Source organism: Streptomyces sp. NPDC048442 (genome assembly GCF_040651475.1).
GTDB lineage: Bacteria > Actinomycetota > Actinomycetes > Streptomycetales > Streptomycetaceae > Streptomyces.
In genome coordinates this window covers 1-57,671 of record NZ_JBEZKB010000021.1, presented here as the reverse complement: position 1 = coordinate 57,671, position 57,671 = coordinate 1, and the positions used below count along the sequence as shown (strand labels likewise).

General features: G+C 73.7%; 24 protein-coding genes (1 of these 24 running past the window's edge). 9 read left to right on the top strand and 15 right to left on the bottom strand.

The window, feature by feature from the left end; genetic code table 11:
- The 3 genes in view from AB0D18_RS27625 to AB0D18_RS27615 are tightly spaced (at most 12 nt apart) and all read right to left on the bottom strand, a layout consistent with a single transcriptional unit that may run on beyond the window.
- On the bottom strand, positions 1-5,908 hold the 5' portion of the coding sequence (locus AB0D18_RS27625) for an SDR family NAD(P)-dependent oxidoreductase (protein WP_362424048.1). Its footprint begins 4,787 nt before the window's first position; the window shows 5,908 of its 10,695 coding nt (coding positions 1-5,908); it begins with the start codon at positions 5,906-5,908; its stop codon lies off the left edge, out of view.
- Complete coding sequence (locus AB0D18_RS27620; RefSeq protein ID WP_362424046.1) at positions 5,905-17,064, bottom strand: SDR family NAD(P)-dependent oxidoreductase; 11,160 nt, start codon at positions 17,062-17,064, stop codon at positions 5,905-5,907. The genes AB0D18_RS27625 and AB0D18_RS27620 overlap by 4 nt, the downstream gene beginning before the upstream one ends.
- Before the next feature lie 12 nt (positions 17,065-17,076).
- Entirely contained in the window at positions 17,077-28,305 is an 11,229-nt protein-coding gene (locus tag AB0D18_RS27615; RefSeq protein ID WP_362424043.1) for an SDR family NAD(P)-dependent oxidoreductase, read from the bottom strand.
- A 494-nt stretch (positions 28,306-28,799) separates the two neighbouring features.
- Here AB0D18_RS27615 and AB0D18_RS27610 point away from each other — a divergent pair, with 494 nt between their 5' ends.
- Genes AB0D18_RS27610 through desII form a run of 4 tightly spaced genes read left to right on the top strand, consistent with a single transcriptional unit; the run spans position 28,800 to position 33,998 of the window.
- On the top strand, positions 28,800-30,059 hold the full coding sequence (locus tag AB0D18_RS27610) for an acyltransferase (protein ID WP_362424041.1): 1,260 nt from the start codon (positions 28,800-28,802) through the stop codon (positions 30,057-30,059).
- Entirely contained in the window at positions 30,056-31,270 is a 1,215-nt protein-coding gene (locus AB0D18_RS27605) for a cytochrome P450 (RefSeq protein ID WP_362424038.1), read from the top strand. The genes AB0D18_RS27610 and AB0D18_RS27605 overlap by 4 nt, the downstream gene beginning before the upstream one ends.
- A 3-nt stretch (positions 31,271-31,273) precedes the next feature.
- The gene (locus tag AB0D18_RS27600; protein ID WP_362424035.1) at positions 31,274-32,473 is read left to right on the top strand and encodes a dTDP-4-dehydro-6-deoxyglucose aminotransferase; all 1,200 of its coding nucleotides are present in this window, start codon (positions 31,274-31,276) and stop codon (positions 32,471-32,473) included.
- Positions 32,474-32,513: 40 nt separating this feature from the next.
- Positions 32,514-33,998, top strand: a complete 1,485-nt coding sequence (gene desII / locus AB0D18_RS27595) for a dTDP-4-amino-4,6-dideoxy-D-glucose ammonia-lyase (protein ID WP_362424032.1) — start codon at positions 32,514-32,516, stop codon at positions 33,996-33,998.
- A gap of 15 nt (positions 33,999-34,013) precedes the next feature.
- Here desII and AB0D18_RS27590 read toward each other — a convergent pair whose 3' ends face one another.
- A complete protein-coding gene (locus AB0D18_RS27590) occupies positions 34,014-35,270 on the bottom strand; it encodes an activator-dependent family glycosyltransferase (RefSeq protein WP_362424029.1) in 1,257 nt (418 codons plus the stop codon).
- Positions 35,271-35,427: 157 nt separating this feature from the next.
- On the opposite strand from AB0D18_RS27590, the gene AB0D18_RS27585 reads away from it, so the two are divergent.
- On the top strand, positions 35,428-36,402 hold the full coding sequence (locus AB0D18_RS27585) for an NAD-dependent epimerase/dehydratase family protein (protein WP_362424026.1): 975 nt from the start codon (positions 35,428-35,430) through the stop codon (positions 36,400-36,402).
- Between the two features lie 16 nt (positions 36,403-36,418).
- Here the strand turns inward: AB0D18_RS27585 and AB0D18_RS27580 are convergent, their stop codons facing one another.
- Complete coding sequence (locus tag AB0D18_RS27580; RefSeq protein WP_362424304.1) at positions 36,419-37,588, bottom strand: macrolide family glycosyltransferase; 1,170 nt, start codon at positions 37,586-37,588, stop codon at positions 36,419-36,421.
- Between the two features lie 619 nt (positions 37,589-38,207).
- Between AB0D18_RS27580 and abc-f the strand changes: the two genes are divergently transcribed.
- From abc-f to AB0D18_RS27565, 3 genes are all read left to right on the top strand, one after another.
- On the top strand, positions 38,208-39,941 hold the full coding sequence (abc-f, locus tag AB0D18_RS27575) for a ribosomal protection-like ABC-F family protein (protein ID WP_362424301.1): 1,734 nt from the start codon (positions 38,208-38,210) through the stop codon (positions 39,939-39,941).
- Between the two features lie 245 nt (positions 39,942-40,186).
- Entirely contained in the window at positions 40,187-40,963 is a 777-nt protein-coding gene (locus AB0D18_RS27570) for a class I SAM-dependent methyltransferase (protein WP_362424023.1), read from the top strand.
- Positions 40,964-40,979: 16 nt separating this feature from the next.
- A complete protein-coding gene (locus tag AB0D18_RS27565) occupies positions 40,980-41,624 on the top strand; it encodes a dTDP-4-dehydrorhamnose 3,5-epimerase family protein (protein WP_362424020.1) in 645 nt (214 codons plus the stop codon).
- A gap of 84 nt (positions 41,625-41,708) precedes the next feature.
- Here AB0D18_RS27565 and AB0D18_RS27560 read toward each other — a convergent pair whose 3' ends face one another.
- The 10 genes from AB0D18_RS27560 to AB0D18_RS27515 form a co-directional block, all read right to left on the bottom strand.
- Complete coding sequence (locus AB0D18_RS27560; protein WP_362424017.1) at positions 41,709-41,891, bottom strand: DUF5302 domain-containing protein; 183 nt, start codon at positions 41,889-41,891, stop codon at positions 41,709-41,711.
- Between the two features lie 32 nt (positions 41,892-41,923).
- The gene (locus AB0D18_RS27555) at positions 41,924-44,947 is read right to left on the bottom strand and encodes an acyltransferase domain-containing protein (RefSeq protein WP_362424015.1); all 3,024 of its coding nucleotides are present in this window, start codon (positions 44,945-44,947) and stop codon (positions 41,924-41,926) included.
- A 118-nt stretch (positions 44,948-45,065) separates the two neighbouring features.
- Positions 45,066-47,318 (bottom strand): condensation domain-containing protein, encoded by a 2,253-nt coding sequence (locus tag AB0D18_RS27550; protein ID WP_362424012.1) that lies wholly within the window; start codon positions 47,316-47,318, stop codon positions 45,066-45,068.
- 412 nt (positions 47,319-47,730) lie between these two features.
- Complete coding sequence (locus tag AB0D18_RS27545; RefSeq protein WP_362424009.1) at positions 47,731-48,543, bottom strand: 4'-phosphopantetheinyl transferase superfamily protein; 813 nt, start codon at positions 48,541-48,543, stop codon at positions 47,731-47,733.
- Positions 48,544-48,593: 50 nt separating this feature from the next.
- Entirely contained in the window at positions 48,594-50,348 is a 1,755-nt protein-coding gene (locus AB0D18_RS27540) for an acyl-CoA dehydrogenase (RefSeq protein ID WP_362424006.1), read from the bottom strand.
- A 194-nt stretch (positions 50,349-50,542) separates the two neighbouring features.
- The gene (locus AB0D18_RS27535) at positions 50,543-51,373 is read right to left on the bottom strand and encodes an AfsR/SARP family transcriptional regulator (RefSeq protein WP_362424003.1); all 831 of its coding nucleotides are present in this window, start codon (positions 51,371-51,373) and stop codon (positions 50,543-50,545) included.
- A gap of 304 nt (positions 51,374-51,677) precedes the next feature.
- A complete protein-coding gene (locus AB0D18_RS27530; RefSeq protein ID WP_362424000.1) occupies positions 51,678-52,280 on the bottom strand; it encodes a ScbR family autoregulator-binding transcription factor in 603 nt (200 codons plus the stop codon).
- A 210-nt stretch (positions 52,281-52,490) separates the two neighbouring features.
- A complete protein-coding gene (locus tag AB0D18_RS27525) occupies positions 52,491-52,697 on the bottom strand; it encodes an acyl-CoA carboxylase subunit epsilon (RefSeq protein ID WP_362423997.1) in 207 nt (68 codons plus the stop codon).
- A 199-nt stretch (positions 52,698-52,896) separates the two neighbouring features.
- Positions 52,897-54,135 (bottom strand): cytochrome P450, encoded by a 1,239-nt coding sequence (locus AB0D18_RS27520; RefSeq protein WP_362423994.1) that lies wholly within the window; start codon positions 54,133-54,135, stop codon positions 52,897-52,899.
- Positions 54,136-54,269: 134 nt separating this feature from the next.
- Positions 54,270-54,959: a ScbR family autoregulator-binding transcription factor gene (locus tag AB0D18_RS27515; protein ID WP_362423991.1), complete on the bottom strand. Its 690-nt coding sequence runs from the start codon at positions 54,957-54,959 to the stop codon at positions 54,270-54,272.
- 375 nt (positions 54,960-55,334) lie between these two features.
- Between AB0D18_RS27515 and AB0D18_RS27510 the strand changes: the two genes are divergently transcribed.
- Positions 55,335-57,290, top strand: a complete 1,956-nt coding sequence (locus tag AB0D18_RS27510) for an acyl-CoA dehydrogenase (RefSeq protein ID WP_362423988.1) — start codon at positions 55,335-55,337, stop codon at positions 57,288-57,290.
- Positions 57,291-57,671 lie beyond the last annotated feature (381 nt).

Here is a 57,671-nt window from a genome sequence, read left to right as displayed (position 1 = left end):
CACCGGACGACCAGTCCACGTGCGACGACGGCTCGTCCGCGTGCAACGTCGCCGGAAGCGCACCGTGCCGCAACGCCAGCACCATCTTGATCACACCGGCCACACCGGCAGCCGCCTGCGCATGACCGATGTTCGACTTCAACGAACCGAGCCACAAAGGCTGTTGGCGATCGCGTTCCTGCCCGTACGTCGCGAGCAGCGCCTGCGCCTCGATCGGATCGCCCAGCACCGTACCCGTACCGTGCCCCTCCACCACATCCACATCGGACGCAGACACACCCGCAGTCTCCAGCGCACGACGGATCACCCTCTGCTGCGCCGGACCACTGGGCGCAGACAGACCATTGGACGCCCCGTCCTGGTTCACCGCACTCCCCCGCACCACGGCCAGCACCTCATGCCCCTTGCGCCGCGCGTCCGAGAGCCGCTCAAGGACCACCAGGCCCACACCCTCGGCGAAGCCGAAGCCGTCCGCCTGCTCGGAGTAGGCCTTGCAGCGTCCGTCGGCGGCGAGAGCGCCCTGCCGCGAGAACTCCTCGAACACCTCGGTCCCCGCCATCACCGAGACTCCGCCCGCCACCGCGAGCGACGACTCGCCGTCCCGCAGCGAGCGGGACGCCAGATGCAGCGCCATCAACGACGAGGAGCACGCCGTGTCCACCGTCAACGCGGGCCCCTCCAGGCCCAGTACGTAGGACACCCGGCCCGAGGCGACAGCGGGTGAGCCGCCGGTGAGGAGGTAGCCCTCGCTGTTCTCGGGGGCGTCGACGCCGTGGCCGTAACCCTGGTAGGCGGAGCCCAGGAAGACTCCGGTGCTGGAGCCGCGCAGCGCGCGCGGGTCGATGCCGGAGTTCTCCAGTGCCTCCCAGGCGACTTCCAGGACCTGGCGCTGCTGCGGGTCCATCGCCAGCGCCTCGCGCGGCGAGATCCCGAAGAACGCCGGGTCGAAGTCCCCCGCCCCGTCGAGGAATGACCCGTGGCGGGGGCCTGCCGTGCCGTCGGCGGCGGTGTCGCTCAGCCGGTCGAGGTCCCAGCCCCGGTCGGCGGGTAGCTCCGACACGGCGTCGCCGCCCGAGGTGATGAACTCCCAGAGCCCTTCTGGGGAGTTGACTCCGCCGGGGAACCGGCAGGCCATGCCCACGATCACGATCGGGTCGTCCTCGCCCGCTGCGCCGTCGGCACCGGCACCGGCACCGGGTCGCGGGTCCGGTGCTCCGGCCGGGGGCTGCTCGGCGCCGAAGAGCCGGTCGAGCAGGTAGTCGGCGAGAGCGGTGACGGACGGCCGGTCGAAGACGAGGGTGGACGCCTCGGGCAGGCCGGTCGCCGCGGTGATCCGGTTGCGCAGCTGCACGGCGGTCATGGAGTCGAAGCCGAGGTCCCGGAAGGCGCGTTCCTGGTCGACGGCCGCGGCGTCCGGGTGCCCGAGCACCGCGGCGGCCTCGGCGCGCACCAGGCGCAGCAGGTGGCCCCTGCGTTGCCCGGCCGACAGCGGCAGCAGCTTCTCGTGCAGCGGGGAACGGTCCCCTCGCGCGCTCTCCTGCGGCGCTCCGACGGAGGGCGCGGCGGGTACGAGTTCGTCGAACAGCGGGCGGTGCCGTACGGCGCCCATGAGGTCGAGGAACGCGGGCCGGTCGAGGTCGGCGACGCAGACGCAGGCCTCGTCGCGCTCCAGGCAGGTGTCGAGTTCGGCGAGGGCCTGCTCGGGCGGCATCGGCCGGACGCCCTGGCGGCGCAGGAAGTCCTGGCCCGCGTCACCGGCCATGCCGGGGCCGTCCCACAGGCCCCACGCGACGGACAGCGCGGAGTGCCCGCGGCGGCGGCGCCGCTGGGCGAAGCCGTCCAGGAAGGCGTTGGCCGCCGCGTAGGCGCCCGCCCGGGTCGCGCCCCACACTCCGGCGTTCGAGGAGAACAGTACGAAGGCTTCCGCGTCGGGGCAGAGGGCGTCGAGGTGCACCGTCCCGGCAACCTTGGCGGCGGTGACGCTCGCGAACTCCTCCTCGGTGATGCGGTCCAGCGGTGTGGACTGCGGTACGCCGGCGGTGTGGAAGACGGCGTCGACGCTGCGGCCCGCCTCGCGCTCGGCGGCGAGCAGCGAGGCCAGGTCGGCCCGGTCCGTTACGTCGCAGGCGGCGAGGGTCACTCCGGCGCCCAAGTCACGTATTTCTGCGGCCAGTTCGTCGGAGCCGGGGGCGTCGGGGCCGCTGCGGCTGGTGAGGACGAGATGCGTGGCGCCCGCGCGCGCCAGGCGGCGTGCGACGTGGGCGCCGATGCCACCGGTGCCGCCGGTCACCAGGACCGTGCCGCGCGGCGACCAGCCGGGGGCGTCGGCGGCCGGGGTGTCCGCAGGGGTGCCGGCCGGGGTGTCCGTAGAGGTGTCCGCCGGGCTGTCGGCGGGGGCGGGCACGAGCCGGGGGATCCTGGGCCCGGTTGCACGCAGCGCCACCTGGTCCTCGTCCCGGGGCCGGGCGAGCACCGCCGTCAGCTGTGCGCCGAGCGCCTCGTCCGGCGCGGGCAGGTCGATCGATCCGCCCCAGCGCGTGGGGTGTTCCAGGCCGACGACCCGGCCGAGGCCGCACACCGCCGTCTGTGCGGGGTCCACCTCGCCGTCCTCGTCCGTCACGGCGACGGCGCGCCGGGTCAGCACCCACAGCGGCGCCTCGACTCCGGCGTCGCCCAGCGCCTGGACCAGGTGCAGGGTCCGCCACGCGGGCAGGTGCGGTGCTTCGGCGTCGGCTTCGGTGTCGGTGTCGGCGTCGATGTCGGCGTCGGCTTCGGCCGTCAGGGCGAGCAGTGAGACCACCGCCGCCGGCTGTTCCCCGTCTGCTGCGGCCGCGCGCAGGGCGGCCGCCGCCGCGGCGCGTTCCCGGCCGCCGCAGTCGACGGCGGCGACCGTGGCGCCGGCGCGTTCGAGGGCTTCGCAGACCATGTCGCGCCAGGCGTCCGGTACATGACGGTCCGTCATGAGCAGGACGCGGCCGGTGAGGGGGGCCGCGTCCCACACGGTCTCCCGCCACTCCACCCGGTAGCGCCGCCCAGGGCCGGCGGGTGCGGTGGGGCGACCGGGCGCGGTGTGCCAGAACGGGGTGTGCCGGAAGGGGTAGCAGGGGAGTTCGACCACGGCGGCGTCCGGTGTCGCGGCCCGCCAGTCGACCCGTACGCCGCACACGTGCGCCTCGGCGAGCGCCGCGAGGAACCGGTCCTGGCCGCCCGCGTCCCGCCGCAGCGTGCTGAGGACCGCGGCGTCGGCGCCGGCCGCGTCCAGGGTCGCCTCGATGCCGGGGCCGAGGACCGGCTGCGGGCTCACCTCGACGAAGGCGTCGAAGCCCGCCTGCGCGAGCAGTCTCGTACCCGTGTCGAACCGCACCTGTTCGCGGAGGTTGCGGAACCAGTAGTCGCCGCCCATGACGGCGGTGTCGATCTCCTCGCCGACGGTCGTGGAGTACAGGGGCACGGATGCCGTACGGGCGACGACGCCGGACAGGGCGGCCGTCAGCTCCTCGCGCAGCGGTTCGACCATGGCCGAGTGGGAGGCGTAGTCCACGGGGATGTTCCTGGCCCGGACGCCGTCGGCCGCGCAGGTGTCGAGCAGTGTGTCCAGGTGCTCGCGGGGGCCGGCCACCACGACTGTGCCGGGGCCGTTGACGGAGGCGACGGAGAGGGCGCCGCCGTAGGGGGCGAGCAGGGCTTCGGCCTGTTCCTCGGTACGGGCCAGGGAGACCATGCCGCCGGTGCCGGCGAGGGAACGCAGTGCCTTGGCGCGGACCGCGACCACTTTCGCGGCGTCCTGGAGCGAGAGGGCGCCGGCGACGCAGGCCGCCGCGATCTCACCCTGCGAGTGCCCGATCACCGCGGCCGGCTCCACACCGCAGGAACGCCACAGCGCCGCAAGCGACACCATCACCGCGAACAGCACGGGCTGGACCACGTCCACCCGCTCCAACGGTGCACCGTCGGCGATCACTTCGGTCAGCGACCAGTCGACGTACGGGGCCAGCGCCTGCTCGCAGTCGTGCAGGGAGCGGGCAAAAACGGGCGAGGAGGCCAGCAGTCCGGCGGCCATGCCCTGCCACTGCGACCCCTGCCCGGGGAAGACCATCACGACCTTCCGGCCGGGCCGTGCCGTGCCGGTGAACGCCCGGGGGTGCGGCTCCTGCCGGGCCACGGCACGCAGGGCGGCCAGGGCGTCCGCACGGCCGCCGACGACCACGGCACGGTGCTCGAACAAGGTGCGCCGGGTGGCGAGCGTGAAGGCAACGTCCGCGAGATCCGCGGCCGGGGCGGCACCGGGCCGCTCCAGGTGAGCCACGAGCCGTTCGGCCTGGGCCCGCAGGGCACCGTCGGTCCGCCCGGACAGAAGCAAGGGGTACGGCCCTTCCTCCCGCCCGCAGCCCGATGCCTCCGGGCCCGAGTCGGGCTTGGCGGTCGCGCCGGGCTGCGGGGCCGAGTCAGGCTCCAGGACCCCGCCGGACTCCGGCTCCAGGGCCCCGCCGGGCTCCGGCTCCGGGGCCTCCTCGACCAGTACGTGTGCGTTGGTTCCGCTGATGCCGAACGAGGAGACTCCCGCGCGGCGGATTCGGGTGCCGCGTGGCCACGGCCTGCTTTCGGCGAGTGGGGTGACCGCTCCCGTGTCCCAGTCGATCCGCGACGACGGGGCGTCGAAGTGCAGGAGGCGGGGCAGGTGGCCGTGCTGGAGGGCGAGCACCGTCTTGATCAGGCCCGCCGCTCCGGCGGCGGCCTGGGTGTGGCCGATGCTGGACTTGACCGAGGCGATCCACAGCGGGGCGTCCTGGGGCCGCCCCGCGCCGTACGTCTCCAGCAGTGCGTGGGCCTCGACGGGGTCGCCGAGGGCGGTTCCTGTGCCGTGCGCCTCGACGTAGTCGACATCGGCGGGGCCCAGCCGGGCGTCTTGGAGCGCCTGCCGGATCACCCGTTGCTGGGCCGGGCCGTTGGGGGCGGTGAGGCCGTTGCTGGCGCCGTCCTGGTTGACGGCCGAGCCGCGCAGCACGGCCAGCACCCGGCGGCCTTCGCGCTGTGCCGTGGACAGGCGCTGCAGTACGAGCAGGCCGACGCCCTCGGCGAGGCCGAAGCCGTCGGCGGCCTCGGCGAAGGGCTTGCACCGGCCGTCGGCGGCCAGTCCGCCCTGGCTGCTGAACTCGGTGAACGCGCCGGGGGTGCTCATCACGGTGGCGCCGCCCGCGAGCGCGGTGGTGCACTCGCCGCGGCGCAGCGAGTGCATCGCCAGGTGGGTCGCGGTGAGCGAGGAGGAGCAGGCGGTGTCCACGGTCAGTGCCGGGCCTTCGAGGCCGAGCGTGTACGCCACCCGGCCGGAGGCCACGCTGGAGGCCGTGCCCGTGCCCAGGTAGCCGAGGACGTCCGCCGACGCCTCGTCGGGGCGCGGTCCGTAGTCGACGGCGCCGACTCCGGCGAAGACTCCGGTGGCGGTGCCGGCGAGCGTCGAGGGGTCGAACCCGGCGCGTTCCAGTGCTTCCCAGGCGACTTCGAGCAGGAGCCGCTGCTGCGGGTCCATGGCCAGTGCCTCGCGCGGTGAGATGCCGAAGAAGTCCGCGTCGAAGCCGGTGGCGTCGTACAGGAAGCCGCCGTTGCACCCGTCGAGGGCCGAGGTGTCCCAGCCGCGGTCGGTGGGCGGGCCGCCGACGGCGTCGCCGTCCGCCTTCAGGAAGTCCCACAGGGCGGCGGGGCTGTCGATGCCGCCGGGGAACCGGCAGCCCATGCCGACGACGGCGATCGGCTCGCCGGCCCGGTACTCGCTCTCGCGCAGTCGCGCGCCGACGGCCTCCAAGTCCCCTGCCGTACGCCGCAGATAGCGGCGCAGCTTGTCCTCGGTGCTTTCCCGGGCCTCGCTCGTGCTCTCCCGGATTCCGCTCGTGCTCTCCCGGTCCTCGCTCATCGTCCCTCGTTCTCCTTGCCGAACCGCTGGTCGAGAAGTGCGAACAGTTCGTCGTCGTCGGCGACGTCGTCGACGGCCGTGCGGGAGTCCCCGCCGCCGCCCGTGGCGCTCCACCTGGAGAGCAGGGCCGTCAACCGCGCCTCGACTTCCCCGCGTTCACCGGCGAAGTCCGCCAGTGCCGCCTCCAGCGCGTCGAGGTGCAGGGCGACGTCGGCCCCCGGGCCCTGCGGGTCCTTCTGCGAGTCCTTCTCCGGTGCCGGCGCGTCGGCGAACAGCTTGGTGTCCAGGTGGGCTGCGACCGCCTCGGGCGTCGGGTGGTCGAAGACGAGGGTGCTCGGCAGCCGCAGGCCCACCACGGCCGCCAGGCGGTTGCGCAGTTCGACCGAGGCCAGCGAGTCGAAGCCCAGCTCCTTGAAGTGCCGCCCGGGGCGCACCGATTCGGCCGTGTCGTATCCGGCGACGGCGGCGGCCTGGGCCCGTACGGTCTCCGTCAGGGCGGCGAGCCTGTCGGGGCGCGGCAGCGGCGCCAGCCGTGCGGCGAGCCCCTCCCCGCCTTCCCCGCCGGTCTGTTCGCGGGCGGCCCTGCGCAACGGCGTGTGCAGCAGCCCGCGCAGGACCTCGGGCCCGCCGTCGGGGCCCTGCGGCCGGGAGGTGTCCAGGCCCAGCGGGTAGAGGACCGCGTCGCCGCGCCGGATCGCGAGGTCGAACAGGGCCAGGGCCCGTGCGGTCGGCAGGGGGAGCATGCCCGCGCGGGCCATCCGCCGGGTGTCCCGTTCCCCGAGTGCGCCGGTCAGCCCGCTGGCCTCCTCCCACAGGCCCCAGCCGAGGGACGTCGCGGGCAGTCCGCGCGCCTGCCGGTACCTGGCCAGTGCGTCCAGTGCGGCGTTGGCGGCGGCGTAGGCGCCCTGGCCCGGCCCGGCCAGTACGGAGGCGCCCGAGCCGAACAGGACGAAGAAGCTCAGTTCGCTTCCCCGGTTGAGTTCACCGGTGAGTTCGTGCAGGTGCCATGCGGCGTCGGCCTTCGGCGCGAGGACGTCGGCCAGCGCGGCCGGCTCCAGGGAGGCGGCCAGGCCGTCGGCGAGGACCCCCGCGGTGTGCACGACGCCGGTCAGCGGGTGCCGGTCGGGCACCGCGTCGAGTACGGCGGCGAGCGCGGACCGGCTGGAAACGTCGCAGGCGAGGGTGGTCACCGTCGCGCCCAGGCCGCCCAGTTCGGCCTCGAACGCGGCCGCTCCGGGGGCGGCGGGCCCCCGGCGGCCGAGCAGCAGCAGGTGGCGTACGCCGTGTTCGGCCACCAGGTGGCGGGCGATGAGGCGGGCCAGGGTGCCCGTTCCGCCGGTGACGAGCACGGTGCCTTCCGGGTCGAGCGGCGCCGGCTGGACGAGCACCAGCTTCCCGGTGTGCCGCCCGGTGCTCATGTGCTGCAGGGCGGCCGACGCACGCTGCAGCGGCCAGGCCGTGACTGGCAGGCGGCCGATCGTCCCCTCGTTCACCAGGGCGGCGATCCCGGTCAGGATCGCGCCGAGCCGGTCGGGCCCGGCGTCGGCGAGGTCGAAGGGCAGATAGCGCCCGTGGAACTGCCCGGGGTCGCGGGGGTCGGTCTTGCCCATCTCGACGAACGCCCCGCCTTCGGCGAGGAGTTGTGCCGATTCGTCGAGCAGTGCACCGGTCAGCGAGTTGACCACGACGTCCATGCCGCGGCCGCCGGTGACGGGCCTGAACCGTTCGGCGAATCCGGCTTCCCTGGAGGAGGCGAGGTGGTCGTCGTCGAGTCCGATGGCGCGCAGGAGGTGGTGCTTGGCGGGGCTGGCGGTGGCGAAGACCTCCGCCCCGGCCAGGGCGGCCAGGCGGACCGCGGCCATGCCGACGCCGGTGGCGGCGGCGTGGACCAGGACCCGCTGGCCGGGCCGCAGTCCGGCGAGGTCGTGCAGCGCGTAGTGGGCGGTGGTGAAGGCGATGGGCAGGGCGGCGGCCTCGGTGGTGCTCCATCCCTGCGGGACGGGCGCGAGGAGCCGGTGGTCGGTGACCGCCACAGGACCGAAGGCGCCCTCGAAGAGGCCCATGACACGGTCGCCGGCCTCGATGCCTGTGACGTCCGGGCCGGTGGCGGTGACGACCCCGGCGCCCTCGGTGCCCATGACGGCGGCACCGGGGTACATGCCGAGGGCGACGAGGACGTCGCGGAAGTTCACGCCGGTGGCCCGGAGTTCGACCCGTACCTCGCCGGGGCCGAGCTGCCGTCCGGCGTCCGGCGCCGCCCGGAACGCGAGGGCGTCCAGGGACTCGCCCGCGGGTTCCAGGCGGGCGGGCGGCCGGGGCGCCAGCAGGGCCGCGCCGGTACGGGTGGAGGACAGCCGGGGTACGAGCGCGAGGTCGCCGCGCAGTGCCACCTGCGGGTGGTCGAGCAGGGCGGGGAACCGGGCGAGGTCGGTGGCGTCGCCGTCGGCGAGGTCGAGCAGCACGAAGTGGCCCGGCGACTCCGCCTGGGCGGAACGGACCAGCCCCCAGACCGCGGCCTGCGCGGGGTCCGCCCCGGTGTCGGCGCCCGAGGCGCTCACGGCGTGCCGGGTGATCAGGACCAGGCGGCCGGTGCGCTCCGGCGCGTCGAGCCACTCGCGGACGAGTCCGGCCGCGTGCAGCACGCTCTCGTGCACGGATCCGGCCGGGTCCGCCGCCCGCCACGGACGGCAGTGCACGTACACGGCGTCGGGTTCCGGCTCGCCGGCCGCGACCGCCGCGGCCAGTGCCGCCAGGTCCGGGTAGTCCTTGCCGGGCCCCGGCGGGCCGCCGACGGTCACGCCGTGCACGGCCGTGCCGCCGCGCTCGGGGCCGGGGCGCCAGGACAGCTGGTAGAGGTCGTCGGCGCCGGATTCCGCCGCGTCGCCTCCGGGCGGCGTGCCGTCGGCCGGGCGTACGGTCAGGGCGTTCACCCGGACGACCGGCGCTCCGGCGGGGTCGGTCACCGACAGGCTCATCGCGTCGCCGTCGGCGGGGGCCGCCGACACGCGGATCGTGGTGGCCCCGGACGCGTACAGGGTGGTCCCCGCCCAGGAGAAGGGGAGGAACGCCCCTTCCCGCCCGGCCAGGGCACTCAGGCCGAGGGTCTGCGCCGCCGCGTCGAGGAGGACGGGGTGCAGCAGGTAGCCCTCGTCGCCGTTCTCGTCCGCGGCCCCGACTGCCCCTGCGGCTGCGGGGAGTTCGGCTTCGGCGAACACCTCTTCGCCGCGCTGCCAGGCGGCGCGCAGTGCCCGGAAGGCAGGCCCGTAGGCGTAGCCCCGGTCGGCCAGGCGCGCGTAGGCGGCGTCCAGGTCGAGGGGCTGGGCGCCCGGCGGCGGCCAGGCCGACGGCGTGTCCTGCGGCGGCGCCCCCTCGCAGAGGAGACCGGTCGCGTGCCGGGTCCAGGGCGCGTCGGGGGTGTGCGGGTCGCGGGCGTGCACGTCCACCGTGCGGGTGCCGGTGGGTGCGGGCGCCCCGACCGTCACGCGTACGGCGGTCTCGGGGCCGAGGACGAGCGGGGCGGAGAGCACCAGTTCGTCCAGAGCGGGCGTGCCCGCGTGCCGGCCGGCCGTCAGCGCCAGGTCGACCAGTGCGCTGCCGGGGAACAGGGTCTTCCCGCCGACGGCGTGGTCGGCCAGCCACGGCTGCTCGCCGAGGGCGATCCGCCCGGTCAGGACGTGTCCGCCGTCGGTCGTGCCCAGCGCCGTGGACAGGACGGGGTGGGCCACCGGGTCCAGGCCCGCCGCTCCCGCGTCACCACGGGTACGGCGCGGGCGCGGCCAGTAACGGGTGTGCTCGAAGGGATACGTCGGCAGGTGTGCCGTGCCGCCGGGCCCCAGGGCCGGCCCGAGGTCGACGGGCAGGCCTTCGGCGCGGGCCTCCAGCAGGTTGCGCAGGAAGGTGCGCGCGTCGGGGCGGTCGCGGCGCAGGGAGGCGAGGGTGACGACGCCGTCACGGCCGGCGTCCTCGGCGCTCTGCTCGATGCCGGGGAGCAGCACCGGGTGCGGGCTGACCTCGATGAAGGTGTCGAAGCCCTGTCCCATCAGGTGCCGCACGGCCTCGTCGAGGCGGACCGTGCCGCGCAGATTGCGGTACCAGTACGCCGCGTCGAGCCCGGCGGTGTCCAGCGGGCCGCCGGTGACGGTCGAGCAGAAGGGCACGGTGGCGGACCGGGCCTGGACTGTGCCGAGTTCGTCGGCGAGTTGCCGCTCGACCTGTTCCACCTGCGGGGAGTGCGAGCCGTAGCCCACCGCGATGCGCCGCGGGGACATCCCCTCGGCCTGCGGCGAGTCGAGGAACTCGTCGAGGGCCGCGGCCTGGCCCGCGACGACGAGAGAGCGCGGCCCGTTGACCGCGGCCACGCTCAGGCGGCCGTCCCACGGCGCCAGCGCCGCCTGAAGCTCGTCGGGCGTGGCCGTGACGGAGGCCATGGCGCCCTGCCCGTTCAGCCGGCACAGCACCTTGCTGCGCAGCGCCACGACCCGCGCCGCGGTGTCGAGGGTGAGGGCGCCCGCGACGCAGGCGGCGGCGATCTCGCCCTGCGAGTGGCCGACCACGGCGGCCGGTTCCACCCCGTGGGCACGCCACAGGGCGGCCAGCGACACCATCACCGCGAACAGCAGGGGCTGCACGACGTCGGGCCGCTCGAAGGCGTCCGGGGGCCCTTCGCCGCGCAGCGTGGCCCGCAGGTCCCAGTCGGTGTACGGGGCGAGCGCCCGCGCACAGTCCGCCATGGACGCGGCGAAGACCTCCGAACGGTCCAGGAGGTCGACGGCCATGCCGGTCCACTGGGAGCCCTGGCCGGGGAAGACGAGGACGGCTTTGCGGCCGGTCGCCGTGCGCGGCGCCACCACGTCGGCCCCGGCCTCACCGGCGGCGAGGGCGTCGAGGGCGGCGCACAGCGTCTCCCGGTCGTCGGCGAGGACGGCGGCCCTGACGTCGAAGCGGGTCCGGCCGGCCTCCAGCGTCCGCGCGGCGTCGGCCAGTGAGGTCTGCGGGGAGGTGCGCAGCAGTTCGGCGAGCGCCCGCGCCTGCGCGCTCACCGCGCCGTGCGTACGGGCGGACAGCGAAAGGGGCACGGCCCCCGCCCGCAGACCACTGCCCGCGGGGGCTTCTTCCCGTACGAGGTGGTCGGGAGCCTCTTCCCGTACGAGAGGGTCGGGAGCCTCTTCCCGTACGAGGTGGGCGGGAGCCTCTTCCCGTACGAGAGGGGCGGGCGCCTCCTCCAGTACGAGGTGGGCATTGGTCCCGCTGACGCCGAACGCCGACACCCCGGCCCGGCGCACGCGCGCGCCGCGCGGCCAGTCCGCGTTCTCCTGCTGGACGCGGATCGGCCCCGCCCGCCAGTCGATCTCGGGGGAGAGTTCCGCCGCGTGCAGGCTGCGCGGGACGACGCCGTGGCGCATCGCGAGGACCGTCTTGATCACGCCGGCGACTCCGGCGGCCGCCTGGGTGTGGCCGATGTTGGACTTCACCGAGCCCAGGGCGAGCGGGCGTTCGCGGTCCGCGCCGTAGGTGGCCAGCAGCGCCCCGGCCTCGATGGGGTCGCCCAGCCTGGTGCCGGTGCCGTGCGCCTCCACCACGTCGATGTCGGCCGCCGACAGGTGGGCGTCGGCGAGCGCCTGCCGGATCACGTCTTCCTGGGCCGGGCCGTTCGGCGCGGCGAGCCCGTTGCTCGCGCCGTCCTGGTTGACCGCGCTGCCGCGCAGTACGGCGAGGACCGGGTGGCCCGCCGCCAGGGCCGCCGAGAGCGGTTCGAGGAGCAGGGCGCCGGCTCCCTCGGCGAGACCGAAGCCGTCCGCCTGCGCGGAGAACGGCTTGCACCGACCGTCGGCGGCGAGGCCGCGCTGCCTGCTGAAGTCCACGAACGTATAGGGGTCGGAGATGACGGTGACTCCGCCGGCCAGCGCCATGGTGCACTCGCCGCCGCGCAGCGCCCGCATCGCCAGGTGGATGCCCACCAGGGACGCGGAGCACGCCGTGTCCACGGTGATCGCCGGGCCCTGCCAGCCGAAGACGTAGGCGAGGCGCCCCGACAGCACGCTGGCCGAGTTGCCGAGCCCCTGGTAGCCCTCGACGCGGGCGGCCTCGCTCTTTAGGAGCGGCATGTACGACTGGCCGTTGGACCCGACGAAGACGCCCACCCGGCTGCCCCTCAGCAGGTCCGGGTCGATGCCGCCGTGCTCCACGGCCTCCCAGGCGGCCTCCAGCATCAGCCGCTGCTGCGGGTCCATCGCGAGGGCCTCGCGGGGGGTGATGCCGAAGAACTCCGCGTCGAAGCCCGCCGCGTCGGTGAGGAATCCGCCGCGGTCGGAGTAGCTGGTGCCGGGGTGGTCCGGGTCGGGGTGGAGAAGCGCCCGCAGGTCCCAGCCGCGGTCCTGGGGCAGAGCGCCGGTGAGGTCCCGGCCTTCGGCGACGGCCTGCCAGAGCTGCTCGGGCGAGCCGATGCCTCCGGGGAAGCGGCAGCCCATGCCGACGACGGCGATCGGCTCCTGCTCGGTGGTCCGTGCGGCGGTGGGCACCACGGCGGTGCTCTCCGGGCGGGGTCCTGCGGCCAGTTGGGACAGCAGGTGGCGGGCGAGGCGGGTGATGGTCGGGTGATCAAAAACCAGTGAGGCGGGCAGCCGCAGGCCGGTGTCGGCGGCGAGCCGCTTGCGCAGCTGCACCGTGCCGAGCGAGTCCAGGCCCAGCTCGGTGAACGCGCGCCGCCCGTTGACGTCCTGCGCACTGTCGTGCCCGAGGACCGCCGCGGTGGCCTCGGTGACCAGGGTGACGAGAAGGTTCTCCTGCTCCGCTGCCGTCAGCCCCGAAAGCCGCCCGGCGAGCGCACCGGCCGGACCACCGTCCGCCCCGTTCCCGGGGCCGCCGTCCGACCCACCCACCGCCGCCGTGGGCTCCGCCGCCGGGCGCGCCTCGGCGATCTCGTCGAACAGCGCGGTCGGCCGCAGGGCACCGTAGCCCGCGGCGAAGACGGGCCAGTCCACGTCGGACACCGCGACGGCGTTCTCCCCCGAGTCCAGTACGGACTGCAGGACGGTCAGGGCACGACCGGCCGTCAGGGCCCGCAGCCCGCGCCCTGCCACGGGCTGCGCGGGGGCGCCGGAGGCGCCGGAGGCATCGGGGACGCCGGAGGCATCGGGGACGCCGGAGGCATCGGGGGCGCTGGGGGCATCGGAATCCCCGGGCAGTGCCCAGGGGCTCCAGGCCACCGCCGTGCTCCGGTGGCCCCCGGCCCGCCGCTGTGCGGCGAACGCGTCCAGGCAGGCGCTGCCCGCCGCGTAGCCGGCCATTCCCGCGCCGCCCCAGACTCCGGCCACCGACGAGCAGTGGATCTCCTGCTCCACCGGATGTCCTTCGAGGATCCTGGCGAGGGTCAGGGCCAGGCCGGTCTTGGCGTGCACGGTGGCCGCGAAGTCCTCCGGATCCGTCTCCAGGAGCGGTCCGAACTCCAGGCGGGTCGCGGCGTGCAGGACGGTGCTGACCTCGTACGGGGCGGCTGCGACGGCCGCCGTGAGGGAGTCCGCGTCGGTCGCGCAGCAGGTGACCGTCGTCGGGCCGTCCCGCAGCGTGCCGAGGAGGTCCTCGCCCGCGCCGCCGGCCAGGACGAGGTGGGCGGCGCCGCCTTCGGCCGCCCACCTGGCGAGCCGTTCGCCGATCGGGCTGTCCGCTCCGGTGACGAGCACGGTCCCGTGCGGGCGGGCCGGGCGGGGGTCTGCTGCGGCGCCCGAAGGCGGCGCCGGCAGGTGTGCCCGTACCAGGCGCCGCCCGTACAAGGCATGGGCGCGCAGGGCGAGTTGGTCGTCGCCTGCGGGTGCGCCCGCGAGGATGCCGGGCACCCGGGTGAGCAGGGGCGCGTCGACGGTGCCCCGCGGCAGGTCCAGCACGCCGCCCCAGCGCTGTCCGAGCTCCAGTCCCGCGACCCGGCCCAGGCCGTGCACGGCGGACTGGGCGAACGATCCGGTGCCTTCGTCGTCGGGTGTCCGTACGGCGCCCTGGGTCAGGCACCACAACGGGGCTTCGACGCCCGCGTCGGCGAGGGCCTGAAGGAGCGTCAGGGTGGTGACCGCACCGGCGGGGACGCCCGCCAGGCCGCGGTGGTCCGACTCGTCGGCCGCGAGCAGCGACACCACGCCCCGCAGCCCGGTGGTTCCCGCCGTGGCGGCGGTGACGGCCTCGGCTGCCTCGGCGCGGCCCAGGTCCGGGGCCAGGACGCACTCCAGCGGCACGCCGCCGCACTCGCGCACCGCGGTCAGCAGCGGTGCGGCCCAGGCGGGGGCGGCGGCCGGGGTGACGACCAGCCAGGTTCCCCGCGGGTCGGCCTGCTGTGCGGCGGGCAGCGGCTTCCACGCCACCCGGTAGGTCACGTCATCGCCGCCGCGGGCGGGCGTAGCGGCGGCGGTGGACGTCCAGTAGTGCTTGCGCCGGAAGGGGTAGGTGGGCAGCGGGACGCGACGCGCGCCGGGGAAGGCGTTCTGCCAGCGCACGTCCACGCCCGCGGCGTGGGCGCCCGCCACGGAGGTGAGGAACGACTCCGGGCCGTGCGCGGTGCGCCGCAGGGTGCCGACGGCCACGTACTCGCCCGGCTCCCGTCCCCGCGCGTCGAGCGTCTCCTCGACCGTCGCGGCCAGCACCGGGTGCGGGCTGATCTCCAGGAAGGCGTCGTGGTGCGCGGCTGCGAGGAGCTCCACGACATCGTGCAGGCGCACCGGCTCGCGCAGGTTGCGGTACCAGTACCCGGCGTCCAGCTCCTCGCCCTCCATCGGGCGGCCCGTCACCGTCGAGTAGAAGGGCACCCGTGCGCGGGAGGGGCTCAAGTCCCCTATCGCGGCGGCGAGTTCCTCGCGCACCTGCTCCATCTGTGCGGAGTGCGAGGCGTAGTCCACGTCGATGGTCCTGGCCCGTACGCCCCGTTCGGTGCAGGCTGCCACGAAGGCCAGTACGGCCCCGGGTTCGCCGGAGACGACGACGGAGGCGGGGCCGTTGACCGCGGCCACCTCGACGGCGTCCGCATACGGTGCGAGCAGGTCCCGTACGGCCTTCTCGTCGAGCGCCACGGCCGCCATCGCGCCCTGTCCGGCCAGCGACCGCAGCAGGCGGCTGCGCAGGACCACGAGCCGGGCGGCGTCGTCGAGGGTGAGGACGCCCGCGACGTACGCCGCGGCGATCTCGCCCTGCGAGTGTCCGGCCACCGCCGCCGGTTCCACACCGTACGAACGCCACAGGGCGGCCAGCGACACCATCACCGCGAACAGCGCGGGCTGCACCACGTCGACGCGGTCGAGCCCGGGGGCGCCGGGCTCCTGGCGGAGCACCGCGGCCACCGACCAGTCCTGCCACGGGGCCATCGCCTCGTCGCAGGCCCGGATCGTCTCGGCGAAGACCGGGGACCACTCCAGCAGGTCGGCGCCCATGCCGGCCCACTGCGAGCCCTGGCCGGGGAAGAGGAACACGGCGGAGCGCCCGCCCGATTCGACGGTTCCCTGGATGCGCGCCCGGCCGTCGGCCACCTCGCGCATTCCCCGCAGGGCGGCTTCCCGGGAGCCGGCCAGGACCACCGCGCGGTGCTCGTGCCTGGCCCGGGTGGTGGCCAGCGAGTGGCCGAGGTCGGGCAGCGGGACGCTCTCGTCCGCGACGACGGCGGTCAGCTGTGCCGCCTGGGCGCGCAGGGCCTCCTCGGTCCGCGCGGAGACGACCAGCGGCACCGGGAACTGCGGCGCCACCGTCGGGGGCGCCACAGCCTGCGGGGCCAGGGTCTGCGGTGTGGTGCTTTCCTCGCCCTCCGGGGGCTCGGGGGCCTCTCCCAGGACGACGTGGGCGTTGGTGCCGCTGATGCCGAACGCGGACACGGCCGCGTACCGGGGCCGTTCGCCGCGCGGCCAGTCCTGCTCCTCGGCCAGCAGGGCGACCGCGCCCGACGCCCAGTCGACGTGCGGCGAGGGCTCGTCCGCGTGCAGGGTCCTGGGCAGCCGCTCGTGCTGGAGGGCGAGCACCATCTTGAGGATGCCGACCGCGCCGGCGGCGCCCTGGGTGTGGCCGATGTTCGACTTCGCGGATCCCAGCCACAACGGCCTTTGCGTGCTGCGGTGTTGACCGTACGTGTCGAGCAGGGCGTGGGCCTCGATCGGGTCGCCGAGGGTGGTGCCGGTGCCGTGCGCCTCGACCGCGTCCACGTCGCCGGGTGCGACGCCCGCGTTGGCCAGCGCCTGCTCGATGACCTTGCGCTGGGCCGCCCTGCTGGGGGCGGACAGGCCGTTGCTGGCACCGTCCTGGTTGATGCCGGTGCCCCGGACGACGGCGTGCACGGTGTGCCCGTTGCGCCGGGCGTCCGACAGCCGCTCCAGGAGGAGCACCGCGACGCCCTCGCCGAAGCCGAAGCCGTCAGCCGACGCGCCGAACGCCTTGGAACGGCCGTCGGAGGCGAGGGCGCGCTGGCGCGCGAAGTCGACGAACACCTCGGGGCCCGCCATCACGGCGGCGCCGCCCACGATCGCCGTGTCGCACTCGCCCCGGCGCAGCGACGCCACCGCCAGGTGCAGGGCCACGAGGGAGGAGGAGCAGGCGGTGTCCAGTGTGAGGGCGGGCCCTTCGAGCCCGAGGGTGTAGGCGATCCTCCCGGACGCGACGGACGGCGCGACGCCCGTCACCGCGTAGCCCTCGGTGTCCTCGGTGAGAGCGCCCGCGTCGCCGTAGCCGTGCCGGGCGACGCCGAGGAACACACCGGTCTGTGTGCCGCGCAGGCCGTGCGGGTCGATCCCGGCGTTCTCGGCCAGTTCCCAGCAGGTCTCCAGCAGGAGCCGCTGCTGAGGGTCCATCGCGGCGGCCTCGCGCGGGGATATCCCGAAGAAGGCGGCGTCGAACTCCCCCGCCCGCTCCAGGAATCCGCCCTTGCGCACGTACGTCGTGCCGGGGTGGTCGGGGTCGGGGTGGTAGAGGCCCGTCAGGTCCCAGCCACGGTCGTCGGGGAAGCCGGACAGCCGTTCCTCACCGGCCGCCAGTACGTCCCAGAAGGCCTCGGGGGTGTTGATCCCGCCGGGCAGCCGGCAGGCCGTGCTGACGATCGCGACCGGGTCGGACTCCAGCTCCTGGATGCGCCGGCGGGCCGCGCGCAGGTCCAGGGTCGCGCGGCGCAGATAGGAAGTGACCTTGTCGTTGTCCGTCATCGTGTTCTGTCCTTACCTGTTCGCCGTGGAGTGTCCGTTGTCACCGAGCTCGCGGCCGAGGGCCTCCATCAGTTCGTCGAATCCGGCCTCGGCGAGATCCGGCTCGCCGGAGGACTCGGTGTGCGGATCCCCGTCGTGACCGGCGCCGTTCGTACCGGTCGCACCGTTCGCGCCGGTCGCACCGTTCGCGCCGTGGGCACCGGTGCGCAGGGCGGTCAGTACGCGGTCGAGGCGGCGGGCCAGTTCGGCGCGCTGCGGCCCGGACACGTGGGCGAGTTCCGTCTCCAGCCGGTCCAGTCCGCCCAGCGCCGCCGCGACGGCGCCTTCCGTGCCCCCGACGGCCCCTGCGCCCCCGGCCCCGTGCCGGTCCGCGAACAGCTCGGACCGCAGGTGGTCCGCCAGCGCGGCGGCGTTGGGGTGGTCGAAGACCAGCGTCGAGGACAGGGCGAGCCCGGTGGCCGCGCTCAGTTCCCTGCGCAGGCGCACGGCGCCCAGCGAGTCGAAGCCGAGCTGGCGGAAGGCGGTGTCCACGGCCACGGCGCGCAGGTCCTCGTGTCCCAGGACCGCGGCGGCGTGGGACCGCACCAGGTGCGTCAGTTCGTGGTGCTGCTCGGCCGGCGGCCGGCCGCCGAGCCGGTCCCGCAGCGCGGTCCCCGCGGCGGGCTTCGCCGGTGCGCCGGCGGCCTCCCCTGCCCCTGCCCCTGCCCCCGGCAACGCGTCCAGCAGGGGGCGCGGCCGCAGCGCCGCGTACGTCTCGGTGAACCGCGGCCAGTCGACGTCGGCGACGACCACGGCGCTCTCGCCGCCGGCCAGCACCGTCTCGAGTACGTCCAGCGCCCGGTCCGCGGGCATGGGGCGTACGCCCTGGTCCCTGAGCCGGGCGACGGCCTGCGCGTCGTCGGTCATGCCGCCTTCCGCCCACAGCCCCCAGGCCACGGACGTGGCGGCGAGGCCCCGGGCGCGGCGGTGCTGGGCGAACGCGTCGAGGAAGGCGTTGGCCGCCGCGTACGCGCCCTGCCCGGCGCTGCCCCATGCGGCGGCGCCGGAGGAGAAGAGGAGGAAGAGGCTCGCGTCGGGGCAGGCTGCCTCCAGGTTCCGGGCACCGCGCACCTTGGCGGCCCGTACCTCCCGGAACTCCTCGCGGGTCATGTCCTTCAGTGCGGTCTGCTGGTTCAGCCCGGCCGCGTGCACCACGCCGGTGATCTTCGCGCCGTCCGCGCGGAGCCCGTCGACGAGCGCGGCCACGGCCCCGCTCGCGCCGACGTCGCAGGCGTGGACGGTCACCCGGGCGCCCTGGGCGGTGAGTTCGGCGACCAGCGCGGCGACGCCGGGCGTCTCCCCGCCCCGGCGGCCGACCAGTGCCAGGTGCTGTGCGCCCCGGGCGGCGAGGCGGCGTGCGGTGAGCGCGCCGAGGCCGCCGGTACCGCCGGTGACGAGGATGGTCCCCTGCGGTACGGAGATCTCCGCGGCGGCGGGGGCCAGGTCCGTTTTCGGGGCCCGGTCCGTGGCCGGCGCGGCAGGCAGCAGCCGGCGTGCCAGCACGGTGCGCGACCGGACCGCGATCTGGTCCTCCGTTCCGGTCAACGCGCGGGCGAACAGCGCCCGTTGGGCTTCGTCCGCCTCCTGCGGCAGGTCCACGAGGCCGGTGTGGTGCGCGCCGCGTTCGAGCGCGGCGCTCTGGCCGAGGCCCCACACCTGTGCGCCTGCCGGGCAGGTCACCAGGTCGTCGGCGCCGGTGCCGACGGCGCCGCACGTCGCCAGCCAGACGGGCACCGCGGTGTCCGCCGCCGCCAGTTCGCGCAGGAGGTCGAGGGTGGCCTCGGCCCCGGCGTCCGTACCGGCGTCCGTATCGGCACCCGTACCGGCATCCGTACCGGCGTCCGTGCCGCCGAGTGCCAGCAGCGAGAGGATTCCCGCGTACGCGCCGGACTCGGCCTGGTCCGCGAGGGCGGCGCGGACGGCGGCGGTCGTCGCGTGCGGATCGCCGAGCGGGACGGTGACCTTGTGGGGTACGGCCCCGTGTTCGGCGAGGGCGGTGGCCGCGGCGTCGTACCAGGGGAGTTCGGCCCGGTGGCCGTCCGTCGTGGCGGGCAGCAGGAGCAGCCAGCGTCCGGCCGGGCCGCCGGAGGTGGCGCCGGTGGTGGTGCCGGTGGTGGTGCCGGTGGTGGTCTCCTGCCAGCCGACGCGGTAGCGCCATCCGTCGGCCGCGCGGGCGGGCCCGGCCGCGTCGGGCAGCAGCCAGAAGCGTTCGTGGTCGAAGGGGTACGTCGGCAGGTCCGCCGGGCCTGCCGGGCCGCCGTTGCCGTGCACGGCAGCCCAGTCCACGGCGACGCCGCCCACGTGCGCCTCGGCGAGGGAGGTCAGGAAGCGTGCGGGTGTGTCGTCGCTGCGCCGGACGGAGCCGACCACGGTGCTCGTGTCGCCGAGCGTGTCCTGCATGCCGGCGCTCAGCACCGGGTGGGGACTCACCTCGACGAACGCGTCGTGCCCGGCCGTCCCGAGCGCCCCGATCGCGGCCTCGAACTCCACGGTGCGGCGCAGGCTTTCGTACCAGTAGGAGGCGTCCAGGTCGGGTCCTTCGGCGAACGCGCCGCGCAGCGTGGAGTAGAGGGGGATGTCGGGCGTACGGGGAGTGATGCCGGACAGCGGTGCGAGGACCGCGTCCCGCAGGCGTTCCACGTGGGAGGTGTGGGAGGCGTAGTCGACGGGGAGCACCCGTGCGTCGATGCCCGCACCTTCGCAGTGCTCCTGGAGGCGGTGCACCGCTTCGGGGTCACCGGCCACCACGACGGCGTCGGGGCCGTTGACGGCGGCCAGTTCCAGGTCCGGCGCCCGTCCCGGTGCGCCGGACGCGGCGGTACGCAGCAGCTCCTCCGCCTCCGCACGGCCCAGGCGGAGGGACAACATGGCGCCGTGGCCGCGCAGTTCGACCAGCGCACGGGCCCGCAGGGCCACCACCCGGGCCGCGTCCTCCAGCGACAGCGCGCCCGCGACGCAGGCCGCAGCGATCTCGCCCTGGGAGTGCCCGACCACCGCGTCCGGCTCCACACCGCACGCCCGCCACAGCCGTGCCAGCGACACCATCACCGCGAACAGCACCGGCTGCACGACCTCCACCCGCTCCAGCGACGGAGCGCCCTCCGCGCCGCGGACCACGTCCACGACCGAGAACCCCGCCACTTCGGCAAGCGCCGCGTCGCACTCCGCCAACGCCTCCGCAAACACCGGGACTTCGAGGAGACCGCGACCCATCCCCACCCACTGCGAACCCTGGCCGGGGAACACCCACACCACCCGGCGCCGCCCACCACCGACACCGGTGACGGCGCGGGACGTGGGGCGGCCCTCGGCGAGGGCGCGCAGGATGTCGTCGGCGTCCGCGATGTCTCGTACGAGGGCCACGGCCCGCCGGTCGAAGGTCTGCCGTGCCACGGTGAGAGTCCGGGCCACCTCCGGCAGCCGGGTGTCCTGATGGAGCGTCAAGTGTGCTGCAAGACGGCGCGATTGGGTGGCCAGGGCGGTCTCCGTACGGGCGGACAGCACCAGCGGTACGAGACCCGCAGCGTCCAGCACACCCGCCGAGACCACCGCCTGGCGATCCGCTGCGGGTGGCTCCTCGACGATCACATGCGCGTTCGTCCCGCTGACACCGAACGCCGACACCCCCGCCCGGCGCGGACGGCCCGCCACCACCGGCCACTCGCGTGCCTCGCGCAGCACCTCCACGCCACCGGACGACCAGTCCACGTGCGACGACGGCTCGTCCGCGTGCAGGGTCGCAGGGAGCGTCTCGTGCCGCAGCGCCAGCACCATCTTGATCACACCGGCCACACCGGCAGCAGCCTGCGCATGACCGATGTTCGACTTCAACGAGCCCAGCCACAAAGGCTGTTGAGGCTCACGGCCCTGCCCGTACGTCGCCAGCAGCGCCTGCGCCTCGATCGGATCGCCCAGCACCGTACCCGTACCGTGCCCCTCCACCACATCCACATCAGACGCAGACACACCCGCAGTCTCCAGCGCACGACGGATCACCCTCTGCTGCGCCGGACCACTGGGCGCAGACAGACCATTGGACGCCCCGTCCTGGTTCACCGCACTCCCCCGCAGCACAGCCAGCACCTCATGCCCCTTGCGCCGCGCATCGGCGAGCCGCTCAAGGACCACCAGGCCCACGCCCTCGCCCATGCCGAAACCGTTGGCGTCGTCGGAGTACGCCTTGCAGCGTCCGTCGGCCGACAGGGCGCCCTGTCGCGCGAACTCCGTGAACACCTCCGGGCCCGCCATCACGGACACCCCGCCCGCCACCGCGAGCGACGACTCGCCGTCCCGCAGCGAGCGGGACGCCAGATGCAGCGCCACCAGCGACGAGGAGCACGCCGTGTCCACCGTCAGCGCGGGCCCCTCCAGGCCCAGTGCGTACGCCACCCGGCCCGAGGCGACGCTGGCGGTGCTGCCGGTGAGCAGATAGCCCTCGACCTCGTCCCGGCCCTCGACCGGTCCGCTCGCGTACCCCTGGTGCGACATGCCGACGAACACTCCGGTGTCGCTGCCGCGCAGGGTCTCCGGCAGGATGCCCGCCCGTTCGAAGGCCTCCCAGGCGACCTCCAGGACCTGCCGCTGCTGCGGGTCCATCGCCAGCGCCTCGCGCGGCGAGATCCCGAAGAACGCCGGGTCGAAGTCCCCCGCCCCGTCGAGGAAGTTGCCCATGGGGCGGCCCGTACCGGTGCTCGGCACGCCGCGCCGTTCCCAGCCCCGGTCGTCCGGCGCCGGGGCCGACGCGTCGCCGTCCGTAGTGACGAACTCCCAGAGCCCTTCAGGGGAGTTGACACCGCCGGGAAACCGGCAGGCCATGCCCACGATCGCGATCGGGTCGTCCTCGTCCCGGGCGCCGCCGACGGCCGGCCGCGGGTCCGGCCCCGACACCGCAGCGCCGAAGAGCTCGGCCTCCAGGAAAGCGGCGACGGCCCGTGCGTGCGGGTGGTCATAGACGAGGGTCGCGGGCAGCCGCAGGCCGGTGGCGGCCGTGAGCCGGTTGCGCAGTTCCACCGAGGCCAGCGAGTCGAAGTGGAGCTCCCGGAACGCCCGCCCCGGATCGATCCGTTGCGGGTCCCGGTGCCCGAGCACCGCTGCGGCGTGCTGCCGCACCAGGCCCAGGAGCGCCTGCCCGCGCTCGGCCGCCGGCAGGTCCGCCAGGCCGCCGGACGGTGCCTGGACCGCGCCGTGCTCCCGGCGCGCGGCCTCCCGCGCGTCCCGGGCCTCGGGCAGCGCCTCGAACAGCCGGGTGGGCCGCTGCGCGGTGTACGCGAGCAGGAAGTTCTCCCACTCGACACCGATGATCATCGGGCAGACCTCCGCCCGGTCCAGTGCCGTGCGAAGGGCGGCGAGGGCGTCCTGTGGAGCCATCTCGACGACGCCGTGCCTGCGGAAGCGCTCCGCCACCGGGCCCTCGGCCATGCCGCTGGTGGCCCAGGTGCCCCAGGCCACGGAGGTCGCGGGCAGCCCCTCGGCGCGCCGCTGCCGGGCCAGGCCGTCGAGGTAGGCGTTACCGGGGGCGTAGCAGCCCAGGCCCGGTGCGCCGAACGCGGAGGCGAACGAGGAGAACAGCACGAACGCGGTCAGCGGCGCGTCCGCGGTGAGTTCGTGCAGGTGCCTGGCGCCCAGGGCCTTGGCGCGGCCGGCCCGCTCGATCCGGTCGCCGGACAGGGCGTCGAGCGTGGCGTCGTCGAGGGTGGCAGCGGTGTGGAACACCGAAGTGAGCGGCCGGTCTTCGGGCAGGCTCGCCAGGAGTGCGCGCAGGGCGTCGCGGTCGGTGATGTCGCACGCGGCGACGGTCACCTCGGAGCCGAGCGCGCGCAGTTCGGCGGCCAGTTCGTCGGCCCCCGGGGCGCTCGGGCCGCTGCGGCTGGTGAGGACGAGGTGCGGGGCGCCGAGCCGGGCGAGCCACCGGGCGACATGGCGGCCGATGCCGCCGGTGCCGCCGGTGACCAGTGCCGTACCGGTGGGCGCCCAGGTGTGCGGTGCGGTCCTCGGCCGGGGCGCGGCACGCTTCCAGCGTCGTACGAACACTCCGTCGGCGCGCAGGGCGACCTGGTCCTCGCCGCTCCCGCCGGCCAGCACCCCGGCGAGCGAGCGGGCGATCTCGTCCGTGGAACCGTCGGGCACGTCGATCAGCCCGCCCCACAGACCGGGGTTCTCCAGGGCGATGACGCGCCCCAGCCCCCACAGGGCCTCCCGCGCGGGGTCACCGGGGCGTTCGTCGACCGCGGTGACCTGGACCCCTTCGGTGAGGCACCACAGGGCGCCGTCGAGACCGGAGTCGGCAAGGGCCTGGGCGAGGACGACGGTGGCGCCGAGCGACGGCAGGCCCAGGGGGGTGGCGTTACCTCCCGTGGCGTGGCTCCCGGTGAATTCGCCGACGGTGGCGTCGCTGTCGCCGCGCTCGTCCACGGCCAGCAGGGACAGCACACCGATTCGGTCGGCTCCGGCGGCGGCGCTGCACAGGCTCTCCGCCAGTTCCGCCCGCGCCGGCGCGCCGGAGAGCACGAGGTCGACCGCCGTCGCACCGGCCGCTTCGAGGGACGTCCGCGCCGCCTGGGCCGCAGGGCCGGCGGCCCCGTCGTACCGGACGACGAGCCAGGTGCGCGGGTCCTCGGGGGTGGATTCGGGGGTGGATTCGGGAGCGGGGGTCCGCTGCCAGTCGATGCGGTAGCGGAGCGCGTCGGCGGCGCCGTCCGGCACACCAGTGTCCGTGCCCGGCGCGGGCTCCCACCAGAAGCGCTCCGGCTGGAACGGCGCGGTGGGCAGCGAGACCGGGCGGGCCCGGACGCCGAGGAACACCGAGTCCCAGCGCACCGGTACGCCCGCCGTCCACGCCGCCGCCACGGCGCGGGCGAAGTCCTCCGGCTCCCCGTGGCCGCGGCGCACGGTCCCGGTCACGGCCGGGTCCGCACCGGCCTCCTGCCCGGTCTCCTCGATGGCGGAGGTGAGCACCGGGTGGGCGCTCACCTCGATGAAGGTCCGGTGCCCCTGCTCGGTGAGCGCCCGCACGGCCGGTTCGAACCGTACGGTCTCCCGGAGGTTGCGGAACCAGTAGGCGCAGTCCAGCGATCCGGGCCGCGCCCAGTCGCCGGTCACCGTGGAGAAGAAGGGCACGCCGCCGGGCAGCGGCTCGATGTCCCCCAGTTCCTCGTGCAGGGCGTTGCGCGCGTCCTCCATGGCCGCGGTGTGCGACGCGTAGTCGACGGGCAGGCGCCTGGCCCGTACGCCGTCCGCTTCGAGGGCGGCGACGAGGTGGCGGAGGTCGGCGTCGGGGCCGGCCACCACCGCGGAGCGCGGCCCGTTGAGCGCGGCGATCTCCAGGCGGCCTTCGTAGCGTGCGAGCCGATGGGTCAGATCGGCGGCGGTGGTGGCGACGGCGGCCATGCCGCCGCTGCCGCGCAGTCGGCCGATGACACGGCTGCGTACGGCCACGAGGCGGGCCGCGTCGTCGAGCGAGAGGGCTCCGGCGACGCAGGCCGCGGCGATCTCGCCCTGCGAGTGCCCGATCACCGCGGCCGGCTCCACACCGCAGGAACGCCACAGCGCCGCAAGCGACACCATCACCGCGAACAGCACGGGCTGGACCACGTCGACGCGGTCGGTGGAGAGGTCGGCGTCGGTCCTGCCGTCCGCCGCGGCGTGCTCCGTACGGAGGAACGGCAGGACGGCGAAGTCCAGGTGCGGTTCCAGGGCCGCGGCGCACTCGTCCATGGCGCGCGCGAACACCGGTGAGGTGTCGTACAGCCGGACCGCCATGCCCGCCCACTGCCAGCCCTGGCCGGGGAAGACGAAGACGGGCGAGGCCTGCGGCCGGGCCGTACCGGCCACGGCGTCCTCAGTGTCGCCCGTGGCCAGCGCGTCGAGGACGGCCAGTGCCCCGGCGCTTGCGTCCGGTACGAACGCGGCGCGGTGGCGGGCCGCCGCCCGGGTGGTGGCCAGCGAGAACGCCACGTCGGTGGGGGTGTGTCCGGGGTGCTCGCGCAGGTGCGCGGCGAGGCGGCCGGCCTGCGCGCGCAGCGCGGCCCCGCTGTGCGCCGACAGGACCCACGGGACCACGACGGGGGCGGAAGCGGGGGCGGCGGGGGCGTCCGGCTGGTCCGGCTCCGTGGTCCGGTCCGGCTCCGTTGTCCGGTCCGGCTCCGTGGTCCGTTCGCCCGCCGCGAGGCAGTCCTGTGGCGCCGCCTCGACGATGGCGTGCGCGTTGGTGCCGCTGATGCCGAAGGACGAGACGCCCGCCCGGCGGGGCCGCTGTGCGTCGGGCCAGGAGACCGCTTCGGTCAGCAGCCGCACCTGGCCGCCCGACCAGTCCACCTCCGTGGAGGGGCGGTCGGCGTGCAGGGTCCGCGGCAGGGTGCCGTGACGCATCGCGAGGAGCATTTTGATGACGCCGGTCACGCCGGCGGCGGCCTGGGTGTGGCCGATGTTGGACTTCACCGAGCCCAGCCACAGCGGCCGGTCGGCGGGGCGGCCCGCTCCGTACGCCTCGATCACGGCGCGGCCCTCGATCGGGTCGCCGAGCCGGGTGCCGGTGCCGTGCGCCTCGACGGCGTCCACGTCGGCCGGGAGCAGCCCGCTCTCGGCGAGCGCCTGCCGGATCACCCGGGCCTGGGCCCGTCCGTTGGGCGCGGACAGCCCGTTGCTCGCACCGTCCTGGTTGACGGCCACCGTACGGATCAGGCCGAGGACCGGGTGGCCGTGGCGGCGGGCGTCGGACAGCCGCTCCAGCAGGAGCACGCCGGCGCCCTCCGCCATCCCGAAGCCGTCCGCTTCGGCGGAGAACGCCTTGCACCGGCCGTCGGGGGCGAGCGCGCCGAGCCTGCTGAAGTCGACGAGCATGCCGGGCGTCGGCATCACCGTCGCACCACCCGCCAGGGACAGGTCCGTCTCCCCCGCGCGCAGTGAGCGGCAGGCGAGCTGGAGGGCCACGAGCGAGGACGAGCAGGCCGTGTCCACGGTGACGGCCGGCCCTTCGAGACCCAGGGTGTAGGCGATCCGCCCGGAGGCGACGCTGGTGGTCGTACCGGTCACCAGATAGCCCCCGACGTCGTCGCCGCCGTCGGCCATGCGCGGGCCGTACTCCTGGGCGATGACGCCGGTGAACACCCCGGTGGGCGTGGAGCGCACCGCGTCGGGGGAGATCTTGGCCCGCTCCAGCGCCTCCCAGCTGACCTCCAGGAGGAGCCGCTGCTGCGGGTCCATGGCCAGCGCCTCGCGCGGTGAGATGCCGAAGAAGTCCGCGTCGAAGCCGGTGGCGTCGTGCAGGAAGCCGCCGGAGCGCTGGCGCACCGTACCGGTGTGCGCCGGGTCCGGGTGGAAGAGCGCCTCCAGGTCCCAGCCGCGGTCCGTGGGCAGGCCCGTGACGGCGTCCTGCCCGCCCGAGAGCAGGTCCCAGAACTGCTCGGGCGTACGCACGCCACCGGGCAGCCGCACGGCCATGGAGACGACGGCGATCGGCTCGTCGTCGGCGTGGCCGTCCCCCGGCCGGGGGCGCTCGGGGGCCGGTCCGGTGGCCGGTCCCGGGTGCGCGGCCTGCGGGCGCAGCAGGTCGTAGAGGGCCCCGGTGAGAGCGTCGGGGGTCGGGTGGTCGAAGAGCGTGGCGATGGCGATGTCCCGGCCGACGGCCGCCGCGAGGCGGTCGCGCAGCTGCACCGCGAGGACGGAGTCGAGCCCGAGTTCGGCGAAGGTGAGCGAGCCGTCCGCGACCTCGGCGCCGCCTGCGGTGACGGCGGCGGTCTCCGTGTACACGAGGCGGGACAGCCGCTGGCGTATCTCGTGCGGCGGCGCCTGTACGGGGAAGGGGTCCGGCCGGGCGGATCCGGCGGCCCCCTCGTGCGGTGCGCCCAAGTCCTCTGCGGTGGGCGGGAGTTCCGGCAGTTCGGTGTGGGGGGCCGGTCCGGTGTCCGCGAAGGCGGCCGTCCAGTCGACCCGCACGCCGTGGGTGTACGCCTCGGCCGCCGCGCGCAGGAAGCGCCGCAGCCCGCCCTGGCCGCGCTGGAGCGTGGGGAGCACCGCGCGCTCGGCGCCCGCCGCGTCGAGCGTCTGGCGCACGGCGGCGGTGAGGACGGGGTGCGGGCTCACCTCGACGAACACGCCCGCCCGCTCCTCGGCACAGGCGCGCACCGAGCGCGCGAACTGCACGCGGTTGCGGAAGTTCTGGCACCAGTGGTCCGCCGTCAGGCGGCGGGTGTCGAGGGTGTCGCCGGTGAGGCTGGAGTAGAACGCGACGGTGCCCTCGCCGGGGGTGAACCAGTCGAGCGCCGTGCGCAGTGCGTCGAGGACGTCGTCCATGTGCGGGGAGTGCGCGGCCATCGAGACGCCGATCACCTGGGCGCGTACCCCTTCGGCGGTCAGCTGCGCCGTGCAGCGCGCGATCGTGTCCGTGGCTCCGGCCAGCAGCACCGAGCGGGGGGCGTTGATGCCGGCCAGGACGAGGTCCGGGCCCCAGGAGGCCAGCCGGCCGGTGATCTCGTCGGCGCTGAGCGCCACCGACGCCATGTCGCCCCTGCCGACGAGCGGCATGAGCTCCCGGCTCCACAGCGCCACCGCACGGGCGCCGTCCTGGATCTCCACGCCCCCGGCGGCGTGGGCGGCGGCGAGGTCACCCATGCTGTGTCCGACGACGGCGTCGGGCTCGACGCCGAAGGAGCGCCACAGTTCGGTGAGGGCCGCGCTCACCGCGTACAGGGCGGGCTGTACGACCTCCACCCGGGGCGTCGCGCCGGGGGCGGCCGCGGTGTCGAGGGCTTCGGTCAGCGACCAGCCGGACTCTGCGGCGAAGACCTCGGCGCACCGGGCGATCGCGGCGGCGAACACCGGGGACTCGTCCATGAGTTCCCTGGCCATGCCCGGCCACTGGGAGCCCTGGCCCGGATAGACGAAGGTGACGGGCGCCGGTCCTGCTGCCCGCCCCTGCACCACCGCCGGGTGCGGGACGCCGTCGGCGACGGCGGCCAGTGCTTCGAGGAGTTCCTCGCGGGAGGAGCCGACGATCACCGCCCGCCGCGGCAGACGCCGGTCCTGGCGGGCGAGCGCCGCACCGAAGGCGTCGGCGTCGGTGTCCGACTGGGCGTGGAGGCGGGCGAGGAGCCGGCCCGCCCAGGCCCGCAGCGCCCCGTCGTCCGCCCCGGACAGGACCCACGGCCGGGGTACCCCTCCGACGGAAGCGGAAGTGTTCTTTCCCTGAATGGGGCTGCCGTTCACACCCGACTCCTAAGTCGTCCGCACGTTTGCAGAACATGGCCCGCAAAAATCCCGACCGCATCGTCCGCGACCTGCCCGGCGGTGTGCGTGAGCCAAAGCCAGAAACTATCTTTCACCTTTTGATCAGTGGCTTGTTGAACGTACATCAACGAACCATCCGGGCCAAGGTATCTTTGTGCGAAGAATCCGATGCAGTGGAGAAAAGACGCAGGTCAGAGCCGTTAATGTGACGCCCCCATGGAAGAATTCCAGCACCCCGGCAGCAGCCCTCTAGTTCCTCTGTAGCTGAATTCAACCGACCTGCGGAAAGATAACGGCAGAAAGCGGATACAGGTCTTCCGCCTGCACCCGATCCAGTAATTCTCGAACCGGCCTACCGGAATTCCACCGGGTCGGGTAACCTCCATTCGCTTCCGACAGTACGCGACACGGAATTCCAGTACTCAGCGATCGAATTCCTGGGCATCGGCAACCAAGGGAAGGGCCGGCGAGCCTTGACATCCGCGCAGAAATCCCACGAGTCCTCCCGCGCCGACACACCCGCCGGCCGCAGCAGCCGGGCCGAAGCACCCACCGGCCGCGGAAGCCAGGCGGAGCGGCTGCCGTCGCTGACCGGGCTGAGGTTCTTCGCCGCCCTCCTGGTGTACGTCTGCCACGCCCTGAGCCAGTTCAGCCCGCAGGCCGACGCCGCCTCGCGCGACCTGGCGTACTTCCTGCTGCCCGCCGGGCCGGTCGGCGTCTCCTTCTTCTTCGTCCTCAGCGGGTTCGTCCTGACGTACGCGGCACGCCCCGGCGACACCGTCCGGCAGTTCTGGCGGCGCCGGGCGGTGAAGATCTACCCCAGCCACGTGGTGACCTGGTCGGCCGGTCTGGTCCTGGCGCTCGTCACCGGCACCGTCGTGACCGTGTCGACAACTGCCGCCGCCCTGCTGCTCGTTCAGGCGTGGGTGCCGTCCATGACGCTCACCGCCACGGTGAACCCGATCTCGTGGACGCTCGCCTGCGAGCTGTTCTTCTACCTGATGTTCCCGTTCCTGTACGGGGCGCTGCGCCGGCTGCCGCGGCGGGGGCTGTGGCCGGCCGCCGGCGTGCTGGCCGCCTTGGTCATGGCCGTTCCCCACCTGGTCCGGCTGCTGCCAGGGGAGCCCCTGCCGCTGGCCGGTTACAGCCTGACCCAGTTCTGGCTGGTCTACACGGCGCCCCCGGTGCGCCTCCTGGAGTTCGCGCTGGGCATCGTGCTCGCCCTGCTCGTACGGCGCGGGATGTGGGCCTTCGTCAGCAGCCGGCTCGCCGTCGTCCTGTGCTGCGCCGGCTATGCGGTGGCCGGGGTCACGACGGCGGTCACCAAGGCGCCCCACCTGTGGGCGATGGGGAGCGCCACCGTCGTCCCGCTGGCCGTGCTCATCGCCACGGCCGCCACCCGGGACCGGGAGAACCTCCCCTCGCTGGCCCGCCGTCCCCTCGTGGTGCGGCTCGGCGAACTCTCCTTCGCCTTCTACCTCGTGCACCACATGATCCTGACGGCCTGCTTCGCCGCACTCCCGGCCGGCTTCCGGCCGGGGCTGCTCCCGCTGACCGGTCTTGCGGTCGCGCTGTTCATCGTCTGCGCGGCCGCCGCCCAGCTCCTGCACACCACGGTCGAACTGCCCGCCATGCGCCGCTGGAGCCGCAGCGCGAGCACTCCCCGCCGGGACCGCGCGCCCCGCCGCACCCCCGGGCGTTCCGGGCCCCCCACCGGTGAAAGGACACCATGAACCAGCCGCCCCTGCCCGAGGTGCTCGACCTGGCCGGCGAGCACTTCCACACCGACCAGTACGCGACCTACCGGGACATCCTCGAACAGCGCCCCGTCACCAGGGTGCGCTTCTACGACGGCTCCCTCGTCTGGCTCGTGAACCGCTACGAGGACGTACGGGCCGCGCTGAGCTCTCCCCGGCTCAGCAACGACCCCACCCAGCAGACGGACATCGACCTCTCGGCCGCAACAGGCATCCCGGACGACCTGAGCGAGTACTTCCGGCGGAACATGTTCCGCAGCGACGAGCCGGACCACGGCCGCCTGCGCAAGCTCGTCACCAGGGAGTTCACCGTGCGGCGCATCAATGCGATGCGGCCGCGGATCGAGCGGATCACCGAGGACCTGCTGGACAAATTCGCCGCCACCGGCGGCGGGGACCTGGTGGGTGCGTTCGCCCGCCCGCTCCCGCTCACCGTCATGTGCGAACTGCTCGGCGTGCCCGAGGAGGACCGCACGGACTTCCAGACCTGGTCGCAGCACGTCGTCGAGAGCGATCCGGCGTTCGCCGAGCGCAACGCCGCCTCGTACCGCAGCCTCTTCGAGTGCGTCCGCTCCCTGGTCAGGCGACGCCGCGACGAGCCGGGCGAGGACCTGCTGTCGGCCCTGGTCGAACAGCGCGACGCGGGGGACCGCCTCTCCGAGGCGGAGCTGATCTCCACGGTGTTCCTGCTGCTCGTCGCCGGAATCGAGACCTCGGTCAACGTGATCGGCACCGGGGCCTTCCTGCTGCTGACCCACCCCGGGCAGCTCGCCCGCCTGCGCGCGGACGACGCCCTGATGGGGTCGGCCGTGGAGGAGGTGCTGCGCTACATGGCGCCCATCGAGATGACCAGCAGGCACAGCCTGGAGAGCGTCGAGATCGGCGGGGTGTCCATCGACGCGCAGAGCACCGTCCTGATCAACCTGGCCGCCGCCAACCGCGACCCGGCCCGCTTCGAGGACCCGCAGTCCTTCCGGGTCGACCGGAACGACGGCAGCCATCTCACCTTCGGCCACGGCATCCACTACTGCCTGGGAGCCGCCCTCGCGCGGGCGGAGGCGGAGATCGCCTTCGGCCTCCTCCTGAAACGCTTCCCCGGCCTGGAACTCGCCGTCCCCACCGAAGAACTGACATGGCGTCATGTCTTCATGCGGGGTCCGGTCGCGCTGCCCGTCGGCTGGCGGTGAGCCGTGAAACGCGTCGTCACCGACCTCGCCCTGTTCGGCGGTCCCGCCACCTTCCTGCGCCCGCTCCTGGTGGGCATGCCCACCGTCGGCGACCGGGCCCGGTTCCTGGCCCGCCTCGAATGGGCCCTGGACAACGACTGGCTGACCAACGGCGGTCCGCTGGCCATGGAGCTGGAGGGCCGCATCGCCGATCTGGCCGGCGTGCGGCACTGCGTCGCCACCTGCAACGCCACCTCGGCGCTCCAGCTGCTGCTGCGGGCCTCGGGCGTCACCGGGCAGGTCATCATGCCCTCGCTGACCTTCGCGGCCACCCCCCACGCGGCGAGCTGGGTGGGTCTTGAGCCGGTGTTCTGCGACGTCGACCCGGTCACCGGCTGCCTCGATCCGGCGCGGGTCGAGGAGCTCATCACCCCCGCCACCGGAGCCATCCTCGGCGTGCACCTGTGGGGCCGGGCCGCGCCCGTCGTCGAGCTGGAGAAGCTCGCCGCGGAGCACGGGGTGAAACTGTTCTTCGACGCCGCCCACGCCTTCGGCTGCACCTCCGGCGACCGGCCGATCGGCAGCTTCGGCAACGCGGAGGTCTTCAGCCTCCACGCCACCAAGACGGTGATGTCCTTCGAGGGCGGGGCGGTGACCACCGACGACGGCGAGCTGGCCGAACGGCTCGTGGCCCTGCGCAACTTCGGCATCGACCGGAACAAGTCGGTGACCGCCGTCGGGATCAACGCCAAGATGAGCGAGTGCTCGGCCGCCATGGGCCTCACCTCCCTCGACGCCTTCGCCCAAACCCGCGAGCGCAACCGGGACAACCACGCCCTCTACCGGTCGGAGCTGCACGGTGTGCCCGGCGTGGAGGTGCTGCCCTTCGACGAGAGCGAACGCAACAACCACCAGTACCTGATCCTGCTCACCGACCGCGCCGTCACGGGGCTGCACCGCGACCGGCTGCAGGCCCTGCTGCAGGCCGAGAAGGTCTTCCCCCAGCTGTACTTCTCGCCCCCCTGCCACCTGATGCCCGCCTACCGCACCGAGCCCGCGCTCCGGCTCGAACACACCGAGCGCCTCGCCGAGCGGGTGCTCGCGCTCCCCACCGGCCCCTCGGTGTCCTTCGAGGACATCCGCCGGGTGTGCAGCATCGTGCGGATCGCCGCGGAGCGCGGCCGGCAGATCGACGCCATGTGGACCACCACGGTGCCCGCGTGAGCGCCGTCCGTACCCCACCGACCCGGAGGTAACAGCACTCGTGGAAACCGTCACCGGCACTCTCCCCGCGGCATCGCCCGGACAGGCAATCGAAGACGTGGCGCGTCCCGGCGGCGACCGGGCCGCGGCGACCGGCGTGCTGCGCACCCGCCTCGCCCTGCTCGGCGACAGCGGCGACCGGGCGCGGGAACGGGCGGAGCACCTCGTCGACCTGGCCGTACGGTACGGCTCCCGCCCCTTCACCGTCCTGGAAGAGGCCCGCCACCAACTGGGCGTGGACCGGACGGAGTTCGCCGCGCTGCTCGACCTCTTCGACCGGACGCCCGAGCTGGGCGCGGCCGTCCGGCGCGGCCCCGAGGGCAAGTACTGGACCAACACCATCCTGCCGCTGGAACGCACGGGCGCACTGGACGCGGTGGTGCACGGCCGCCCGGCGTTCCCGTACAGCGTCGGCCTCTACCCCGGGCCGACCTGCATGTTCCGCTGTCACTTCTGTGTACGCGTCACCGGCGCCCGGTACGACGCCTCCGCGCTGGACACCGGCAACGCCATGTTCGCCTCGGTCATCGACGAGGTGCCCGAGACCCAGCCGTCCACGGTCTACTTCTCCGGCGGTCTTGAGCCGCTCACCAACCCGGGGCTCGGCGAACTCGCGGCGCGCGGCGGCGGCCGCGGGCTCGACATGACGCTCTACACCAACGCCTTCGCCCTCACCGACCGGACGCTGGAGCGCCAGCCGGGGCTGTGGTCGCTGCACGCGATCCGCACCTCGCTCTACGGCCTCAACGACGACGAGTACGAGGCCACCACGACCAAACCGCGCGCCTTCACCCGGGTCAGCGCCAACCTGGGCTCCTTCATGACGCAGCGCGAAGCCCTGGGCGCACCGCTGCGGCTCGGCCTCAACTACATCATCCTGCCCGGCCGGGCCGGCCGGCTCATGGACCTCGTGGACTTCGTCGCGGAATTGAACGCGCACTCCCCCGGCCGCCCGCTGGACTTCGTGACGGTACGCGAGGACTACAGCGGCCGCGAGGACGGCCGGCTCGCGGCCGCCGAACGCGCCCAACTGCGCGACGCGCTGCGCGACTTCACCGCGTACGCCAAGGAGCGCACCCCCGCCCTGCACATCGACCTCGGGTACGCCCTGGAGAGCCTGCGCAGCGGGGTGGACGCCGAGCTGCTGCGCATCACCCCGCAGACCATGCGCCCTTCCGCGCACGCGCAGGTCGCCGTGCAGGTCGACCTCCTGGGCGACGTCTACCTCTACCGGGAGTCGGGGTTCCCCGACCTCAAGGGCGCGGACCGCTACATCGCCGGGCGCGTCACCCCGGCGAAGAGCCTGCACGAGGTGGTCGCCGAGTTCGTCGAGCGCAATCCCCACATCACACCGCACTCCGGCGACGAGTACTTCCTCGACGGTTTCGACCAGGCCGTGACGGCCCGGCTCAACCAGATGGAACAGGACATCGCCGACGGCTGGGGCGCGCACCGGGGACTGCTCCGTGCGGACGGCGCGGCGTGAGCGCCCCGGGCCGCGTCACCGTACGGGACGGTGGCGGAGGGTGAGTTCCTCCAGGACCGCCACCACGTCCTGGGGGCTGCTCTCGGCACGCACCTCGTCCCGCAGCAGACGGGCCCGGTCGGCGAACGAGGGTTCGGCGAGCACCCGGGCCACGCTGTCGCGGAGCTCCCCGGCGCTCACCTCGCCCTCCCGCAGGTGCAGGCCCGCGCCCGCGGCGGCCGTCTTCTGCGCCCGCAGGACCGTGTCCCACAGGTACGGCACGATGATCTGCGGCACTCCGTGGTGCAGGGCGGTCGACCAGGTGCCGTTGCCGCCGTGATGGATCACGGCCGAGCAGCTCTCCAGCAGGACGTCCAACGGGGCGAAGCCGACGGCCCGGACGTTCTCCGGCAGCGGGCCGACCTCGCTCAGGGCGGCCGGATCGACGGTGACGACGATCTCCGCGTCGACCTCCGAGAGAACCTGGAGGTAGTGGTGCAGAACCGTCGGGTCCCTGGTGAATCCGGTGCCGGTGGATCCGGCCGACAGGCACACCCGGCGCCGGGCCGCGGGCTCCTTCAGCCAGTCGGGGACGACGGCCGGGCCGTTGTACGGCAGGTAGCGCATGCCCACCGTCGGCAGCGACAGGTCGAGCCGGAACCTGGCCGGCTGCATGTCGACGGTCCACTGGCCGACCACCAACTCCTCGTCGTAGAACGTCCCGTGCTGCTCGGCGGCGCCCGCAAGCCAGTCCCGCAGCGGGTCGGGGCGCGCCCCGGCGGGCTGTTCGGCGAGCCGGGCGAGGAACTCCCGGCGGAAGTGGGCGTTGAGGTCGCTCGCGTTCAGGACCCGCGCGTGGGCGGCGCCGCACGCACGGGCGGCGATCGCTCCGGCGAACGTGTAGGGCTCCCAGAGCACCAGGTCCGGCTGCCACCGGCGGGCGTAGTCGACGAGCTCCCGCACGAACGACTCGTCGTTGATCACCGAGTAGAAGTAGGGGACGGACAGGTCGTACAGGTGGAACAGGTAGTCCCAGTCGAACACTTCGGGCCGGGACAGGTCGATGTCCGCGGAGTACTTCTGGAGCTCCGCGCCCTTCTCCCGCATCGCGTCGAGCAGCCGGTGGTCCTCCCCCACCGGCACCGCGGTGAGCCCGGCGCCGGTGATCTCGTCGGCGAAACCGGGCTGGCTTGCCACCCGCACGTCGTGGCCCGCGGCCCGCAGGGCCCCCGCGAGCGGCACGAAACCATGGAAGTGCGTGGTGTGCGCGAAGGTCACGAGGAGCACCCGCATGAACAACTCCCTTGATGCATACAGCAACTGACGGACAGTCGAAGATTCTGCCCCGGTGTCCTGAGCACGCCAATGCGGAGCCGTCTCCGCTGGAGTCAAGGACGAACGTTCCTTGAGGGCGCCCGGTGGCAGCACGCCACGAGAAGAGGCAACAGCAATGGCCCCTCCCCCTTCCCCCGGCACGCGCGACGACGCGTCCCGCCGCCCCCTGGTCGTCGTCCTGGGTGCCTCCGGGTACATCGGTTCCGCCGTGCTGCGGGAGCTCTCGCACCGCCGGATACGGCTGCGTGCGGTGGCGCGGCGCCCGTTCACCGTGCCGGACGGCGGCCCGGCGGTGATCGAGACGTCACTGGCCGACCTCACCGAGGAGGGCGCCGTCGCCGAAGCGGTCCGCGGCGCCGACGCGGTGATCCACCTGGTCGCCCGGATGACCGGCGAGGGCTCGTGGCGCTCCGCCGCACGGGACCCGCAGGAGGAGCGGGTCAACGTGGACCTGGTGCGCGAGGTGGTCGCCCAGTGTGCGGCGCCCGGCGGGGGCCCTGCCCCGACCGTCGTCCTGGCCGGCACCAACCAGGCGGCGGACGACGGCCCGGGGCGCAGCGCCTACGCCCGGCAGAAGGCCGCCGCGGAACGGCACCTGCTGGACGCCGCGGCCCGGGGCGCCGTCCGCGGCATCACGCTCCGGCTGCCCACCACCGTCGGCAGCGAAGCGGGCGTGACCCCCGCGATGGCCCGCCGGGCCCTGCGGGGCGAGACCCTCACCCTGTGGCACGACGGCACCGTGCGGCGCGAGTTCCTCGACGTGGCCGACGCGGCCCGCGCCTTCGCCGCCGCACTCGACCACGCGGCGGAACTCGACGGCCGTGCCTGCGCGGTGGGCGGGCACCCGGTGGCGCTCGGCGAGCTGTTCACGACCATCGCCGGGAGCGCGGCCCGCCACACCGGCCGCCCGCCCGCCCCGGTGCGGTCGGTGGACCCCCCGGACTACGCCGAGACCGGTGACTTCCGCGACCTCGACATCGACTCCTCGTACTTCCGTGAGGTGACGGGGTGGCGGCCCGAGGTTCCGCTGCGCCGGGCCGTCGACGACGTCGTGTCGGCGCTCGCCCGGCACCGGGCGACGGCGCGCTGAGAGGACCGCCGGCGGTTCAGCCGAGGGCCGCCTCGATGAGGTCGGCGGCCCGCCGGGTGCCGCCCTCGGCCAGCAGCTGGGCGCGGAGTTCGTCCGAGCGGCGGCGGACCTTGGGATCTGCGGCGAGCTCCAGCAGTGTCGTACGCAGGGTGTCGGCGGTGGCGTCGCCCGTGTCGATCCGCCGGGCCACCCCGAGCTCGACGAGCCGGTCGGCGTTGGCGAACTGTTCGGCGCCCTGCGGTACGGCGATCATCGGCACGCCGGTGGAGAGGCCCTCGCTGCTCCCGCCCATGCCTGCATGGGTGACGAAGGCGTCGGCCTGCTCCAGGATCGCCAGCTGCGGCACCCAGTGGTGCACCTCGACGTTGGCCGGGATCTCCCCCAGCTCCTTGGCGTCGGTGGTTCTGCCGATCTGCAGGACCACGTGCCAGTCTTCCAGCCCGCCGAAGGCCGCCAGGCACTGGCGGTAGAACTCCGGCTGCAGGGTGTAGGCCGAGCCGAGGGAGACCAGCAGCACGTTGTGGGCACCGGCCGGCCGGGTCCAGCTCCCCTGTTCGGTGCGGTCGCCGAGGCAGGGGCCGACGAAGGTCACCACGTCGGTGTTCACCCGGTCGGCGTTCGGCTGCATCGCCTTGGTGATCATCGCGACGGTCCCGTCGGGCATGCCGCTGAATTCGTCCACGTCCCGCGTGCTCGCCCCGTTCCCGGCGAGCCAGTCGGTGAACTTCTTCCGGTACGCGTCGGCGCCCGGCAGCTGCATCAGGACGTCTCCGACCTCCTGCTGATAGCCCTCCCACGACACGTACGTCGGAGAGAGCTGTACGAACGGCCGGTTCTGCCCCTCGGCGAGCGCCCGGCCCGCGTAGGACCCGATGTCGTAGAGGTAGAGGTCGGCGGGGTCCTCGTCGTAGTGGGCGCGCAGCTGGGGAAGCGCCTGGATCGCGTCGTCGAGGAAGAGCGTCATCGCCTCGATCGGGCCCTGCGGCCAGTTGTTGTCGACGATCGGCAGGGTGGTGGTCCAGGGGACGAACTCGGCACCGGTCGGGGTGATCAGGTCGGCGACGTTCGGGGCGTCCGCGTACGTCACCCGGTGCCCCCGTGCGACGAGTTCACGGATGACCGCGAGACCGGGCAGGACGTGGCTGACGATGGGGTTGCCGATCATCGCGATGTGGCGGGGGGAGATGGGCACATGAACTCTTTTCGCTGGTACGGCATTTCGACGGGAGAGTCGGCGGAAAAGTTGAGGTGGGGGCGCCGCAGACACTAACCACACCCGTCGTTCCCGGAGAAGTGCGCGCACCGGCCGTCCGCCCTCCCCCGGCCCCGGGCGCCACGCGGGTGGCGCGCGGCGCACCATTGATCGTTTTCGCAGGTGCCGCCCGCATCCGACGGCCCGCCGGCCGGCCGTCGGCGGCCTCCCGGCACGTACGCCCGCGCCCCTGCTGTCAACGGCCCGCCCCACCCACAACAGCCGAAAACCATTGACAGTTGGCCGGATCGGCCCCCGGATCGCCGCCCCTCCACCGGCTGTTTCCGCTAGACTCCTGTGTCGTGATTCTCTCTTTCGCCACCACCGGCATCTACTTCGTCTGACGTCGGCCCCGGGCAGCTCCGGGTGCCACGGGCACGGCACGTACCGCTGCTGAAGCGGTACGTTCTTCCGCCGTTCAAGCACCGCACCAACCGTTCAGGACAGTCTCTGTTCCTGCGCCGTGCGGTCATGCCCGTTTCTGGCGCCCGTTCGAGCAGTACGCCCCTTCGGTCGACATGTGCTGACCTCCTGACGAAACGGCGTGCGCATCATGCATCACTCCTCTTCTTCTCTTTCCCCCTCTCCCGCCCACCACGGCTCCCTGTCCGCCACCTCCCTCGTCGAGGACCTGCTGCCGGAACCGGGCGCGGCCTCGCCGGGCGGCTTCCAGGTGGTCCTGGACGACATCCGGCACAGCCGCGGCACCCGCCAACTGCTGGACGGGGTGCACCAGTCCGTGGCCTTGGGCGAACGCATCGGCGTCATCGGGGAGAACGGCTGCGGCAAGTCCACCCTGCTGCGCCTGATCGCCGGCCTGGACGAGCCCGACGAGGGCCGGGTACGGGTACGTGCGCCGGGCGGTGCCGGCTACCTTCCGCAGACCCCCGACCTCGCCCCCGACGACACGGTGGCCGACGCCATCGATCACGCGCTCGCCGAACTGCGCGTACTGGAACGCGAGTTGCGCCGCTGCGAGGCGGCCATGGCGGAGGCGGAGGGCGACCGGCTGGCGGCCCTCCTCGACGAGTACGGCGATCTCACGGAGGCCTTCGAGGCCCGGGACGGCTACTCGGCCGACGCCCGGGTGCAGGCCGCCATGCACGGCCTGGGCCTGGCGTCCGTGGACACCGGCCGGCGCCTCGCCGAGCTGTCCGGCGGCGAGCAGGCCCGGCTCGGCCTGGCCTGTGTCCTCGCCGCCGCACCGCAGCTGATGCTGCTCGACGAACCGACCAACCACCTGGACCGCGAAGCCCTGGAATGGCTGGAGGAGCATCTGCGCTCCCACCGCGGCAGCCTCCTGGTCGTCTCCCACGACCGGGTCTTCCTGGAGCAGGTGTGCACGGCCCTGTGGGACGTGGACGCCGAGCGGCAGACCGTGCACCGGCACGGCGGCGGCTACGCGGGCTACCTGAAGGCCAAGGCCGCCCTGCGGCTGCGCCTGGAGCAGCAGCACCAGGAGTGGAAGGACGACCTGGCCCGCCAGCGCGAGCTGACCCGCACCGCGGCGGACCACGTGGCCGCAGGTCCGCGGCGCAACACCGACCGGACCAACGGCCGTCACCAGCGCAGTGTGGAGAAGCAGATCTCCGCCCGCGTGCGCAACGCCAAGGAGCGGCTGCGCCGGCTGGAGGAGAACCCGGTTGCCAGGCCGCCGAAGCCGATGCGCTTCGCGCCCCGTATCAAGGGCGGCGACTTCGCGGGCGGCGACGCGGTCGTCGCCGGACTGCACCGGGTCGACGTCGCGGACCGGCTGCACGTACCGGAGTTCGAGGTGCGGGCCGGCGAGCGCGTCCTGATCACCGGCCCCAACGGGGCGGGCAAGAGCACCCTGCTGCGGGTGCTGGTCGGCGACCTGGAACCGGACCGGGGCACCGGCACCCGCCCGGCGCGCACCGGCTGGCTGCCCCAGGAGACACCGGTCACCTCGCCCGGCACCAGCCTCCTGGACGCGTTCCGCGCGGGCCTCCCCGACGACCCGCAGTCGCACCGCGGGGCGCTCCTGGGCCTGGGCCTCTTCCGGCCGTCCGACCTGGCGACGCCGGTCGGCAGGCTCTCGGTGGGCCAGCGCCGGCGGCTCGCCCTCGCCCGGCTCCTGCACGACCCCGTCGACCTGCTGGTGCTCGACGAGCCGACGAACCACCTGTCACCCGCGCTGGTGGAGGACTTGGAGGAGGCGCTGTCGCACTACCCGGGAGCGCTGGTCGCCGTCTCCCACGACCGCATGCTCGAAAGGCGGTTCAGCGGCCGCACAGTACTCCTGGAGAACGGCTCCATCCTCGCCTGACCAGGCTGTTCTGCCCCACCGCCCCGTGAGACGATCCCGCCGGGAACGCCCGAGGGGAAACTCCGTACGGGAGAGGCCGGCGGTGCCTCGTGGCACCGCCGGCCCTCTGCGACCGCCCCCCACCCGCAGCCGGACCACCGCCCGTACGGGCCGGCCCGGCCGCCCGGTCCGGCGCACCGGCACCTCCCCCGCTGTGCGACGGCGCTCCGGCTTCTTCGACCCACCGGCGAAAGGAACGGCCCCCCATGGCCACAGACGGATTCACCGACCCGCGCATCGTTCCCCACGAGTCGGCCCAGGAACGCGACGCGCGCGAGCGGCTCACCAAGCTCCTCGTCGACAGCCCGATACCGCCCGAGTACCTGATCGACAACCTGCCCGTCTACCTGCGCCGCCACCAGCTCGCCGACCTGCTCTCCATGGACGCGCTCTACCGCATGCTGCCCGAAGTCCCGGGCGTCATCATGGAGTTCGGGGTGCTGCACGGCCGCCACCTGGCCACGCTCACGGCGCTGCGCAGCATCTACGAGCCGTACAACTCGCTGCGCCGCATCATCGGCTTCGACACCTTCACCGGCTTCCCCGACGACATCAAGGACGTGGACAAGGTCAGCACCAGCGCCGTCGCCGGACGCTTCGCGGTGCCCGAGGACGAGGTCAGCCACCTGCGCGAGGTGCTGGCCGCGCACGAGGCCACCGAGCCGTACGGGCACACCCAGCGCTCCTTCGTCGTGCAGGGCGACGTGCGCGAGACCGTACCGCAGTACCTGAAGGACAACCCGGAGACGGTCATCGCCATGGCCTACTTCGACCTGGACCTCTACCAGCCGACCAAGGAACTCCTCCGGGCGATCCGGCCGCACCTGACCAGGGGGAGCATCCTGGCGTTCGACGAGCTGGCCCACCCCAAGTGGCCGGGCGAGACCACGGCGCTGCAGGAGGTCTTCGGCCTCGACTGCGCGCCGCTGCGCCAGCTGCCGGGCCGCGAGCCCCCGGTCATCTACCTGAAGTGGGGCGAGTGAGCGGACCGCGACCGCTGTGACCACCACTGGGCAGAGGGGCGCGACAGCGCCCACGGCCGTGCGGGAACTCGCCGTGGAGGGCGCCTTCGAGTTCACCCCGAAGGTGTTCCCCGACCGCCGCGGCCTGTTCGTGACGACGTATCAGCAGCCGGTGTTCGCCGGGGCGACCGGGCACGCCTTCCCGTTCTTCCAGACCGGCCAGAGCCTCTCGCACCGCGGGGTGGTGCGCGGAGTGCACTTCACCGCGACGCCGCCGGGCATGGCCAAGCACGTGTACTGCGCGCGGGGCCGGGCGCTCGACTTCGTCGTCGACCTCCGGGTGGGCTCCCCCACCTTCGGCCGGTGGGACACCGTCCAGCTGGACCAGGAACACTTCCGGTCCACGTATCTGCCGGTCGGCGTGGGCCATGCGTTCGTCGCCCTTGAGGACGACACCGCGATGGTGTACCAGATGTCCGGGCCGTACGTGGCGGAGCACGAGCTCGCGCTCTCCCCGCTGGACCCGGCGCTCGGTCTGCCCGTCACGCTCGACGGCGTCGAACCGATCCTGGCGGAGCGTGACATCAGCGCCCCCACGCTGGCCGGGGCGCTGGAGTCGGGCATCCTGCCACGCTACGAGGACTGCCTCGTACGGGAGGACCGACTCGGGCGGGAGGACTGACCCGCGCGGGGAGGACTGACTCGCGCGGGAGGGCCGCGGCACCCGGGGACGGGATGCCGCAGCCTCTCCCGAAGGGGGTACCGGTCAGCCGGACTTACGGCGGAAGCGCCGCTTCTGACCGGCGGGACCGCTCATGTTCCTGATCTTGCTGCGCCCCTCTTCGTGCGCCTGCGCGGACTGCGAGAGCTGGGCCTTGCGCTCCAGCGCCTCCTTGAACTTCGCGCGTACCTCGTCCGCACCGCTGTTGTTCTCCGGAGTTTCGGTCATAAGGCCCTCCTTGCCGTAAAGATCATTTCGCGTCAGAACCGCCCCCACATCTTCACAGGCGGTTCTGGAGCCCCGCTCGAAGTCCGCTGGAAGGCGTAGGACGGCAGGTCGACCGGAACGCCCCCGGCGAACACCCGCTCCCAGTCGATGTCCTGCCCCGCCACATGCAGTACGCCCAACTCCCGTGTCAGCGCCCGCACTTCGTCCCATTCCCCGGCCGGGCCGCACTCCAGGTACCGGCCCGCTCCCGAGCGCTCCCACGTGGCGATCGCGTCCACGAACCGCACCGGGTCGCGCACTTGGCGCACCCAGTACCCCGGGTCCGCCGCCTCATCCGCCGACACGGCCCGCCCCGTCACCGTCGACACCCACGTCATCGACGGCGCCCGGAACACGCACTGTGCCGCCACCCGCCCGAACTCGCCGGGCCTCGCGTCCGCCTGCGCCAGCCGGCCCCGCGCCGCCGCCAGCCGTGCCGCGTCCGCGAGATCCAGCACCCCCGCCACGTGCGCCGCCGCCACCTCGCCCACCGCGTGACCGGCCACCGCGGCCGGCACCACGCCCCACGACTCCCACAGCCGGTACGACGCCACCTCGACGGCGAACAGCGCGGGCTGCGCGAACCGGGTCTCCTGGACCAGCACCGCGTCGGGGCCGTCCGCCGCACCGAACAGCACCGCCACCAGCGGCAGCGGCAGATGCGGATCGAGCGCGGCACACACCTCGTCGAACGCCCACCGGAAGCGGGGGAACGCCGCGTACAGCTCCCTCCCCATGCCGATGCGCCGACTGCCCTCGCCGGGGAACAGCACCGCGAGGTCCGTTCCCCTGTCCGGGGCCCTCATGTCCGGGACCTTCATGTCCGGGGCCCTCATGTCCGGTGTCCCCGCGACGAGTCCGGGATGGCCGTGGCCGGCCGCCAGGGCGCGCAGGGCTTCTGCCGCCTCCGCGGACGACGCGGCCACGACACTGGCCCGGTACTCCAGATGGGGGCGGTGCCGGGCGGCGGTGTACGCCACGTCGAGGAGGCCCGCGTCGGGTGTGCCGTCGAGGTGACGGGCGAGCCGGCCCGCGTTCTCGGCGCGGGCCCGCGCGGTGCGGCCCGAGACGGTGAGGGCGACGGGGGCCGGCCCGCCGCGGCGGCGACGGCCGGTGACGGCCCCCCAGTCCACGTCGAACCCGTCGCACCACAGCGCGGCGGCCACGTCCTCCAGTGCCTGGCGGGCGCCCCCGGGGTGCGGGGTGATCGCGAGCACGCGCAGAGCGCGTCCGCCGGGGAGCGCGCGGGGGGCTTCGGCCCGAGGTGCGGGGGCGCACAGGGCGCGGGCCCAGTACGCGGCGTCGAGGTCGCTGCCGTCGGTGTACCCGCCGGTGACGGCCGACCAGAACGGCACCGTGGCCAACCGGGTGCGCAGCGTGCCCAGGCGGCGCTCCAGCTCGGGCGCCAGTTCGCCTGCCCCGGCGTCGACTTCACGGGACCCGGCGTCGGCGCGTTCGGCGACCAGCCGGGACCAGGTGGTGATCAGGCGGGCGGCGTCGGCGAGCGGCAGCACGCCCGCGAAGACCGCGGCGGCCACCTCGCCCGTGCCCTCCCCGAGGACGACCGCGGGCTCGACACCCCAGGCGCTCAGGGTGCGGGCGATGGCCGTCTGCAGGGCGAACAGCTCAGGGCCCGAGGCGGCCCGGTCCGCGAGGAGTTCCCCGGTGACCGACCGGGGGATGACCGACCGGCGGGTGACGAGCCGTCCGGTGACGAGCCGTCCGGTGTACGGCCGCAGGGCCCGGTCGCACTCGTCGAGGGCGGCCCGGAAAGCGGGTTCGCCGAGCAGGTCACGGCTCGCGCCGAGCAGGTCACGGCTCGCGTCGAGCCGGTGCGTATCCGGTCCGCCGAAGCAGAAGGCGAGCGCGTCCGGCCGGCCGGGGTCCTGGGCGCGGGCGGCAATGTGGGTGCGCAGCGCGTCGGCCAGTTCGCCGCGGTGGGCGACGGCGGCGACGACCCGGTGCGAGCCCGTGGCGCGGCCGAGGAGTTCGGGCACGTACCAGGTATCGCCCGTGCGGATCCGGTCGGCGAGCATGTCGGCGGCCGCGCGCAGGCCCTCCGCGCTGTCGGCGGCGAGCGGCACGAACAGCCGTCGCCGGTACGGGGCTTCCGCCAGGACCAGCCCAGTGCGTGCGCCGCCCAACTCCCCTTCCCCGGCGGGGAGTTCGCCGTGGTGCAGGGCGAGCGCGGTACTCAGCAGACCGACGACGCCCGCGGCGGGCCCGGCAGGGTGCGGCCCGGAGCCGACGACGGCGCTGCCGCGGACGACGGCGTAGACGCGGTCCCCGGCGGTGAGCGCGTCCGACAGGCGGCGCAGTACGACGATGCCGCAGCCCTCACCCCGTACGCCTTCGGCCTTCAGCGTGCTGCGCGGACCGCGCCGCACGTCGACGCCGCCCGCCAGCGCCAGGTCCGCCGCCCCCTCGCGCAGGGCGCGTACGGCGAGGTGAACGGCGGTGAGAGAGGACCCGCCGGCCGCCGGGACGGCGGGAGCGGGCCCCCGGAGGCCGAGGGTGCGGGCGATCCGGGCGGGCAGCGCCGCGCCGTCGTACCCCTGCTCCGTGGTTCCCAGGAACACGCCGGTACGGCTGCCCGTCGGCCCGTCGTGGACGATGCGCGCGTCCTCCAGCGCGGCCCACGCGGTCTCCAGCGCGATGCGCCGGCGGGGGTCCATCCGCCGGGCTTCGGCGGGCGGGACGCGGAACAGGTCCGCGTCGAAGCCGGTGATGTCGTCGAGGAGGCCGCCCCGGTGGACGGTGGCGTCGCGCAGGCCCTGCCACAGTGCTGCGGGGGTCTCGATGCCGCCCGGCAGCCGACAGCCGATGCCGACGATCGCGACCGGCTCACCGGCACCCGCCCGCACGGCCGTCTCGCGTACGGCTGTCTCGCGGGCGGCAGTCTCGGGGGCGGCAGTCTCGCGGGCGGCCGTCTCGCGTACGGCCGTCTCGCGTACGGCCGTCTCCTGCGCGGTCCCTAGAAGGGGGGCGGTGTCGCTGTTCACCTGGGCAGTGCCCATCTGCACTTCCTTGGGTTCGTCGCACCGGAGCGGCAGGGCGGGCGGACCGCGTGTGCCGCGGGCGTTCCAGGTTCCCGCCTCCCTCTTGAGATCTGCTGGAGCAACGCCGGGCCCGCCGCTACCGGGCGCGCCGTGCCGTGTCCTGGAGGGTGCGCGCGAAGTCGGCGACGGGGGTGGCGGCGGAGGTGAGCACCAGCTGCGGGGCGCGGGCGCCGAAGGCCGCGACCGCACGCGCGACTTCGTACCCGACGACGCCCGCGCCCGAGAAGCCGCCGAGCACGACCGGTCCTTCGCTCAGCACGCGCAGCACGGCGTCCCGCAGCCGGGACACCTCGGCCGGGCGCAGCAGGGCGATCGCCTCGGGGCCCCGGTAGGCCCTGACGAGCGGGGTGTGCAGGGAGCGGGGCGTGCTGGGTGTCTGGACCAGACAGACGGTGCCCGCGCCGGAGCTGGTGGCGGGGCGCAGTACGACGAGCGGGGGCGCGGTGGCGTCCTCGGAGTACGGGCGGGCGACGGCGCGAGGGGGCTCCGGCCGTGGTTCCTGGGGGAGGCCGGCGACCAGTTCGACGAGCTCGCCGACCGTCGTGGAGCAGTCCGCCTCGGAAGGAATGCGGCACAGCAACTGGGCGGTGTGCGAGAGGAGTTGACCGGCGTCGCCCAGGCGGCTCCGGTCGTACGAGGCGGTGAGTGCGAGGGCGCCGTCGTCGTGGTGGTGGGCGACGAGGGTGAAGGGGAACGCGGTGCGGGCGCCGAGCGTCTCGGCGCCGCCGACGCGCACCCCCTGTTCGGCGAGGAGGCGGGTGAGGGCCTCGGTCTCACGCGGCAGGTCCTCGAAGACGAGCAGGCTGCCGGTCGCCGACGCGGAGCGCAGCCCGGACCAGGAACGTATCTGACCCGCCGACACCCATTCGTAGGCGGACCGCTCCAGGGCCTGGTCGCGCAGCGCGCCCAGGAAGGCGGGCACGGTGGCGTGCGGGTCGACGTCGACGGTGACCGGCAGGGGGTTGCGCAGCGGGGCGGGCAGGCCCTCGACGCCCTCGAAGGGGATGCCGCGTCCGGAGACGGTGGTGTGGAAGCGGACCCGGGCCCGGCCCTCGCACCCCCGGGCCCGGTACAGCAGCAGCGCCCACACCGCGTGCAGGACGCTGCTCTCGGGGCTGCCCAGGCCGGCCGCCCAAGTGCTGAGCTGCTCGGTCTGCGCGACGGTGAGCCGGGTGCGGGCGTAGCCGACGCCCGCCCCGGTGGCGGTGGCGAGCGGGTCCGTGCCGGGGTCGAGGTCGGCCCCGGCCCAGAACTCCTGCGCGGGAGCGGTGTTCCGGTCCCCGAGCCAGCGCAGGTAGTCGCCGAGGTCGGGGCGGCGCTCGCCGCCGGGCAGCCGGCCGTCCGCGAGGTAGGCGCGGTAGAACTCCTGCAGCAGGATCCGCACGCTGCGGCCGTCCAGCAGGGCGTGGTGGAAGGTGAGCAGGACGCGGGTCGGTTCGGCGGCGGCCCCGACCGGTCCGCCGCTCAGGACGGTGATGCGCAGCGGGCCCCGGCCGCGCGGGTCGAGTCCGCGGCGGCGGTCCGCCTCGACGACCGTGTTCCAGTCGGTGGTGGCGTACGAGAGCAGTACGACCTCGGGGATGATCCGGTCGTGCTGGACGAGGCGGGGCTCGGGGCCGTCCTCGAAAGTGGCGCGCAGCATGCTCTCGCGGTCGAAGACGGACTGCCAGGCGGCGGTGAACCGGCGGAAGTCGATCGGTCCGGTCCAGGCGAAGGCGAACTGTTCGCTGTGGCGGGCGGTGGAGGGGTGGGCGACCAGTTCACGCTGCAGCGGGGTCGGCTGCAGTCTGCGCCCGTCCGGCGCGGCGGACGGCGGGTGGGTGAGCAGGTCGGCGAGCAGCCCGGCCGGGAAGTCGGCGGGAGCCCCGGGGTCGGCCGCGGGGTCTTCTGCGGATTCTTCTGCGGGGTCTTCTGCGGGTTCGGCCACGGGGTCGACTTCGGAATCGGCCGCAGGGCCGGCCCCGGGATCGACCGCAGGGTCTCCTGCGGGATCGACCGCAGGGTCTCCTGCGGGATCGACTGCCGGGTCGGCCCCGGCATCGGCTGCGGGGTCGGTCGCGGAATCGGCCGCGGTGGAGAACCGCAGCGTGTGCCGGCGGGGGCCGGACCGTTCGACGCGGTGGTGCCACAGCGGTTCCCGCACGGGGCGGTGGACCGCCCGTTCGACGCGGTCGAGGGCCGACTCCAGCCGGTGCGTGTCCAGCGAGCCGTGCAACTCCATGACCGGCAGGGCGCCTTCGGCCTTGTCGGTGAGGTCGACGACGACGGTCAGCGACCGGCCGGGGCCTTCTCCAGGGGTGTGCGGGGTGTGATCGGCGGTCATCGTCATCCGGGGCGCGCACCTCCTCGTACCTGCGTGCATGTCCACGCACGGCCACCGCTACGCACACGGCGAAACCCCGCCCTCCCTCCTCTGCGAGCGCGGAACGAGTATGCGAAGACCCGCCCATGCGGACCTGACGCGGCGCTGACACGGCGGTCGGGCAGCGCCGCGGGAACGGCGGCCGGGTGGGGGCGGGCCGGGGCGGCAAGGGGGCGGCGCCCCGGCCCGCAGGGCTGGTGGTACGGGTGAGGGGCCACGCCGGGCTTCGCCATGACGGCCTCCTCGTCCTCACGTACGCACCCACCGTTTTCGTACGGTAGCCAGCTGTGCGCCCGTGGGCCGGTTTCCTCCAGCAGGGCTCCAGAGCGGCCGGAACCCTCCTGTACCGGACGCTGTGCCGGACCCCGCACCGGACGGCTCAGTCGAGGAGTTCGGCGACGGCTCCCATGAACCCCTCGTCGAACATGGTGTGGGCCGCGGTGTCGGACGAACTGTCCAGGCCCGCGTCGTGGCGGGCGACGCTGAGCAGGAAGCGGTCGCCCAGGACGAGGTGCGTGGCGAAGGACCATTGCGCGTGGGTGGCCGGGCCCTCGTCGGCCGTGCCGAAGCCGAACTCGGTGAATCCGAGCCGCAGTCCCTGGCCGAGTGCCTTGGTGTAGGCCTCCTTCAGGGTCCACAGCCGCAGCATCCGGGCGCTGCGCTCGGGCTCCGGGAGCGCGGTGAGGTCGGTGCGCTCGGCGGGAGAGAGCACATGACCGTGCATCAGGTCGTAGGGCATGCGCCGGTCGGCGGGTTCGGCGTCGACCCCGATGCGGCCGTCGCGGCTGATGCCGACGGCGATCAGGTCGTCGGTGTGGGTCAGGCTGACGTCGATCTGGTCGAGGCCGCGCAGGTACGGGCGTCCGCCGGTCCGGTACGCGAGGTCGATCTCGGCCGGGTCGATGTGCAGGGCGGCCGCGGCGGTGTACTTGGTGGCGAGCCTGGAGGCGACGAAGCGGTAGCGGATGGTGGGGTCGGTGGTGCGCCGGTAGCGCTGCCAGTCCCGGCCCAGCAGGGGGCGCAGCGAGGGGTCGGCGACCGCGGTGGTGAGCCATTCGCCCCAGGTGGTGTGGACGACGGCGTTTCCGTACCGGTCCATGGACTGCCTCACGCGGTGCCAGGGCGCGTCCGGTCCGCTGACGTGGACCGGCGTACCGATGCGCTCCGCGCCGGGCAACGGGATGCTCGTCAAGGTCGCTGCCTTCCGTGGGGTGGAGCGGGAAGTGTCGGCGCCGCGGTGGGTCACCCTGCGAGGCCGACGGCGTCGAGGTCGTAGCTGCGGCCGTCCCGGTAGCGGCGCAGGGCCTCCTCCAGGACGCGCTCCTGGCAGCCCTCGGGCAGCTCGGGCACCGGGATGCCGAGCCGGCCGCCGATCCGGGTGAGGGCGAGGACCGCCCAGGCGGGGTCGCTGAGGAACGGGTCGGTGCCGTCCTGGTGCTCCCAGGTCCCCAGGACGGCGGCCGCCCCGACGACGTGGCAGTAGCGGTCCGAGAGGACGGCGACGGCGGGGTCGGCGAGGGCCGCTCCGGGGTCCGGGAGGCGGCGGCACTGTTCTTGCAGGGCGCGCAGCTCGGTGGCGAACGCCTCGGCGAGCGCGGCCAGTACGGCGAGGTCGCCGCCCGCGGAACGCGCCGCGGCGAGGCGTCCGGCGCTGCCCAGGAGCGAGGCGGCCATGAAGTCGCCGCCCCCGGCGATGCCGAGCAACCGGTGTTCCAGGTACGGCAGTTGTGCGTCGGGGCCAAACAGCTCGGGCGGCGGTTCCTCCTCGGTGAACCAGGACCGCCGGGCCAGACCGCGCAGTTGTGGCACGAGTACGGACTGGCAGGAGGCGCTTCCGGCGTGCCCGAGCCCGGCGACCGGCAGGTCCCGTGCGAGCTTGCCCAGTGCGCCGTACTCGGGGGCCCGGTGGTCGTAGCCGTGCGCGCCGAGGACGGTGGCGAGTTCTTCGAGCTTCTCGCGCAGCAGGTCGGGCACCACGTACTTGACGGCGGCCGCGAAGAGATGGGAACCGGCCGGGAGCAGGCTGAGCGCCCGCAGGGCGGTCGTGGCCATGCTGTCGCAGGCCAGCAGCTCGGCGAAGACCCCTGCGAGCGGTTTGCACCGGCGCCGCGAGACGGGGCCGGTGCTGTCCTGGACCGCGGCCCGTACGGCGGAGCGCAGCACCGTGTCCACGGCGGCGGTCGCCACCGAGCAGACCAGGCTGCGGTTGACCTGGAAGGTGCGCAGCGCGAGGGACACGCCCTCGCCCTGTGACCCGACCAGGGCGTCCGCGGGGGCGGGGCAGTCGGTGAACTCCAGCCCGCCGAACAGCGCGCCGCGCATGCCCGCGGTCTCCACCCTGGGCAGGTGCCTTACCTGTCCCGGCCGCTGCCCGGCGGGGTCCAGGAGGAGTACGGAGTGGCTGCGCGGCCCGCGCAGGGCGTCGGTACGGGCGTAGACGACCTGGAGGTCGGCGCGGTGCGCGTTGAGGATGACGTCCTTGTGTCCGCCGAGCCGGTAGCCGCCGGGGACGCTGCGGGCGGTGAACTCGTGGCGCAGGATCGCGTTCGCGTGGGCGAGTTCGTGGTGCAGGATCGCGGCCCGCCCGCCGGTCAGCAGTACGTCGGCGACGTCCCGGCGCTGGCGGTCGCTGCCCGCGGCCCAGACCGCGCCTGCGGCGAACAGCGAGACGATGCCGTGGCCGAAGCCGAGGGCGAGGTCGCGCCGGAAGACCGGGCGCAGGGCGCGCGCGAGGTGGTCGGCACGGGTGAGCAGGCCGCCGTGCGCGGCGGGAACGAACTCGGCGCCGATCCCCTCGGTGGCCAGCAGCGTCTCGGTCGCGGCAGGCACCTCGCGCCGGGCGTCGGCGGCGAACAGGGCGCCGAGGCCGTGCGGGTTGGCCGGATCGTAGGGGTCGCCGAGCAGCTTCTCCAGACGGGCGGCGCGGGCGGACGCGTCGACGGCCCGCCGGGTGCGCCCGGGGCCCGGGATGTCGACGGTTTCGGCGCTGAGGGTCATGGTCGTCACTGTGCCGGGCTTCGCTCGAGACTCGGCAGAGAGCCGCTCCACCGGACCCGGAAGAGCGCCGGAGACTCACTCAGCGGGATCGGGATCGGGATCGAGTGCGGGTTCGGCCGACGCGTCGACGCTGGACCGGCCAAACCCACCGGGCGCAAGCATCGCCGCCCACCACTGCCTTGCCTGCACCGGGATCAGCCCACCCGGCTCAGCCGCTCCGTGCCCGTGGCGGGCGCGTCCAGCGGCTGTTCGGGGCCGGCCATCAGTATCGAGCGCTGCAAGCGGCGCAGTCCTGCGGAGGGTTCGAGGCCGAGTTCACGGACCAGGGTCTGGCGAAGCCGCTGGTAGACGTCGAGTGCCTCGCTGCGGCGACCGGAGCGGTGCAGGGCGAGCATGAACTGGCCGTGCAGGTTCTCGTGGGTGCGGTAGCGGCTGACCAGCACGGTCAGTTCGGCGAGCAGTTCCCGGTGCCTGCCGAGCCGCAGATCGGCCTCGATGCGCTGGTCGAGCGCGCACAGCCAGGTCTCCTCCAGCCTCCGGATCTGCGTCTCCAGCCGGGGTCCCGCCTGTACGTCGGCGAGTGCGGATCCGTTCCACAGGCCCAGGGCGGCGCTCAACTCCCGTGCCGCGCGCGGGAAGTCACCGGCGTCCATCGCCCGGTACCCCATGCCTGCGAGCCGTTCGAACTCGCGGACGTCGCTGGCACCGCCCGAGGTGTGCAGCACATAGCCGCCGGGCGCGGTCATGAGCACGTCCTTGGCGATGCGCGGCGCGGCGCCCTGCGGGTCGTGCGTGAGGGCCGCCGCGATCAGCTCGCGGAGCTGCAGCACATACGTCTGAAGGGTCGTACGCGCACTGCGCGGCGCCCGGTCGCCCCAGAGTTCCTCGACGAGCGAGGCCACCGGGACGACCTCGTCGGCGTGCAGGGCCAGCAGGGCGAGCACCTGTCGCGGCTTGGGGGCCGTCGGCGTCACCGAGATCCCGTTTTCCCTGACGGCCAACGGGCCCAATACTTCGATGTCCACGCCGTTTCCCCTCTTCGTGCCTGAGTCGTCAGTCGCCCGAGGCCTCGTCAAGAACCTCTCGGTACTCGATACACACTCCAGTTAAAAACAGGCCGTCCGGTCTGTCAATACCAAACCGTCTGCGCTGTTTTCTTAGACTGCCACACCCTCGCTCGACTCTCCCTACAGCCGCACCACAGAGCACGGGATGCCCGAAAGTGCCCCTTAAACAAGGGGAGTTGAGGGTCTGTACAGTCCCGCACACCTTCAGCAGGGCCATGAGTGAACCGAATCGGGGCTCCAAGGCCGACACAAACCCGGCAAATTACCGAACCGTATGGTCTTCTTTTTGCTCCGCCCCTCTCAGTCCGGGCAGCAGCAGCTCCCAGAATCCGGCGATCCTGTGCTCGGCGTACCAGGCGGGGTCCTGGGCGCCGAGCACCTCGAAGCCCACAGTCGCGGCGACGATCGTGCAGGCCGCGGCGTCCGAGGAGACCCCTTCCGCGAGGCCCCCCTCCCGCTCGGCCCTGACCACCGCCTCCTCGACCCAGCGCCGCCAGCCCTGCTGACAGGAGCCCGCCCCCTCGCGACCCTCCCCGCCCAGCTCGAAGCCGGCCCTGACCACGGGGTCCTGCGCGAGCCGGTCCATCAGCACGTACGACGTGTCGACGAGTTCCTGGAGCACCCCGCCCCCGACGGCACCCGTCCCCTCGACGATCCGGGCCACCGCCAGGGCGGCCTCCTCCTCGACGGCTCGGGCGAGCGCCTGCTTGTTCTTGAAATGAAAGTGCAGCGCGCCGTTGCTGACTCCGGCGCGCCCGCTGATCGTGGTCAGCGAGGCGAGTACGTACCCCTCCTCCGCGAACACCTCGGCCGCCGCCTCGATCAGGGCTCTGCGAGTCCGTACCGCGCGCTCCTGCTTGACCATCTGCTCTCTCCTGGGATCTCGGCGACGGGCGACGCGGCCGGAGGACGGACGCCTTGATCACCAAATTAACAAACCGCGCGGGCGGTTTATAGATGCGAGAGGCATTTATCTCCGACCGTCGCCCCGCTCCCCCGGCCCCTCCCCCTCTCCCGGCTCCCGCCGTACGCGGTCCAGCACCCGCCGTACGCGGTCAACACCCGCCGTACGGCCTCATCTCCAGCTGTACGGGGCGTGGTAGACGGCGTCGCGCTCCGGCCGCCGCCACCCCGCGCGCGGGCGCTCCAGGGCCGGCGCCCGGCGCTCCTCCCGTCGCGCGGCGAGCAGCGAGAAGAGCGCCACCACCGCGGCGAGCTCCTCCTCGCTGGCCTCGCCGCGCTCCACCCGGACCACTGCTCCGGTGCTTTCCCCACTGTTCACGAAGTCCTCCTGACTTTCCGTCACCGTCCGCCACCCCGCTCGAGGAACGGTCCATGTGCGGTGGAGAACCGCTCCTGAGCACTCCGAATCCGGTGGAGGACCGCCGCTGCTGACCACTCCCGAGCCCTTCCGGCGGGAGGCGGCCCATGAAAAAAGCTCCGCGACCCGGTCGCGGGCCGCGGAGCTACTGGTCGCCTCGTCAGCTCGCCCTGGCCCCCAGCAGGACCGGCAGCTCGCGGTAACCGTTCATCAGGAACGTGGGCATGGGCTCCAGTTCGTCCGGCGCACAGGCGAGCCGGAGGTCGGGGAAGTTCGTGAAGAGGGAGGCGAATGCGGAGGTCGCCTCCACCCTGGCCAGCGGGACTCCCATGCAGCGGTGCGCGCCGTGCCCGTATCCGAGGGTGTCGCGGTCGGTGCGCAGCAGGTCGAACTCGGCCGCGTCCTCGCCGTACCGCTCCGGGTCGAGTCCTCCGGCGGCGAACGAGACGAGAATGGCATCGCCCTGCGCGATGTGCACGCCGTCCAGATCGATGTCCTCGACGGCGAAACGCATCGGCGAGTACGCCCCCGGAGTGTGCATCCGCATCGTCTCGGCGGCCACGTCGTCCCAAGTGGCCCGGCCTGCCCGGACGTGTCCCCACTGCTCGGGACGGGACAGGAGTCGGCCGACCGCGTTGGTGATCAGCGCGGCCGTGGTGTCCTGTCCGCCCGCGATCATCAGGTAGAGGGTGCCCAGGAGTTCGGCCTCGCTGAGCCGGTCGCCCTGGTCCCGTGCCTGGATCAGCAACGACGTCAGGTCATCGCAGGGTGCGGCCCGCTTGGCCTCCACGTGCGCGGCGAGCAGCCCGAAGGCCTCCATCCGGGCCGCCTCCATCTCCGCCGCCGAGACCGTGGTGCTGAACACCGTGTGCAGGGCGGTGCACAGGGTCTTCGTGGCGGCGCCCTGCGGCACTCCGAAGAGCTCGCAGATCACCCGCATGGGCAGCAGCTCGGCGAACTCCGCACGCAGGTCGACGGGGACGTCGGCGGGCAGGGCGGCCAGCCGGTCGGCCAGTTCGGCGGCGATCTCCTCGACGCGGGGCCGCATGGCTTCGGAGCGGCGTGCCGTGAAGGCCCCCGCCACCAGCCGCCGGAGTCTGGAGTGCTCCTCGCCGTACGCGAACAGCATGTTCTCGTTGGCCACCCACGGGTACAGCGGCCAGTCCGGGGTGATCCGCCCCTCCTGCAGGTCCGGCCAGTGCATGCGCGCGTTCTTGGACACCCGCGGGTCGGTCAGCAGCCGCTCGACCTGCCGCTGGCCCACGACCGCCCACGCCGTCACCCCGCCCGGCAGGGTCACCCGGACCGCGGGCCCCTGCTCCCGCAGCATCGCGGCTTCGCCCGCCAGGTCACGTCCGGTGACGTCCAGTGCGTACGGGCATGCAGCTATCTCCGTCATTTCCCACCCCTGCGTCGATGTGCACTGCTGTTGATTACGCCGTAATCACTCGTACTCGTACGGGGTTCCGGCCGCCGGACTCCGCCGGCCCGACCACCGCTCCCCCTGCGCAGGACACCGCTCCCCCACAGAGGTCAGGCGCTCACCCCGGCCGCGAGCGCCTTCTTCTCCGCGCGCGCCGTGACGGCCTCTTCGTACACCCGCACCGCCCGGTCGGGCGAGATGTCGAGCCGGACGAGCACCGCGGGCAGCGCGAGGCTCGACAGAAGGTGCCGCTGGAGGTCCGCCACGCGTTCCGGCAGGTCGGCGTGGTTCGTCATGATCTTCGAGAGGACCTGCACCCCGGTGAATCCCCCCGTGAACAGCTTCGCCGCGGAGTCGATGTCCACCTGAGGAAGAAGCTCCCCGTTCTCCTGCGCGCCGGTGAGTATCGTGGCGTTGCGGTCGATCCACGCGCTCATCGGCACCCGCCGGTCCAGCCCGTCGACCCGCGAGCCCTGGTCGACGGTGAGCCGTACGCTGCCGCGCACCATGGCGTCGCCCGTACTGAGCATGTGGGCGATCACCAGCGACTCGTCCACTCCCTGCTGGAGCATCAGCTCGCGCCGGGGAACCTCCGGGACCGCGAAGACCTGGTTGGCGAGGACCGCCTGGGCCAGTTCCTTCTTGGACGTGAAGTGGAAGTAGAGGGCTCCCTTGGTCACCCCGGCCCTGCTGAGGATCTCGGAGATGGCCGCGGCCTCGTAACCGACCTCGTCGAACACCTCGGCCGCCCCGACCAGGATCGCGTCTCGCGTCCGAACTGCCCGCTCCTGCTTCGCCACAACTACCTCCGTGCCACGCCTTGCCATGGACCGCCCGAGCAATTACAGACCGGGCGGTACGTATCTTATCTTGATCATCCTCCGTAGTAGATGCCTTCACCATGCGATTTTGGCAACAGCGGGACCACGGCCCCGCGGAGCCGGACCGTACGGTCGTTTCGCTCTGCGAGAGGACAATAAAACCAGTCAGCCGGTTTTTCAATGCCCCGTGTCCGGGCAAGTTCCGCTCGCATGTGCGGGCGCACCCGAGCCATGAATCTGACATTCCTCTTGTGCCGACCTCGGTTTGATGCCCTGAGGCCCTTGAAAACAAAACCGGGTGGTACGTATCTTCGTGGCTGGAACTGGCTCTGTGACGACGCTGTGGGGGATTACATGACCGTGCTCGCATACCACCAGGAACAACTGATCCCCGCCTCTCAGCCCCTCCCCTCCGGAACGGCCCTGTTCCCGGAGGCCCGGGACGTGCCAAAGGACGGTGTCCCGCCCGCGCCGACACAGGCCGCCGCGGCCGCCACGACCGTCGGGGAGCTGAGCCATCTGCTCTTCGACCGCGGTGAGCGGGAGCGGGTCCACGGCACCTGGCGCGAATTCATCTCGGACGAGGCGTTCCGCTACCGCGACGGGCTCTCCCCCGCCGACCGTGCCGCGCTCGCCTACGAACGGCTGCGGGAGGTCAACTCCCTGATCGGCAGCCCCGAGACCCTCGCACGCGACCCGCGGATGCTGGCCAGCCTGCACGAGTGGGGCGCGGTCGTGGACGGTGGCGGCGGACTGTGCACGGTCGCCAGCATCCACTACAACCTGTTCCTCGGCAGCCTCCTCGATCACGAGGGAAGTGAGAAGCGCGATCTGTCCGACTTCACGTCCATGCGCCGCACAGGAACGTTTCTGTGCACCGAGCTGGGGCACGGGAACGACGCGAGCGCGCTGGAGACCGTCGCCGAGTACGACCCGGTGAGCGACGGCTTCGTCCTGCACACGCCCACCGAGGGCGCCCAGAAGTTCATGCCGAACACCAGCTCCGTCGGAGGGCCCAAGAGCGCGCTCGTGGCGGCGCGGCTCCTCATCGAGGGGCGGGACGAGGGCGTCTTCCTCTTCCTGGTGCCGCTGAGCGACGAGCAGGGCACGCTGGCGGGGGTCAACGTCCGTCTGCTGCCCTATCGTTCGGGTGCTCCGGTGGACCACTGCCTCACCTCCTTCGACCGGGTCCGGCTGGGGCGCGAGGCACTGCTGGAGGCCGCGCACGGGCGGCTGGACGAGGAGGGGCGGCTGACCAGTGTCCTGGGCAACCGGCGCAAGCGTTTCCTGCAGTCCATCTGCCGGGTCACCACGGGCAAGCTCTGTATGAGCGGCGCCGCGGTGGGCGCTTCCAGGGCGGCCCTCGCGATTGCCGTGCGCTACGCGCAGCACCGCCGTATCAGCGGGGCCAAGGCCGGCGAGCGGGTGCCGTTGCAGGCCCACCGCAGCCACCACGGCAGGCTTCTCAGCTCGTTGGTCAGCTCCTACGCCATGACCTTCGCGCACCGCGAGGTGGTCGACCGCTGGAGCGAGGTGGACTCCCCCGAGACGCGGGAGACCGTCGAGCGCGAAGTGGCCGTCATGAAGGGCTGGATCACCTGGCAGGCGCGCGCCATCACCACCGAGTGCCGGGAGCGGTGCGGGGCCCAGGCCCTGTTCCAGGTGAACGGCCTCGCCGACTTCCCCCAGTACACCGAGGGAACGATCACCGCAGAGGGCGACAACCTGGTCGTCTGGCTGAAGGCCGCCAGCGAGCTGCTCTTCCGGACCGGCACCACGGAGCGCGAGGAGAGTGAAGTCCCGCTGGAGGAACAGCCATTGACGGAGCTGAGCTTCCTGCGCACGCTGCTTGCCGATGCCGAGCAGCTGTGGCGGGCCAGGGCCAGTGCGGGGCTGCGGGGCGGCCCGGCGGGGGATCCGCTCGGCCGCTGGAACTCGGCGTCGTTCGCCGCGCTGCGGATGGTCAAGATCCACGCCACCGTTCAGGCGGCCGACTCCTTCTTCCGCGCCATCGGCCGGACCACCGACCCTGCGACGCACGCCCTGCTCGAGAACGTATGCCTGCTGTTCCTGCTGGAGCAGCTCGGCGAGCACACCGGCGACCTGCTCGCTGCGGGGCACCTGAGCGCCGACCACGTCCGTTCCCTGCCCGACGCGATCGAGGCGGTCACTGCCGAGCTCGCACCCCACATGGCGACCCTTGTCGACGCGTTCGACCTGCCACCCGAGTTCCTGAACGCCCTGCCGATGCTCCAGGACAACGGCTACGGCTTCCTCCCGGACGCCTCGCCTGCCTGGGACGAGGAGTGATTACGGCGTAATCACCCGCAGCCGGGAGCGGGACGTGGCGCGGAGTGATTACGGCGTAATCACCCGCAGCCGTGGGCGCGGCGTGGCCGGTGGGTGATTACGGCGTAATCACCCACCGCACGGACCCCGAAGTGATTACGGCGTAATCACCTGCAGCACGGCAGCACGGGCCGGGAACTGATTACGGCGTCTTCACCGCCGCACGGTGCGGCCACGCTCCCCGCACTCCCCCACCCGCCCCGCGCCTGCCTTCTCGCCTCTCCCCCGCGCCCCCACCCTTCCTTGGGACAACCTGGGGTCAGAGTCGCTTGGGTCGCTTCGGTAGCTGTCGATACGACTGTGGGCGGGGGTGGAGTGATTACGGCGTAATCACTCCACCCC

Bases quoted from the DNA above. Each gene is read 5' to 3' on its own strand.
- AB0D18_RS27620 (WP_362424046.1), bottom strand. From the start codon at position 17,064: ATGACGGACAACGACAAGGTCACTTCCTATCTGCGCCGCGCGACCCTG.
- AB0D18_RS27555 (WP_362424015.1), bottom strand. From the start codon at position 44,947: ATGGGCACTGCCCAGGTGAACAGCGACACCGCCCCCCTTCTAGGGACC.
- AB0D18_RS27605 (WP_362424038.1), top strand. From the start codon at position 30,056: ATGAACCAGCCGCCCCTGCCCGAGGTGCTCGACCTGGCCGGCGAGCAC.
- AB0D18_RS27550 (WP_362424012.1), bottom strand. From the start codon at position 47,318: ATGACGATGACCGCCGATCACACCCCGCACACCCCTGGAGAAGGCCCC.
- AB0D18_RS27530 (WP_362424000.1), bottom strand. From the start codon at position 52,280: ATGGTCAAGCAGGAGCGCGCGGTACGGACTCGCAGAGCCCTGATCGAG.
- AB0D18_RS27540 (WP_362424006.1), bottom strand. From the start codon at position 50,348: ATGACCCTCAGCGCCGAAACCGTCGACATCCCGGGCCCCGGGCGCACC.
- abc-f (WP_362424301.1), top strand. From the start codon at position 38,208: ATGCATCACTCCTCTTCTTCTCTTTCCCCCTCTCCCGCCCACCACGGC.
- AB0D18_RS27570 (WP_362424023.1), top strand. From the start codon at position 40,187: ATGGCCACAGACGGATTCACCGACCCGCGCATCGTTCCCCACGAGTCG.
- AB0D18_RS27510 (WP_362423988.1), top strand. From the start codon at position 55,335: ATGACCGTGCTCGCATACCACCAGGAACAACTGATCCCCGCCTCTCAG.
- AB0D18_RS27590 (WP_362424029.1), bottom strand. From the start codon at position 35,270: ATGCGGGTGCTCCTCGTGACCTTCGCGCACACCACGCACTTCCATGGT.
- AB0D18_RS27585 (WP_362424026.1), top strand. From the start codon at position 35,428: ATGGCCCCTCCCCCTTCCCCCGGCACGCGCGACGACGCGTCCCGCCGC.
- AB0D18_RS27520 (WP_362423994.1), bottom strand. From the start codon at position 54,135: ATGACGGAGATAGCTGCATGCCCGTACGCACTGGACGTCACCGGACGT.
- AB0D18_RS27560 (WP_362424017.1), bottom strand. From the start codon at position 41,891: ATGACCGAAACTCCGGAGAACAACAGCGGTGCGGACGAGGTACGCGCG.